This window comes from Aminobacter ciceronei, from assembly GCF_014138625.1.
GTDB lineage: Bacteria > Pseudomonadota > Alphaproteobacteria > Rhizobiales > Rhizobiaceae > Aminobacter > Aminobacter ciceronei.
In genome coordinates, this window is sequence record NZ_JACJHY010000026.1 from 57,672 (window position 1) to 108,088 (window position 50,417).

General features: G+C 63.7%; 49 protein-coding genes (1 of these 49 only partly in view). 16 read left to right on the forward strand and 33 right to left on the reverse strand.

Annotated features, from left to right (window positions below):
* The 3 genes in view from HNQ95_RS23680 to HNQ95_RS23690 are tightly spaced (at most 1 nt apart) and all read right to left on the reverse strand, a layout consistent with a single transcriptional unit that may run on beyond the window.
* Positions 1-246 carry the 5' portion of an acyl CoA:acetate/3-ketoacid CoA transferase gene (locus tag HNQ95_RS23680; RefSeq protein ID WP_067958265.1) on the reverse strand. 1,365 nt of this gene lie to the left of the window's left edge, so the window shows 246 of its 1,611 coding nt (coding positions 1-246); the start codon lies at positions 244-246; the stop codon falls past the left edge of the window.
* A gap of 1 nt (position 247) precedes the next feature.
* Positions 248-1,249 carry a Gfo/Idh/MocA family protein gene (locus HNQ95_RS23685; protein WP_067958262.1) on the reverse strand — a complete coding sequence of 334 codons (1,002 nt, stop codon included), beginning with the start codon at positions 1,247-1,249 and terminating at the stop codon, positions 248-250.
* A complete protein-coding gene (locus tag HNQ95_RS23690; RefSeq protein ID WP_182575400.1) occupies positions 1,246-2,289 on the reverse strand; it encodes a LacI family DNA-binding transcriptional regulator in 1,044 nt (347 codons plus the stop codon). Before HNQ95_RS23690 ends, HNQ95_RS23685 begins: the two co-directional genes overlap by 4 nt.
* Positions 2,290-2,605: 316 nt before the next feature.
* Between HNQ95_RS23690 and HNQ95_RS23695 the strand changes: the two genes are divergently transcribed.
* Positions 2,606-3,772: a dihydrodipicolinate synthase family protein gene (locus HNQ95_RS23695; RefSeq protein WP_182575399.1), complete on the forward strand. Its 1,167-nt coding sequence runs from the start codon at positions 2,606-2,608 to the stop codon at positions 3,770-3,772.
* A gap of 4 nt (positions 3,773-3,776) precedes the next feature.
* Here the strand turns inward: HNQ95_RS23695 and HNQ95_RS23700 are convergent, their stop codons facing one another.
* The 19 genes from HNQ95_RS23700 to HNQ95_RS23790 all read right to left on the reverse strand — a co-directional run bounded on the left by HNQ95_RS23700 (position 3,777) and on the right by HNQ95_RS23790 (position 24,268).
* Positions 3,777-4,271, reverse strand: a complete 495-nt coding sequence (locus HNQ95_RS23700) for an ester cyclase (RefSeq protein ID WP_154386957.1) — start codon at positions 4,269-4,271, stop codon at positions 3,777-3,779.
* A gap of 207 nt (positions 4,272-4,478) precedes the next feature.
* Positions 4,479-5,906 (reverse strand): gamma-aminobutyraldehyde dehydrogenase, encoded by a 1,428-nt coding sequence (locus tag HNQ95_RS23705; protein WP_067958254.1) that lies wholly within the window; start codon positions 5,904-5,906, stop codon positions 4,479-4,481.
* Between the two features lie 19 nt (positions 5,907-5,925).
* Complete coding sequence (locus tag HNQ95_RS23710) at positions 5,926-6,741, reverse strand: ABC transporter permease (protein ID WP_182575398.1); 816 nt, start codon at positions 6,739-6,741, stop codon at positions 5,926-5,928.
* Entirely contained in the window at positions 6,731-7,702 is a 972-nt protein-coding gene (locus HNQ95_RS23715) for an ABC transporter permease (protein WP_182575397.1), read from the reverse strand. The genes HNQ95_RS23710 and HNQ95_RS23715 overlap by 11 nt, the downstream gene beginning before the upstream one ends.
* Positions 7,699-8,697: an ABC transporter ATP-binding protein gene (locus tag HNQ95_RS23720; protein WP_154386953.1), complete on the reverse strand. Its 999-nt coding sequence runs from the start codon at positions 8,695-8,697 to the stop codon at positions 7,699-7,701. Before HNQ95_RS23720 ends, HNQ95_RS23715 begins: the two co-directional genes overlap by 4 nt.
* Positions 8,698-8,903: 206 nt before the next feature.
* Positions 8,904-10,058, reverse strand: a complete 1,155-nt coding sequence (locus HNQ95_RS23725; RefSeq protein ID WP_067958243.1) for an ABC transporter substrate-binding protein — start codon at positions 10,056-10,058, stop codon at positions 8,904-8,906.
* A 137-nt stretch (positions 10,059-10,195) separates the two neighbouring features.
* Positions 10,196-11,107 carry a LysR family transcriptional regulator gene (locus tag HNQ95_RS23730; protein WP_067958240.1) on the reverse strand — a complete coding sequence of 304 codons (912 nt, stop codon included), beginning with the start codon at positions 11,105-11,107 and terminating at the stop codon, positions 10,196-10,198.
* Positions 11,108-11,652: 545 nt separating this feature from the next.
* The gene (locus HNQ95_RS23735) at positions 11,653-12,717 is read right to left on the reverse strand and encodes an ABC transporter ATP-binding protein (protein WP_182575396.1); all 1,065 of its coding nucleotides are present in this window, start codon (positions 12,715-12,717) and stop codon (positions 11,653-11,655) included.
* 19 nt (positions 12,718-12,736) lie between these two features.
* Complete coding sequence (locus tag HNQ95_RS23740; RefSeq protein ID WP_067958235.1) at positions 12,737-13,528, reverse strand: ABC transporter permease; 792 nt, start codon at positions 13,526-13,528, stop codon at positions 12,737-12,739.
* On the reverse strand, positions 13,525-14,439 hold the full coding sequence (locus HNQ95_RS23745) for an ABC transporter permease (RefSeq protein ID WP_371746476.1): 915 nt from the start codon (positions 14,437-14,439) through the stop codon (positions 13,525-13,527). The genes HNQ95_RS23740 and HNQ95_RS23745 overlap by 4 nt, the downstream gene beginning before the upstream one ends.
* Before the next feature lie 63 nt (positions 14,440-14,502).
* Positions 14,503-15,609, reverse strand: coding sequence for an ABC transporter substrate-binding protein (locus HNQ95_RS23750; RefSeq protein WP_067958226.1), 1,107 nt, complete (start codon positions 15,607-15,609; stop codon positions 14,503-14,505).
* A gap of 238 nt (positions 15,610-15,847) precedes the next feature.
* The gene (locus HNQ95_RS23755) at positions 15,848-17,020 is read right to left on the reverse strand and encodes an iron-containing alcohol dehydrogenase (protein ID WP_182575395.1); all 1,173 of its coding nucleotides are present in this window, start codon (positions 17,018-17,020) and stop codon (positions 15,848-15,850) included.
* Positions 17,021-17,055: 35 nt separating this feature from the next.
* Positions 17,056-17,535 (reverse strand): DUF2569 domain-containing protein, encoded by a 480-nt coding sequence (locus HNQ95_RS23760; protein WP_182575394.1) that lies wholly within the window; start codon positions 17,533-17,535, stop codon positions 17,056-17,058.
* Between the two features lie 9 nt (positions 17,536-17,544).
* On the reverse strand, positions 17,545-18,933 hold the full coding sequence (locus HNQ95_RS23765) for an aldehyde dehydrogenase family protein (RefSeq protein ID WP_182575393.1): 1,389 nt from the start codon (positions 18,931-18,933) through the stop codon (positions 17,545-17,547).
* Positions 18,934-19,007: 74 nt separating this feature from the next.
* Positions 19,008-20,378, reverse strand: coding sequence for a glutamine synthetase family protein (locus HNQ95_RS23770; protein ID WP_182575392.1), 1,371 nt, complete (start codon positions 20,376-20,378; stop codon positions 19,008-19,010).
* 81 nt (positions 20,379-20,459) lie between these two features.
* Positions 20,460-21,524, reverse strand: coding sequence for a TRAP transporter substrate-binding protein (locus HNQ95_RS23775; protein ID WP_067958211.1), 1,065 nt, complete (start codon positions 21,522-21,524; stop codon positions 20,460-20,462).
* 85 nt (positions 21,525-21,609) lie between these two features.
* Positions 21,610-22,935 (reverse strand): TRAP transporter large permease, encoded by a 1,326-nt coding sequence (locus HNQ95_RS23780; RefSeq protein WP_182575391.1) that lies wholly within the window; start codon positions 22,933-22,935, stop codon positions 21,610-21,612.
* A complete protein-coding gene (locus HNQ95_RS23785; protein ID WP_067958204.1) occupies positions 22,932-23,402 on the reverse strand; it encodes a TRAP transporter small permease subunit in 471 nt (156 codons plus the stop codon). Before HNQ95_RS23785 ends, HNQ95_RS23780 begins: the two co-directional genes overlap by 4 nt.
* Before the next feature lie 68 nt (positions 23,403-23,470).
* Complete coding sequence (locus HNQ95_RS23790) at positions 23,471-24,268, reverse strand: N-formylglutamate amidohydrolase (protein WP_182575390.1); 798 nt, start codon at positions 24,266-24,268, stop codon at positions 23,471-23,473.
* A 142-nt stretch (positions 24,269-24,410) separates the two neighbouring features.
* Here HNQ95_RS23790 and HNQ95_RS23795 point away from each other — a divergent pair, with 142 nt between their 5' ends.
* From HNQ95_RS23795 to HNQ95_RS23820, 6 genes are all read left to right on the forward strand, one after another.
* Positions 24,411-25,256, forward strand: a complete 846-nt coding sequence (locus HNQ95_RS23795) for a MurR/RpiR family transcriptional regulator (RefSeq protein WP_376769271.1) — start codon at positions 24,411-24,413, stop codon at positions 25,254-25,256.
* A gap of 228 nt (positions 25,257-25,484) precedes the next feature.
* Positions 25,485-26,639 carry an efflux RND transporter periplasmic adaptor subunit gene (locus tag HNQ95_RS23800; protein ID WP_182575388.1) on the forward strand — a complete coding sequence of 385 codons (1,155 nt, stop codon included), beginning with the start codon at positions 25,485-25,487 and terminating at the stop codon, positions 26,637-26,639.
* 14 nt (positions 26,640-26,653) lie between these two features.
* On the forward strand, positions 26,654-29,782 hold the full coding sequence (locus tag HNQ95_RS23805) for an efflux RND transporter permease subunit (RefSeq protein ID WP_376769272.1): 3,129 nt from the start codon (positions 26,654-26,656) through the stop codon (positions 29,780-29,782).
* 133 nt (positions 29,783-29,915) lie between these two features.
* A complete protein-coding gene (locus HNQ95_RS23810) occupies positions 29,916-30,401 on the forward strand; it encodes a MaoC family dehydratase (protein ID WP_281381283.1) in 486 nt (161 codons plus the stop codon).
* Between the two features lie 121 nt (positions 30,402-30,522).
* Complete coding sequence (locus tag HNQ95_RS23815; RefSeq protein ID WP_067958193.1) at positions 30,523-31,173, forward strand: TetR/AcrR family transcriptional regulator; 651 nt, start codon at positions 30,523-30,525, stop codon at positions 31,171-31,173.
* Between the two features lie 122 nt (positions 31,174-31,295).
* Entirely contained in the window at positions 31,296-31,544 is a 249-nt protein-coding gene (locus HNQ95_RS23820) for a DUF680 domain-containing protein (protein WP_182575387.1), read from the forward strand.
* 224 nt (positions 31,545-31,768) lie between these two features.
* Here the strand turns inward: HNQ95_RS23820 and HNQ95_RS23825 are convergent, their stop codons facing one another.
* From HNQ95_RS23825 to HNQ95_RS23855, 7 genes are all read right to left on the reverse strand, one after another.
* Positions 31,769-31,984 carry a hypothetical protein gene (locus HNQ95_RS23825; protein WP_371746473.1) on the reverse strand — a complete coding sequence of 72 codons (216 nt, stop codon included), beginning with the start codon at positions 31,982-31,984 and terminating at the stop codon, positions 31,769-31,771.
* A 92-nt stretch (positions 31,985-32,076) separates the two neighbouring features.
* Positions 32,077-32,625 (reverse strand): sarcosine oxidase subunit gamma, encoded by a 549-nt coding sequence (locus tag HNQ95_RS23830; RefSeq protein ID WP_067958185.1) that lies wholly within the window; start codon positions 32,623-32,625, stop codon positions 32,077-32,079.
* The gene (locus tag HNQ95_RS23835) at positions 32,618-35,611 is read right to left on the reverse strand and encodes a sarcosine oxidase subunit alpha (RefSeq protein ID WP_182575419.1); all 2,994 of its coding nucleotides are present in this window, start codon (positions 35,609-35,611) and stop codon (positions 32,618-32,620) included. Before HNQ95_RS23835 ends, HNQ95_RS23830 begins: the two co-directional genes overlap by 8 nt.
* Positions 35,611-35,991, reverse strand: coding sequence for a sarcosine oxidase subunit delta (locus HNQ95_RS23840; RefSeq protein WP_154386944.1), 381 nt, complete (start codon positions 35,989-35,991; stop codon positions 35,611-35,613). Before HNQ95_RS23840 ends, HNQ95_RS23835 begins: the two co-directional genes overlap by 1 nt.
* An 11-nt stretch (positions 35,992-36,002) precedes the next feature.
* Complete coding sequence (locus HNQ95_RS23845; RefSeq protein ID WP_154386943.1) at positions 36,003-36,437, reverse strand: hypothetical protein; 435 nt, start codon at positions 36,435-36,437, stop codon at positions 36,003-36,005.
* Positions 36,437-37,690, reverse strand: coding sequence for a sarcosine oxidase subunit beta (locus tag HNQ95_RS23850; protein ID WP_067958180.1), 1,254 nt, complete (start codon positions 37,688-37,690; stop codon positions 36,437-36,439). The genes HNQ95_RS23845 and HNQ95_RS23850 overlap by 1 nt, the downstream gene beginning before the upstream one ends.
* Before the next feature lie 72 nt (positions 37,691-37,762).
* Positions 37,763-38,632 carry a HEAT repeat domain-containing protein gene (locus HNQ95_RS23855; RefSeq protein ID WP_182575386.1) on the reverse strand — a complete coding sequence of 290 codons (870 nt, stop codon included), beginning with the start codon at positions 38,630-38,632 and terminating at the stop codon, positions 37,763-37,765.
* Positions 38,633-38,871: 239 nt separating this feature from the next.
* Between HNQ95_RS23855 and HNQ95_RS23860 the strand changes: the two genes are divergently transcribed.
* The 3 genes from HNQ95_RS23860 (at position 38,872) to HNQ95_RS23870 (ending at position 41,282) form a co-directional block, all read left to right on the forward strand.
* Complete coding sequence (locus HNQ95_RS23860; RefSeq protein ID WP_067966181.1) at positions 38,872-39,630, forward strand: SDR family oxidoreductase; 759 nt, start codon at positions 38,872-38,874, stop codon at positions 39,628-39,630.
* Between the two features lie 141 nt (positions 39,631-39,771).
* Positions 39,772-40,398, forward strand: coding sequence for a flavodoxin family protein (locus HNQ95_RS23865; protein WP_182575385.1), 627 nt, complete (start codon positions 39,772-39,774; stop codon positions 40,396-40,398).
* An 11-nt stretch (positions 40,399-40,409) separates the two neighbouring features.
* On the forward strand, positions 40,410-41,282 hold the full coding sequence (locus tag HNQ95_RS23870; RefSeq protein WP_067958172.1) for a sigma-70 family RNA polymerase sigma factor: 873 nt from the start codon (positions 40,410-40,412) through the stop codon (positions 41,280-41,282).
* A gap of 28 nt (positions 41,283-41,310) precedes the next feature.
* Here the strand turns inward: HNQ95_RS23870 and HNQ95_RS23875 are convergent, their stop codons facing one another.
* The gene (locus tag HNQ95_RS23875; RefSeq protein WP_067958170.1) at positions 41,311-42,525 is read right to left on the reverse strand and encodes an MFS transporter; all 1,215 of its coding nucleotides are present in this window, start codon (positions 42,523-42,525) and stop codon (positions 41,311-41,313) included.
* A gap of 96 nt (positions 42,526-42,621) precedes the next feature.
* Positions 42,622-43,434, reverse strand: a complete 813-nt coding sequence (locus tag HNQ95_RS23880) for an AraC family transcriptional regulator (protein ID WP_067958164.1) — start codon at positions 43,432-43,434, stop codon at positions 42,622-42,624.
* Between the two features lie 106 nt (positions 43,435-43,540).
* Here HNQ95_RS23880 and HNQ95_RS23885 point away from each other — a divergent pair, with 106 nt between their 5' ends.
* Positions 43,541-43,951, forward strand: a complete 411-nt coding sequence (locus HNQ95_RS23885; protein WP_246340945.1) for a PTH2-like family protein — start codon at positions 43,541-43,543, stop codon at positions 43,949-43,951.
* Between the two features lie 47 nt (positions 43,952-43,998).
* Here HNQ95_RS23885 and HNQ95_RS23890 read toward each other — a convergent pair whose 3' ends face one another.
* Positions 43,999-45,183, reverse strand: a complete 1,185-nt coding sequence (locus HNQ95_RS23890) for a glycoside hydrolase family 5 protein (RefSeq protein ID WP_067958159.1) — start codon at positions 45,181-45,183, stop codon at positions 43,999-44,001.
* A gap of 239 nt (positions 45,184-45,422) precedes the next feature.
* Between HNQ95_RS23890 and rpsU the strand changes: the two genes are divergently transcribed.
* The 5 genes from rpsU to HNQ95_RS23915 all read left to right on the forward strand — a co-directional run bounded on the left by rpsU (position 45,423) and on the right by HNQ95_RS23915 (position 48,641).
* Positions 45,423-45,689, forward strand: a complete 267-nt coding sequence (gene rpsU / locus HNQ95_RS23895) for a 30S ribosomal protein S21 (protein WP_067958156.1) — start codon at positions 45,423-45,425, stop codon at positions 45,687-45,689.
* A gap of 149 nt (positions 45,690-45,838) precedes the next feature.
* On the forward strand, positions 45,839-46,678 hold the full coding sequence (locus tag HNQ95_RS23900; RefSeq protein WP_371746472.1) for a tetratricopeptide repeat protein: 840 nt from the start codon (positions 45,839-45,841) through the stop codon (positions 46,676-46,678).
* A 22-nt stretch (positions 46,679-46,700) separates the two neighbouring features.
* Positions 46,701-47,294, forward strand: a complete 594-nt coding sequence (locus HNQ95_RS23905; protein WP_067958152.1) for an NAD(P)H-dependent oxidoreductase — start codon at positions 46,701-46,703, stop codon at positions 47,292-47,294.
* A 68-nt stretch (positions 47,295-47,362) separates the two neighbouring features.
* Positions 47,363-47,839, forward strand: a complete 477-nt coding sequence (locus HNQ95_RS23910; protein ID WP_067958149.1) for a DUF992 domain-containing protein — start codon at positions 47,363-47,365, stop codon at positions 47,837-47,839.
* Positions 47,840-48,008: 169 nt separating this feature from the next.
* Positions 48,009-48,641 (forward strand): LysE family translocator, encoded by a 633-nt coding sequence (locus HNQ95_RS23915; protein WP_067966179.1) that lies wholly within the window; start codon positions 48,009-48,011, stop codon positions 48,639-48,641.
* Between the two features lie 75 nt (positions 48,642-48,716).
* Here the strand turns inward: HNQ95_RS23915 and HNQ95_RS23920 are convergent, their stop codons facing one another.
* Positions 48,717-50,213 (reverse strand): hypothetical protein, encoded by a 1,497-nt coding sequence (locus HNQ95_RS23920; RefSeq protein WP_182575384.1) that lies wholly within the window; start codon positions 50,211-50,213, stop codon positions 48,717-48,719.
* Positions 50,214-50,417 lie beyond the last annotated feature (204 nt).

Here is a 50,417-nt window from a genome sequence, read left to right on the forward strand (position 1 = left end):
GCCGATGATCGTCTTCAGCAGGCCCTTTTTGGCGATATGGTCGACACCCTTGATGCCGCTCATGTCGCCGGCGGCGATGGGGTGCAGCGTCGTCAGGTCGCGCGGATGGCCTGTAGCCTCGAAGCGTTCGCCGATCGCCTTCAGCGTCAGGTCGGGACAGCCTAGCCCGCTCGACGACGACACCGAGACCACCGCACCATCGGGTATCAAAGCAGCGGCCTGGGCGGGAGTGATGTGCTTGCTCATGTCAGAGCCCCGCCTCGATCGCCACTGCCTTGCCCGTCGCCGCCGACTTGACCACGGCAAGACCCGTCGCCAGCGACCATACGCCGTCTTCGCCCGTGGCAGACGGTCTGCCCTTGCCGGCGACAGCATCATGGAACGCCTGCAGGCCCGCTTCGTAGAGATTGCGCTGGTCGAGATCGAGCTCGTGTTCGCCCTCGGCATTGCGCAGCACGACCGAGCCGACCGGCTTCTGCGTCATGACATTGCGCGCGATCAGCGAACCCTCGGTGCCGTGCACCTCGAAACCGGTCTCGGCGAACTTGGTGGTGAACGCGTCATGGAACTGCGCGATCACGCCTGACCTGAAGCGCAGCACTCCCATCACTGCGTCTTCGAGGCCCGCCTGCCCCATGCCACCCGCCTGGCTGAAGGCGACGGCCTCGACTGGATCGTCATTGAGCACGAAGCGCAAAGTGTCGGCGTCATGCACCGTGATATCGAGGATCACGCCGCCGCCGGCCTGCGGCTTGTCGAGCCGCCAGCCCTGCAGATGCGGCGGAAGATAGACGGCATGAAACACACGCGCCGCCAGCGGCTTGCCGATACGGCCTACGGCAATTGCGTCGCGCATCGCCCGGTGGCTTCCCGCATTGCGCAGATGGTGGTTCGTCGCCAGGACGACCCCGGCATCCTTCGCCTCATGCACCATTGCCCGGGCGTCAGAAATGGTCAGCGCCAATGGTTTCTCGCACAGCACATGCTTGCCGGCCTTAGCCGCGGCAATCGCCTGTTCCACATGCAATTCGTTGGTGGTCGAGATGTAGACGGCGTCGATACCGGCATCGCCTGTAATGTCCTCAAGCGACGTCACCGACTTCGCGATGCCGTTCGCCTGGGCATAGTCGCGGCCGCGCTCGGCATTGGTGCTCATGACGGACACCACCTCGCCGCCGGTCGCACGGATAGCGCCGATGACCCATTCCCTGGCGATGGTGCTCGCCCCGATCAGACCCCAGCGTGTCATGCGGTCACCGCCTCTCGTTTCATCCGCTGTGCCGCGCCGCAGCTCTCGCGCACCACCAGCCGCACCGAGGCGACCAGCGCCTCAGGCTCGAAATCGCCTGAATTGATCTGCTTGAGCAGGAGTTGCGCCGCCCTCCGGCCCATGCCCTGCGGATCGACCGAAACAGTGGTCAGCGCCGGCACCGCCGTTTTTGCCTCGATCACGTCGTCGAAGCCGATGACGCCGAAATCGACGCCCGGTTCGATGCGGGCGCTGCGCAGCCCGTCGCATGCGCCGAAGGCTACCGCATCATTGAAGCAGAGCGCCGCCGTCGGCCGGTCGGCCATAGACAACAGCCGCTCGACCGCCGCCACTCCGCCTGCACGCGACGGCGCCGAACTGATCACCAGCTCGTCCGAGGCATCGAGCCCCGCCTCCACCAGAGCGTCGCGAAAACCGCGCATGCGTTCGTCGAATACAGCCGTGTCGTTGAAGCCGCCGAGGAAGGCGATGCGCCGATGACCGAGCTCGATCAGGTGGCGCACGGCAGCTGCAGCCCCGGCATGTCCGTCCGACACCACGGAGGAGACCTTGAGCCCCGGCACGTTGCGCGCCACCAGCACGACAGGAATGCCGCTGTCGACCAGCGGCCGGAGATCGGCTGATGTCGTCCCGCGCGCCGGCGACAGGATCAGCCCGGCCATGCCATGCTCGCGCATCGAGGCGATCACCTCGGCCTGGCGGTCGGGATTCTCGGCCGAGTTGGCCATGAACTGGATGTAGCCGGCCGACTGCACCACCATGTCCATGCCCACCGCCAGTTCGGCAAAAAAGCTGTTGGTCAGGTCATTGACGACGATGCCGACGATCTTGGATTTCGACTGGCGCAAATTGGCGGCGCTGCGGTTGTAGACGTAGCCGAGCTCGCGGATGACGGCGCCGACCTTGGCGCGGGTCGTTTCATTGACCAGCGAGCTGCCTTGAAGGACGAGCGACACGGTCGACTTCGACACGCCGGCGGCATGCGCAACATCGACAACTGTCACCTTCGGCTGCTTCAAAACGATCCTCCTGGCGAGCGTCTCTGGCTCCCTTTTCCGAGTCCAATAATTGGAACGTTCCAAACTGTCAAGCAAGGAAGAACGGCGATACCATCCTTTTCACATCGGCAGAACCCAAAGGCCTTGGCCACCAGAATGCCAGAATTGTACACAATTCGCGCTTTCAAACGATTTGTAATGCTATTTTGCCCTGAAACCATCCCAGCATATCGATGCACCGCCCGATCGACCGGCACACCTGCGCCAGGCCTCACAATTCCGGCTTGAAATTTGGAACGATCTAAATTACCAGATGCAACCGATCAGGGAGGAACCCATGGCCAAGGCAGTGAAGCTTCCGCGGACAGACCGCTCGATCGAGACCTACACACTTGTCGGCACACCGATCGAACGACCTGAAGCCGCCCCCGTTTTCAATCGTATCGCCTACGCGGCTGCGCATGTCGTCTCCGACCCGTGGGCCGACACGCTGCCCTGGAACAGCCCTGTAATCGACTGGGATGCGACCATGGCCTTCCGCCATCATCTCTGGTCGCTCGGCTTCAAGATCGCCGAGGCGATGGACACCTCGCAGCGCGGCATGGGGCTGGATTGGACGGGCGCGCAGGAGCTGATCAGCCGCTCACTCGCCGAAGCGCGCACGGTGCCGGGTGCCGACCTCGCTTGCGGCGCGGGCACCGACCAGTTGCCCAAACAGGATGCCAAATCGCTCGACGACGTCATCTCGGCTTACGAGGAACAGCTCGGCTTCATCGAGAAGCATGGCGGCCGCGCGATTCTGATGGCGAGCCGGGCGCTCGCCCATGTCGCGAAATCCCCCGACGACTACCGCAAGGTCTACGGCCGCATCCTTGGCCAGGCCAAGGACAAAGTCGTCCTCCACTGGTTGGGCGACATGTTCGATCCCGAACTCACAGGCTATTGGGGCGGCGACCGTTTCGAGGACACGTTGCTGACCGTGCTGTCCATCATCACCGATCACCAGGACAAGGTCGAAGGCATCAAGATCTCGCTGCTTGACCAGGCCTATGAGGTCGAGCTGCGCCGGCGTCTGCCCCAGGACGTGATCTGCTTCACCGGCGATGACTTCAACTATGCCACCCTGATAGAAGGTGACGGCACGCGCCACAGCCACGCGCTGCTCGGCATCTTCGATGCGGTAGCGCCCCAGGCATCCAAGGCGCTGGCAGCCTTGGCCAACGGCGACCTCGCCACCTTCCGTGGCACCATCGAGCCGACAGTGCCGTTGTCGCGCAAGATTTTCGAGGCGCCGACGCAATATTACAAGGCCGGCGTCGTCTTCCTCGCCTGGCTCAACGGCCACCAGAGCCACTTCACCATGCCCGCCGGCATGCAATCGGCAAGAGGTGCACTGCACTACGCCGACATCTTCCGCCTCGCCGACCAGGCCAATGTGCTCGACAAGCCTGACCTCGCTGCATTGCGCATGACGGCGCTGATGACACAGTACGGCTTCGCCTGACCGGCTACATCAGGCCAAGCTGCTTGTAGAAACCGAGCGCGTCATAATAGTCGCTCTGGCTGGCGATCTTGCCATCCTTGACCGAGAACATCGAGGCGCCGGTGAAGGCAAACTTCTTGCCGGTCGCCTTGGTGCCGTCGGCCCAGTCGCCGGTGTTGGTGCCGGAGAATTCCCATTCGAACGACACGCGGTCGTCCTGCACCACGGGCTTGCCCTTCATCGTCCAGACGGCATCGGGTACAGCCTTCAGGAAATTGTCGATGACGCCGGTCTTGGCAGCTTCCTTGCCCTCGACGGGCTTGCCAACCGAAGCGTCGTAGTAGACGACGTTGTCGGCGAAATGTTCGGCCGCCTTGGCCGAGTCATGGGCATTCCAGGCGGCGAGATAGGCGTCGACGACAGCCTGCGGCGTGTCCTGCGCCAGCGCCGGCCCGATGGCTGGAGCCGTAGCGAGGAATGCAGCAACGGCTGCGGATGCGAGAAACTGACGACGATGCATGTCTTTTCCTCCCTTGTTTCCTTTGCCCCGTTCACGGGGAGAAGGTGGCCCGAAGGGCCGGATGAGGGCGGGTACGACAAGCTGTGCTCCCTCATCTGCCTGCCCGTCCAGCCGGATCCCGCAGCCTGCGGCAGCGTCCCGGCATTCGCTGGCCTGCCATGATGCCACCGGCATCATGGCTTTCGCGCTGCGCGCGAAAACGGCCGCTCACCCATGCGCGATCATGACATGGCGTACGGCGGTGTAGTCCTCCAGCGCGTAGACCGACATGTCCTTGCCGTAGCCGGACTGTTTCAGACCGCCATGCGGCATCTCGTTGGTCAGCATGAAGTGCGTGTTGATCCAGGTGCAGCCATATTGCAGCCGCGCCGCGGTCGCCATGCCGCGCGAGATGTCCTTGGTCCACACCGACGACGCCAGGCCGTAGTCGCTGTCATTGGCCCAGTTGACCGCCTCGTCGACGTCGGAGAAACGCGTTACCGAAACCACCGGGCCGAACACCTCGCGGCGCACGATCTCGTCCTCCTGCAGCGCGCCGGCGACGACCGTCGGCTGGTAGTAGAAGCCGCCGCCCTCGCCCGGCTTGCCGCCTGTGGTGATCTCGATGTGCTTGAGCTCGGAGGCCCGTTCGACGAAGGAGGCAACGCGGTCGCGCTGGCGCCTGGAGATGAGCGGCCCGATCTCGTTTTCGGTGTCGTCGGCCTGGCCGTAGCGGATGGTAGACACTGCTGACGACAGGTCGGCGACGAGCTTGTCGTAGACCTTTTTCCCGGCGTAGATGCGGCAGGCCGCCGTGCAGTCCTGGCCGGCATTGTAGTAGCCGAAAGCGCGCAGGCCGCTGACCACGGCGTCGATGTCGGCATCGTCGAAGACGATGACCGGCGCCTTGCCGCCGAGTTCGAGATGCGTGCGTTTGACCGACTTGGCCGCCGCCTGCAACACCTTCTTGCCGGTGGCGACGTCGCCGGTAATCGAGATCATGCTGACCGCCGCATGGTTGATCAGCGCATTGCCGACACTCTCGCCGCGGCCGAGCACGACATTGACCACGCCTTCCGGCAGGACCTCAGCGAGAATCCTGGCGAGCTTCAGTGCCGTCAGCGGCGTCTGCTCCGAAGGCTTGAAGACGACAGTGTTGCCGCCGGCGATTGCCGGTGCCAGCTTCCAAGCCATCATCATCAGCGGATAGTTCCACGGCGCGATAGAGGCGACGATGCCTACGGGGTCGCGGCGGATCATCGAGGTGTGCCCGGGCAGATACTCGCCCGCCACCAGACCCGGCATCGAGCGCACCGCGCCGGCGAAGAAGCGGTAGCAGTCGACGATAGCCGGAATCTCGTCATTGAGCACGGCGTTGATCGGCTTGCCGCAGTTGAGTGCCTCGAGCCTGGCAAAGGCTTCCGCCTCGGCCTCGATGCGGTCGGCGATCTTGAGCAGGTAGCCCGAGCGCTGCGCCGGCGTGGTCTTCGACCACGTCACGAACGCCGTCTGCGCTGCCGTAACCGCCGCCTCGATCTGCGCCGGCGAGGCCTCCGGCAGGCTGAGAATCGTCTCGCCGGTGCGCGGGTTGAGGATCGCTTCCTCGGTCTCTGTTCCCCGCTCGAATTTCGAGCCGATGAGCATCTGGGTGTCCATGATTTCTCCCTTTCGAGGCTTATTTGCCGGCGCCGGCGATCTGGTCGCCTTCGCGGGTCAGGTAATAGGCGGCAAGGATGGGCAGCAGGGTCGCGAGCACGACGACCATGGCGACGACATTGGTGACCGGGCGCTGGCGTGGCCGGACCAGTTCCTCCAGCATCCAGATCGGCAGCGTCTGCTGCTGTCCGGCGGTGAAGGTGGTGACAATGACTTCGTCGAAGGACAGCGCAAAAGCGAGCATGCCACCGGCCAGAAGTGCCGTGCCTATGTTGGGCAGGATCACATGCCTGAACGTCTGGAAGCCGTCGGCGCCGAGATCCATCGATGCTTCGATGAGCGAGCCCGAGGTCCGGCGGAACCGTGCCACCGCGTTGTTGTAGACGACGACGACGCAGAACGTCGCGTGTCCCAGCACGATCGTCCAGAACGAGAACGGGATCTCCGCCAAGCTGAAGGCCGAGCGCAGTGCGATGCCGGTGATAATGCCGGGTAGCGCGATGGGAAGGATGACCAGCAGCGAGATCGCCTCGCGGCCAAAAAACCTGGTCTGGCTGACGGCAGCGGCACAGAGCGTGCCGAGCACCAGCGCGATACCGGTCGAGATCGCCGCGACCTGCACCGAAAGCCCCAGCGCCTGCCAGACGTCGGCACGTCCCCACGTCACGGCGAACCACTGGGTGGTAAAGCCGGGCGGCGGCCACTGGTAGCTCTTCTCTTCGGTGGTGAAGGCGTAGACGAAGATCAGCAGGATGGGCAGGTGCAGGAAGGCAAGGCCCGCGGCAGCTGCGATCTTGAGGCCGGTCGGGGCAGATTGCGAGCGGTCAGAGCGCATCGAAGGCTCCCATGCGTTTGGCGCCCCAGAGGTAGAAGCCCATAATGACGACGGGCACCACGGTGAAGGCGGCGGCGAGAGGGATGTTGCCGGCGGTTCCCTGCTGGGCATAGACCGCCTGACCGATGAAAAGCCTGGACGTGCCGATGATCTGCGGGATGATGTAGTCGCCCAGCGTCAGCGAGAATGTGAAGATCGAGCCGGCAACGATGCCGGGCAGCGCCAGCGGGAACAGCACGTTGCGGAACGTCTGCCTTGGTGACGCGCCGAGGTCTGACGAGGCCTCGACCAGATTGCCCGGCACACGTTCGAGTGCTGCCTGGATCGGCAGGATCATGAATGGCAGCCAGACATAGACGAAGACGATGAATGTGCCGGTGAACGATACCGACAGCGAGTTTCCGCCAATGACGGGCAGCGACAGCCAGCTGTCGAGCAGCCACGACAGATGCAGTTTGGCAAACAGCCAGGTCAGGATGCCTTCTTTGGCGAGGATCAGCTTCCAGGCATAGATCTTGACCAGGTAGCTCGACCACAAGGGCAGCATGACCCCGAGATAGAACAGCGCTTTCCAGGTGCCGCGGGCATAGCGCGCGGCGTAGTAGGCGATCGGGAACGCGATGATGGCTGAAGCCAGCGTCACCACTGCGGCCATCGTCACCGTCCGGACGATGATGTCGAGATTGACCGCCTGCAACAGGTCGCCATAGGTCTTCAGCGTCAGCTCGCGGCTGATCAGCCCGGAGAACTCGTCGATCGAAAAGAAGCTCTGCGCCAGAAGTGCGATCAGCGAGCCGATATAGACGACGCCGAGCCAGAGCAGCGGCGGCGCCAGCATCAGGAACAGCAGCAAGCCCGGCTTGCGCCACAAGAGGTCCGAAAACGAGCCGGCCAGTCCGCCGCGCCGGGGCAGGATCGCCGCAGCCACGTTGGATGTGCCTGACACAGCCTGGACGCTCATGCCTGCTCCTCCATGAGGTGGAGCTGGTCGCGGTTGAAGGTCAGCATGACATGGGCGCCGTCCTCGGGCACGGCAGTACCTGACGGCAGCGTCGCGTGCAGTCTCAAGCCGTTGGCGTCGAGCGAAAGTTTGGTGGCCGCACCCAGATAGTGACGCGAGACGACGCGCGCCGCGACGCCGTCGCCAGACGTGTCGGAGCGGACACGGATCTGCTCCGGCCTGAGGCTGCCCCAGCGGTGTTGGCCGGCATAACGCTGGACAAAATCGGGCGGTAGCACGTTGGACGAACCGACGAAATCGGCGACGAAGCGCGAGGCCGGGCGCTGGTAGATTTCTTCCGGGGCACCGACCTGCATGATACGGCCGTCATTGAACACGGCGACCCGGTCGGCCATCGACAGCGCTTCGCCCTGGTCGTGGGTGACGAAGACGAAAGTGATGCCCAGCGCCTTCTGCAATTGCTTGAGTTCTTCCTGCATGCTCTCGCGCAGCTTGAGGTCGAGCGCACCGAGCGGCTCGTCGAGCAGCAGCACCTTGGGCTTGTTGACCAGCGCACGCGCCAGCGCCACACGCTGCCTCTGGCCGCCGGACAGCTGGCTCGGCTTGCGGCCGCCGTAACCCGGCAGTTGCACAAGCTTGAGCGCATCTTCGGCGGCGCGATGGCGCTCGTCCTTGCCAACGCCCTTGACCATCAGGCCGTAGGCGACGTTGTCGAGCACGTTGAGATGCGGAAACAGCGCGTAGTCCTGGAACACCGTGTTGACGTTGCGCCGGTAAGGCGGCACGCCTTCGGCACGTTCGCCGAAGATTGAGATGCTGCCCGAGGTCGGCTGCTCGAAGCCGGCGATCAGCCGGAGGCAGGTGGTCTTGCCCGAACCCGAGGGACCCAGCATGGCGAAGAACTCACCAGGCTTGATCTCGAGGTCGACGGCATCGACCGCGCGCACCGCGCCGAAATGGCGCGAGGTTTTCTGAAAGGCGACTGCTGGGGTCATCGTCTTTGGCTTCCGATGTCTGGGCCATGTGCGCCCGGGTGATGGCCTGGCCATGGCAACGCATCCGGCCGACCCACGGCCGCCGATGCTTGTCTGCCGCCGTCAGGCGGTCGTTTAAGCTCGGTTGGTGCCTCCGCCCCCTCTCCCCGTGGGGAGAGGGTCGGCCGCAAGCGGCCTGGCGAGGGGGCATCGTTTCGTTGCCGGCCTCAGCGGCCGCCGATCACGCCGATATAGTCTGACACCCAGCGATAATAGGGCACGCATTGGTCGTTCTGGCTGGCGCATTTCGACACCGGGGTCCGCCAGAACTTGATCTTGGCGAAGTCCTCGAAGCCGTTGGCCTTGCAGCCCGCATCGGTCAGCAGTTCGTTGCCCTTGCAAGCAGCCGGCACGACCGGGTTAGACCCGAACCACGCAGCAAGATCGCCCTGCAGCTTGGGGTTCAGCGAATGCTCGAGCCACATATAGGCGCAGTTCGGATTGGCGGCATCGACATGCATCATCGTCGTGTCGGCCCAGCCGGTGGCGCCTTCCTCCGGGATCGTCGAGCCGACGGGCTGCTTTTCCGAGCCAAGCAGGTTGACCTGGAATGGCCACGATCCCGAAGCCACGACGCCTTCGTTCTTGAAGTCGTCGACCTGGATCATGGCGTCGTGCCAGTAGCGGCCGACAAGCGTACGCTGGACGCGCAGCAGGTCGAGGGCCGCCTTGTACTGGTCCTCGTTGAGCTCGTAGGGATCCTTGATACCGAGGTCGGGCTTGTGGGCCATCAGGTAGTTGGCAGCGTCCGCGATGTGGATCGCGCCGTCATAGGCCTGGACGCGTCCCTTGTTGGGCTTGCCGTCGGGCAGGTCCATCGGCTCGAACACGACGTTCCAGCTCTTCGGCGCTTCCTTGAATACGTTGGTGTTGTACATCAGCACGTTGGGCCCCCACTGATAGGGCACGCCGTAATGCTGGCTGTCGACGGTGAACCACGGCGCATCCTTGAGGCGCTCATCGATGGTTGACCAGCTCTTGACCAAATCGGTATTGATCGGCTGGACGCGCTTGCCGGCGACGAGGCGGAGCGAGGCGTCGCCCGAGGCAGTGACGAGGTCGAAGCCGCCTTCGTTCATCAGCGCGACCATTTCGTCAGACGTGGCTGCAGTCTTGACGTTGACCTTGCAGCCCGACGCCTTTTCGAACTCCGTCACCCAGTCGTAATTCTTGTCGGTCTCGCCACGCTCGATGTAGCCCGGCCAGGCGATGATGTTGACCTGCCCCTCGCCCTTGCCGATTTCCTTGACCTGCGCCACCGCCTGGCCGGAAAAGCTGCAGGCCAAGGCGATTGCCGTGCAGGATTTCAGAAATGTCTTCATCTCGATCCTCCCATGTGCAGGAACCGCTCTCCCATTGGCGGTGTTGCCCTGAGACGAAAGGTGCTGCGAAAGCGCAGGTTTCGCAAATTCATTCGAAAGAAGGGTGATATCGGTTTTTCCGATACCGAGCAGATGCGTCAAAGCTTCTGGCGAACAGTCCGCTGTGCTTGCGCGATGCCGATGAAATCGCGCGCCGCGGCTGGCAACGACGAGCCGCGCCGCCACACCATGCCGACCTGCACCACCGGCAGCGAACCCGAGACGTCGCGGGACTCGATACGATCGCCTTCCAGTGACCACGGCCGGTAGACGAGGTCGGGCAGCAGTGCCACCCCTGCCCCTGTCGCCACCAGCGAACGCACCGCCTCGACCGAACGTGTCCGGAAGGCGACATGCGGTTTGGCACCGATCGCCGAAAGCAGTTTGCCGGTGTTTTCCTCGATCTCGTCGACCGACAGCATGATCAGTGGCTCGGATGCGATGTCGCCCACGCTGATGATTTCTGCCGAGGCGAGCGGATGGCCGAGCGGTAGCCAGAGACGATAGGCGGAGACCTCGAGGATTTCCGATTGCAGAGCCATGCGGTCACGCAGGTTGGATGTGACCATGACGGCGAGATCGAGCTTGCCGCCGACAAGCAGATGCTCGAGGTAGTCGCCATTGTCCTCGATGGCCGAGATCTCGACAGCCGGATGGGCGCGGCGGTAGCGCGCAAGAAGATCGGACAGCACGTAACCCGCAACCAGCGAAGTGACGCCAAGTTTGAGCTGTCCGGTCGCGGTCGCCTGCCCGCCGAAAAAGGTGCGCCGGGCGTCGGAGACGTCGGCCAGGATCTTGGTGGCGTGGCGCAGGAACTGGTGGCCCTTATGGGTGATGTTGAGTCCGCGCGGATGACGCTCGAACAGCTCGACGCCGAGGTCGGCTTCCAGCTCCTTGATCGCCTCGGTCACCGACGACTGCGAGATCGACAGGTTCTGCGCCGCGCGCGAGATCGTGCCCTGCTCGGCGACGGCAACGAAGAACTGAAGCTGGCGAAGCGTGAAGGCCATGGCCGGAGTAGACAGGGCGGTGGGGGATTTGGGAAGGCCCTCGCCAAACCACGCTTGTTGTTACGATGGGAAAAGGCCCGCCACCATCGATCGTATCCCGGGCGAGCGAAGCGAGACCCGGGATGACGTGTCAGAGTCGACAGAGCGCGAAAGGTCCGATGCCAAATTGCGCAGATAGCGATCCTTTGCACCCCCCTCTGGCCTGCCGGCCATCTCCCCCACCAGGAGGGAGATCACCCCTTCATCCCCGTCCCAGCCAAACACCAACGTCGCAAAGCCAATCCTTACGACGCAGCAGGATGGGCGCCGACCGCGACGCGACTAATCTCCCTCCTTGTGGGGGAGATGGCCGGCAGGCCAGAGGGGGGGGGCGAAGGGATTAGGCAGTCGAGATTGGCACCGACACGCTCGGAGCAGCCTGCCAATAGAACTTCACGACCGTAGGAGTTCTCTCCCCGCTCAAATCGGAAAACGTGCCAAAAAATAAGGCGGGAAATCCCCGCCTCTTTGAAATGCCAATGGTCCGCGCGAAGGGCAGCGGCCCCCTAGTGCAGCACCAGCACGTCTCCGGAGGAGAAGCTGATTTCGGTCTTCTGGCCAACGACCGGCGGTGGGCTGCTCGGGCTGTTGAAGGTGTCGAGCGAGACGACGTTCTGGCCGACGCCGACGCGTACGCGGATGACCGAGCCCAGGAAATGCACGTCGGCGATCTGGCCGGTGAGGTTCGAATCGTTGCCGGCCTTGCGGCCGAGCGAGATCGCCTCGGGACGCAGCGCCAGCGACAGCGTATCGCCTGACTTGGAGCCGTTGAGCTTGCCCTTGAGGCCGATCTCCTCGGCGTTGATCTTGACAGTGCCGGAGGCGGCGTCGCTGATCGTGCCTTCGAGCACGTTGAGCGTGCCGACGAAATTGGCGACGAACTTGGTCGACGGGCGGTTGTAGATCTCGAACGGCGTGCCGGTTTGGTCGGCGCGGCCCTCATTCATCACCACGATGCGGTCGGACATCGACAGCGCCTCCTCCTGGTCGTGGGTGACGAAGATGGTGGTGATGCCGAGCTTCTTCTGGATCGAACGGATTTCCTCGCGCAGCGAGATGCGAACCTTGGCGTCGAGCGCCGACAGCGGCTCGTCGAGCAGCAAGAGCTTGGGCTTGGGTGCCAGCGCGCGGGCAAGAGCTATGCGCTGCTGCTGGCCGCCGGAAAGCTGGTAGGGATAGCGGTCGCCGAAGTCGGGCAGCTTGATGATGCCGAGCATCTCGTCGATGCGCGCCTGGGCCTCCGCCTTGGGCACGCCGGCAACCTTGAGGCCAAAGCCGATGTTCTGGGCGACGGTCAGGTTGGGGAACAGCGCATAGGCCTGAAACACCATGCCGATGTTACGCTGGTTGGGCTTGAGGCCGGTGACATCCTTGCCGCCGATCAGCACCTTGCCGGCGCTGGGCTCCTCGAAGCCGGCGACGATGCGCAGCATGGTCGTCTTGCCGCAGCCCGATGGTCCGAGGAACGAGACGAACTCGCCGGCACCGACGTCGAGGTTGAAGTCCTTGACCACGGCGACGTTGCCGAAGGATTTCTTGACGTTCTGGATGGAAAGGAAGGGATCGGCCATTGGCTTGTGCTCTTCTTGTTCAGTTCGGGCGGTTTGCCGACTTCGGCGCGAAACGGGCGAGGATCTGGATCACCGACATGCAGCCCCAGGTGATGGCAAAGGCGATGACCGCAAGTGCCGCCGGCTCATAGGCGCGGTTGGCGCCGATGTTCTGCAGATACGGACCGAAGGCCGGACGGTTGAGCAGGCTGGCCAGCGTGAACTCGCCGATGACGATGGCGAAGGTCAGGAAGGCGCCCGACAGCACGGCGATCAGCACGTTGGGCAGGATGACGCGGGCGATGATCGTGGCCCAGCCGGCACCGAGGATCTGCGCGGCTTCGGTCAGCGTGCGCACATCGATGGTGCGCAGACCGGTGTCGACCGCACGGTACATGTAGGGCAGCGCCAGCGTGGCATAGCCGATGACCAGCAGCGCATCGGTGCCACGCGCCGAGCCGAGGAACGGCAGCGGCGAGTTGGAGCCATACATCCTGATGTAGCCGAAGACGATGACGATGGCCGGGATGACGAGCGGCAGCAGCGTGATGAACTCGACGATCGGCCGGAGATGCGGCATGCGCAGCCTGATCCAGTAGGCCGTCGGCACGACGAGGAAGACGCCGAGCAGGATGGTGAAGACTGCAACCGTTACCGAATAGCCGAAGGTTTCCTGGAAACGGCTGTCGCCGAGCACGACACGATAGGCGTCGAAGGAATATTCGCCGCGGCGCATGCGCAGCGAGAACTCGAAGGTGGCGATCAGCGGGATGAAGAAATAGGCGGCGCCGACGGCAAAGACGAGCCAGGCCCAGAAACGGGAGGTCTTCATTTGAGCCACCTCTCCGAGCGGGTTCGGAACCAGATGTAGAAGATGTTGGCGAGGCCGGTGACGACGATCATGCCGAAGGCCAGCGCATAGCCGAGATGTGGGTTGTGCAGCACGTCACCGCGGATCTGCGCATAGAGCTTGATCGGCACGATGTTGAGCGATGAGCCGGTAAAGGCATAGGCCGTGGCGATGGCGCCGAAGGAATTGGCAAACAGCAGGATGACCGTGCCGAGGAAGCTCGGCCACAGCACCGGGATGACGACCATGCGCCAGTACTGCCAGGTGGTGGCGCCGAGCGTGGCGGCCGCCTCGCCCCATTCACGCTTCAGGCCGTCGATCGCCGGCGTGATGATGACGATCATCAGCGGGATCTGAAAGAACAGGTAAACGATGATCAGGCCCCAGGACGTCAACACGTTGAATCCCAGCGCGTAGATGTCGATGCCGATGCCGCGCAGCAACACCGTGACCAGGCCGAGGCGGCCAAGCGTCGCGAGGAAGGCGAAGGCCAGCGGCACGCCGGCGAAATTGGAGGCGACGCCCGAAAACGTCATCGTCGACGAGCGCACCCAGCTCGGCAGGCCGCCGCGCACGATGGCGATCGCCATTGCAAGACCGATGAAGGCGCCGATAGTGGCCGACCAGAAGCTGATCTTAATCGACACCCAATAGGCGTCGCGGATCGAAGCGTCGAGGAACAGCTGGCGGATATTGTCGAGCGTGTACTCACCCTGGTCGTTTTGGAAGGCGCCGATGACGAGATAGAGCGTCGGCAGGATCAGGAACATCAAGGCGAAGATGAAGAACGGCGCGACGCCGAGCCAATGGGTCGGCAAGCGGAAACCGCGGGTCGCATCCGGCGGAGCGGAGCGTGCGGCGATGGCCGGGTCGGATATGCTGGCTTGGGTCATCGGAGCGCCGTCTCGAGAGAAAATGCGGGCGGCCGCGAAGCCGCCCGCGATGGCAGAGATCAGTTACTGAACGTTGGCGCCGACAACGGCATCCCACTGCTTGGTGATCGCTTCCTTGCCCTTGGCCTGGTCTTCAAGCGTCGGGAACACGGCCTTTTCATAGGCAGCGGCCGGCGGCAGCTTGTCGAGCATTTCCTGCGGGATCTTGCCATTCTTTGCGAGATCGTTGAAGCGGATCGGGTGGCAGTAGCCCTTCAGCCAGCCGAGCTGACCTTCGTCGGAATAGAGATACTCCATCCACAGCTTGGCAGCGTTCGGGTGCGGCGCATAAGCGCTGATCGCCTGGACGTAGACGCCAGCAACGACGCCCGAAGCCGGAACGATGACGTCGACCGGCGGGTTGCCGTTCAGCGTGTCGCGGCCCGCAAGGGCGTTGTAGTCCCAGGTGATCAGGATCGGGGTCTGGCCCTGGGCGAGCGTCGCCGACTTGCCGATGACCGGCACGAAGTTGCCCTTGGCGTTCAGTTCCTTGAAGAAGGCGAGGCCCTTCTCGGCGGCCGAGGCGGCGTCGGTGGCACCCGAGCCGAGACCGGCGGCATAGACGCCCTGGATCGCCTGATTGGACGCGCGCGGATCACCGGCAAGCGCAACCGAGTTCTTATACTCGTCCTTGAGCAGGTCGGCCCAGTCGGCCGGCGGGTTCTTGACGAGGTCCTTGTTCACTTCGAAGGACAGCACGCCGTAATAGTCGCCGTACCAGTAGCCTTCGGCGTCCTTGGCGGTGTCAGGGATCGAATCCCAGGTCGCGACCTTGTAGGGCTGGATCAGGCCGTCGGCCTTGGCCTGCGGACCGTAGGAGAGACCGACGTCGATGACGTCAGGCGCCTGCGGGCCCTTGTTGTCCTTGTTGGCCTTGATCGCCTCGATCTCGTCGCTGGAGCCCGCGTCGGGGTTCAGCTCGTTGACGGTGATCTCCGGGTACTTCTTCTTGAAGCCTTCGATGACGGCGCCATATCCGCACCAGTCATGCGGCAGCGCGATCGTGGTCAGCTGGCCCTCCGCCTTCGCGGCGGCTTCGAGTGCGGCCATATCCTGGGCCGACACAAAAGCCGTCGTCACCATCAGCGACGCCGCGCTTAGGGAAAGCACTTTCCCTGCAAACTTGAACATGTGTTCTCTCCGTTGAACTGACGCCATGAGACGCCTGCGATGCGGTAATAGCTTCATGTGACAGTCGCATGAAAGTTCCATGAAGCCACCGCCCGCAGTGGAAAAAAGTTAACTACTTTTAATCGGTTGTCGCAATCGTCGCCGTTGTTTACCGGCTAATTAAATTCCGAATGTCCCCCAAGCCCTCCCCCTTTGTTTTGCCGACTATACAATTCGGGATCGTGTCCGAGCACTAGTCTCAAACCGTCCCTTCGATGGCGTTTTCAAGCAAGCCGAGCGCGGCCTTCTTGGTGAGCTTGACCGGGTTGCCGCCTGCGGTCGGGTCGACCACCGCCATGTCGGCGATCAGGGTCTTGCGCTTCTTGTCCATGTCGAGACCCTTGATCAGGCCCGGCAACGCATGCGGCACCTTGAGTTCCTTGCGCAGCTTGATCACCGCCTTGGCAAAACCGTCGAAGCCGCCCTTGATTCCGCAATAGGCCGACAGGCGGACGATCTTTTCCTCGATGGCGTCGCGGTTGAAGGCGAGCACATAAGGCATGAAGACGGCGTTGGTCATGCCGTGATGGGTGTCGTAGAGCGCGCCGATTGGATGCGACAGCGAGTGGATCGCGCCGAGGCCCTTCTGGAAGGCAGCGGCCCCCATGGCGGCAGCGCTCATCATGTGGGCGCGGGCGGTGAGGTCCTTGCCGTTGGCGAAGGCCTTGGGCAGGTTCTCGAACACCAGGCGGATGCCCTCGACGGCGATGCCGTCGGCCATCGGATGGTAGCCCGGCGCGCAATAGGCCTCGAGGCAGTGGGCGAAGGCATCCATGCCGGTGCCGGCGGTAATGAAGGAGGGCATGCCGACCGACAGCTCCGGATCGGCAATGACGATTGCCGGCAAGAGCTTGGGGTGGAAAATGACCTTCTTGGTGTGGGTCTCTTCGTTGGTGATGACGCCGGCGCGGCCGACCTCGGAGCCGGTGCCGGCAGTGGTCGGCACGGCGATGATGGGGGCGATGGCGTCGGAGTTGGCGCGGGTCCACCAGTCGCCGACATCCTCGAAATCCCACACTGGCAGCGTCTGGCCGGCCTGGAAGGCGATCAGCTTGCCGAGATCGAGCGCCGAACCGCCGCCGAAGGCAATGACGCCGTCATGCTTGCCCTTCTTGAACACGGCGATGCCGGCGGTGAGGTTCGATTCGACCGGGTTCGGCTTGACGTCGGAGAAGACGCCATAGGGCACCTTGGCGTCTTCGAGGATCTTCAGCGTGGATGCCACGACCGGCAGCTTGGCGAGCCCGGGATCGGTGACGAACAGCGGCTTCTTGATGCCGGTGGCGGCAAGCACGTCGGGCAGTTCGGAGATGCGGCCGGCGCCGAAACGGACGGTGGTCGGGTAGTTCCACTTGGAAACGAGTTTGGACATGTTTTCTTGATCTCTTGAAGGTTGGTTCGAAATCGTCAGTTGACGAAGGTGTTGGCCACGCGCTCGGAACGCATCATGTAAGGAATCCAGATTGCAGCGGATAAGAAGGACCGCGCTATTCCCCGAACGGTCTCCTTGTCGAAGATTTCGCTGCCTGGCTCTGCAAAGAGCGCGTAGGCGACAGACGCATCGGCGAGCAGGAAAACCGGCGCCGCAGTTGCCCAGATCATGTACCAACCTGGGAACATCTCCAGGCGTTTGAACATGAAAAACAACAGAACAACCGGAGCGACAACCGTCAGAACGATATTGCCCGCGGTCTCCGCAACAATGAAAACTGCCAGCCGGGTATCGAGATACTGCCAGCCGCTGAACACTTCGGCATAAGCTGTGAACTGCAGCACACCGACAATCGGAGCGGCAAACAGGCCCAGCATCGGCAGCAACAACCAGCCACCTATGCCGACGGGCCCCGGAGCCGGAGTGCGTTTGTCGTCCAGGGCCGTATCAGCCATCCGGTTCCCCTAGATCTTCTCGCGCAGGTGATAGGACTTCGGCCGGGTCAGGTTGTCGTAGCCGATCTGCGACAGGGCGGCGCCCTTGCCTGTGTCCTTGACACCGGTCCAGACGAGGGCCGGATCGAGATAGTCGCAGCGGTTCATGAACACGGTGCCTGTTTCGACACGATCACCGACCGAAATGGCGTGCTCGGTGTCGGCGGTCCAGATCGAAGCGGTCAGGCCGTAGGGGCTGTCGTTCATCAGCGCGATCGCCTCCTCGTCGTTGCGCACCTTCATGATGCCGACGATCGGGCCGAAGCTTTCCTCGCGCATGACCGACATCTGGTGGTCGACATTGGTCAGCACCTCGGCCGGCAAATAGGGCGAGCCCTCCTTGTCCTGGGCGTCTTTGGTGTTCATGTGCGCGACAGCACCCTTGCGCAGCGCTTCGGCCTTCTGCTCGCGGATGAAGTCGGCGAAGCGCGCCTGCGCCATCGGGCCCATCGTGGTCGCCTGCTCCAGCGGGTTGCCGAGCACGTAGCTCCTGGTCTCGGCGATGAAACCCTCGATGAACTGGTCGTAGATCTTCTCGTGGACGTAGACGCGCTCGATGCCGCAGCAGCACTGGCCCGAATTGAAGAACGCGCCCTCGACGAGGTTGGCGACCGCATGGTCGAGCTTGGCGTCGGGCAGAACGTAGGCCGGATCCTTGCCGCCGAGTTCGAGGCCGAGCGTCATGAAGGTGCCCGCGGCTGCCTTCTCGATGGCGCGGCCGCCGGCGACCGAGCCGGTGAAGTTGACGTGGTCGATCTTGCCCGAGCCGAGCAGCTTCTCGGTCTGCGCGTGGTTGAGGACCAGGTTCTGGAAGACGTATTTCGGCAGGCCGGCGGCTTCAAAGGCACGGGCGAAGCGCTCACCGACGAGCAGCGTCTGAGCGGCATGTTTGAGGATGACGGTCGAACCGGCGATCAGCGCGGGCACGATGGTGTTGACGGCGGTGAGATACGGATAATTCCACGGCGCAATCACCATGACCACGCCCAGCGGGTCCTTCTTCACATAGCGGCGGAAGCCGTCCTTGGGATTGGACGCCGGCACCGGCGCGAGCGCGCGCTCGGCGATCTCGACCATGTACTGGGTGCGTTCCTTGACACCGCCGAACTCACCGCCATAGCGGGTCGGCCGACCCATCTGCCACGCCAGTTCGGGCACGATCTCGTCGCTCATCGCAACCAGCGCCTCGAGCATCTTGAGCATGTAGGCGGCGCGCTCGGCGACCGGCACGCGGGCCCATTCGGCCTGTGCGGAACGCGCGCGTTCGACCGCTGCATTGATCGCCTGGTCGGAAGCGACCGGCCGCTCGACATAGATCGAGCCATCGATGGGGGATTTGAGTTTGACCGTCTCGGTCATGTCTATTGTCCTTCCAAGTTCAACACCCTCCCCTGGCCGGCGGGCCAAAGGAGGGTCACGCAGTGATGGTGACTTTAGTACCGCTCGAAGCCTCTGTGCAGCTCCCAGTCGGTGATGCGGCGGTCATATTCGAACTGTTCCCAGCGCGCGGTGTGGACGTAGTGATCGACGACCTCCTCGCCGAGCGCTTCCCTCAGCATCTTCGACGACGCCAGCGTCTCGGTGGCATCGCGCAGGGTCTTCGGGATTTCGGGCAGGCTGGCGGCCTGGTAGGCATCACCGACGAACGGCTTCTGCAATTCCAGCTTCTCGTCGATGCCGGCGAGGCCGGCGGCGATCAGCACGGCGAAAGCGAGATAGGGATTGAGGTCGGCGCCACCGATGCGGCACTCCATGCGGATGCCCTTGGTGCCCTCGCCGCAGAGGCGGAAGCCGGCGGTGCGGTTGTCCTCGCTCCACATGATCTTGGTCGGCGCGAATGTACCCGACTGGAAGCGCTTGTAGGAGTTGATGTAAGGCGCCAGGAACCAGGTGAACTCCTTGGCATATTTGAGCTGGCCGGCCGACCACTGCTGGCCGAGCTTGGACAGGGTCCACTCAGCACCCTTGTCGTAGAACAGCGGCGTCTTGCCGTCGGCGCTCCACAGCGAATTGTGGATGTGGCTGGAATTGCCGGCGAGGCCGTAATTGTACTTGGACATGAACGAGATCGCCTTGCCCTCGGAGGCTGCGATCTCCTTGGCGCCGTTCTTCAGGATGACATGGCGGTCGGCCATCTCAAGAACTTCGGCGTAACGGACGTTGATCTCTTCCTGGCCAGGGCCCCACTCGCCCTTGGAATTCTCGATCGGGATGCCGGCGGCTTCCATCTCGTTGCGAAGCCGGCGCATGACACCTTCTTCCTTGGTCGTGATGCCGATCAGATAGTCGCCGATATAGGGCGACGCGGTGTCGAGGTTCTGCCAGTGCTTGGCGCGGGCCGAATCGTAGGTTTCGGAAAACAGGTAGAATTCGAGCTCGGAGGCAAAATAGGCGAGATAGCCGCGCTCCTGCAGCCGCCTGACCTGCCTGCGCAGGATGCCGCGCGGCGAGTGCGCCAGATCTTCACGCGTATGGTGATCCTTGAGGTCGCAGAGCAGCAGCGCCGTCTTTTCGAGCCAGGGCACGTTGCGGATGGTGTTGAGGTCGGGCTTCATGACGAAGTCGCCATAGCCTTTCGACCAGCTCGCCGCCTTGTAGCCGGGCACCGGCTCCATATCGATGTCGTTGGCAAGCAGGTAGTTGCAGCCATGCGTCTCGTCATAGGCGGATTCGACGAAATACCTGGCCAAAAACCGCTTGCCAATCAGACGGCCCTGCATGTCGACGGCGCAAGCGAGCACCGTGTCGATCTCGCCGGCGGCGACAGCCTCCTTCAGCTGATCGAATGTAAGATTTCCGGCCATTTACTGCTCCTGGGCGTTTGAAACCTGCGTAGGCACGGTCCGCCCGCACACGCGGACGGACCTGTTTCCAAAGATGGCTGCTCAGCCGTAACGGTAGGGCGGGCCGGCTTTGATCATCGAATCGTTGTACTTCTTGATAATCTCGACGACCTTTGCGCTCCGCGGGCTCTGGCCAGCGACCTCATCCCAGAACTTCGTCGCCTCGTCCTCGACCTGCTTCCATTCGGCGTCCGGGATGGTGGTCAGTTCGAGCTTTCCAGTGTTGCGGTAATTCGCCTCACCGGCCCAGTACCAATGCAGCCGGTAGTAGTGCGAACTGTCGATCGCCATGCGCAGAAGCTGCTGCAGGTGTTCGGGGACGGCCTTCCATTTCTCGGTGTTGACGAAGTACGAGCCGGCCCAGGCGCCTGACAGCGGGTTGGTCAAGAAGTACTTCAAGACGTCGGCCCAGCCCACCGTGTGCATCTCGGTAATGCCGCACCAGCAAACGCCGTCGAGTTCGCCGGTCTGGATCGCCGGCTGAACGTCCTCGTACGGAAGCGACACAGGCACGACGCCGAATTTGGACAGGAACTGGCCGCCGGTCGGGAAGGTGTAGACCCTGAGGCCCTTGAGGTCGGCCAGCGACTTGATCGGCTTGGTGGTGCCGAAGTTGCAGGGGTCCCACGAACCCGTGCTGAGCCAGGTGACATCCGGAATCTCGGCATAAGCCTCCTCCCAGACTTCCTTGAGCCCGTGCCAATGCCAGAGCGCAGGAACGTCGAGCGAGTAGCGCGAGGCGAGCGGGAAGTAGGCGCCGAACACCCTGACGTCGACGGGCGCCGCGGCCGAGTCGTCGTCGCTCTGGGCAAAGTCGATCGTGCCAGACTGGACCGCGCGGAACAGTTCGCCGTGCGGAACAAGCTGGTCAGCCGTGTAGAGCTCGATCTCCATCTCGCCATTGGCAGCCTTGTTGAACCAGTCGATCGAGTTTTTGACCACGTGCTCGGCCAATGCCGGCCCGGCGTAGGTCTGCATACGCCACTTGATCGGGCTCTGCGCCTTCACATAGGGCGTGGCCAGCGCGGTGGCGCCAACAGCGCCCGCACTCGCCAGCACGGATTTCCGAAGAAACTCGCGCTTGTTAAGGGTCTTCCTGTCGTCCATCTCACTTACTCCCATTGCTTGCTTCGTTCACATTCGGGATGCCAGTTCGTTCGGTGCCGCCTCCTCCCTTTCCGTCATGCCAGCCTCATCGGCCCGTGACTTGCGACGGCAGCCAGAGTGCTATCTGCGGAAAGACCATGATGAGTATCAGCGACAATACCATCAGCGCGAAGAAGGGCATGATGGATCGGTAGATGTCGCCCAGCGTGATCTCCGGTGGCGCCATGGCCCGCATCAGGAACAGATTGTAGCCAAACGGCGGGGTGATGTAGGCGATCTGGCAGGTGATCGTGTAAAGGATGCCGAACCAGATCGGATTGAAGCCCAGACTGATGACGAGCGGGATATAGAGCGGAGCGACGATCACCAGCATGGCGGTGTCGTCGAGGAACATGCCCATCACGACAAAGGACAGGAGCATCAGCACCAGAATTGTCCAGGGCTCGAAATCCCAGGTGTCGACCAGCACTGTTTTGACAGCCTTCACTGCGCCAAGCCCGTCATAGACGGAGCTGAAGCAGAGTGCGCCAAGGATGATCCACAGGAACATGCAGCTGATCGACAGTGTGTTGCGCGTCGATTCCTCGAAGACCTTGCGGTCGAGGTTCCCTGACAGCCAAGCTGCCACCATGGCAAGGGCGGCACCAACCGCCGAGCTTTCCACCAAGCTGGTAGTTCCGGTCAGGAACAGCCCCATCATGATGGCGAAGATGGCGATCGGCAGCAGGCCGGCCCGCAGCAGCCCGAACTTTTCCGACCAGGTGATCTCTGCCCGCTCTTCCGCCGGCAGCGCAGGACCAATCTCCGGCTGAAAGTAGCAGCGGATGGCGACATAGCCGGCGAAGATGAAGGCCATCAGCAGGCCGGGGCCGACGCCCGCCAACCAGAGGTCGAGAACCGGCTGGCGCGCGATCATGGCAAACAGCACCAGCACGACGCTGGGCGGTATCAGGATGCCGAGCGAGGAGCCGGCCTGCACGACGCCTGTCACCATGACCTTGTCGTAGCCATGGCGAAGCAATTGCGGCAGCGCGATGGTCGCCCCGATTGCCATGCCGGCGACCGACAGGCCGTTCAGCGCCGCGATCAACACCATGAGTCCTATCGTGCCGAGCGCCAGCCCGCCTCGCACCGGCCCGAACCAGACATGGAAGAGCCGATAAAGATTGCTCGCCATGCCCGATTCCGAGAGCATGTAGCCCATGAAGATGAAGAACGGCACGGTGATCAGGGGATACCAGTTGAGCACCTGAAAGGCGGCATTGAAGGGCATTTCGAACGAGCCCTGGCCCCACAGCCAAAGCGCCGCTGCCGAACCAACAAAGCCAATGACGCCGAACACGCGCTGCCCGGTAAACAGCAGCACCATCATCGTTCCGAACATGAAGAGGGTAATGAATTCCGAACTCATTCAATCGGCCTTCCACGCGCTGCCGCGACGTCCTTGAAAAAGTTGGAGATGCACTGCAGCAGCAGCATGAAGACCCCGAAGGTCATAATCACTTTGATTGGCCACAGCACGGGGGCCCAGGCTGAGTAGTTCTTCTGGCCGTAGACGATGGCGTAGTTCGTACTGGAGACGCCACCGCCGAGGAGCACCGCAAGATAGAATATGACGAAAAGAACGGTGATCGCGTCGGTGACAGCCCGCTTCCGAGCGGCGAGCCTGCTGTAGAACAGGTCCATGCGTACGTGTCCGCCGAGTTGCATCGTATAGGCGCCGCCCAGAAGATAGTAGGCAGAAAGGGCGAACTGCGACATCTCGAGCGCCCAGTTGAAGGGCACACCAAGCAGCAGCCGCGAAATCGTCGAGCCGAGCAGGATCGCACCCATCACGTAGAGCAGATACATGGCGCCACGGCCGATGCGATGGTTCATCGCATCGACGTACCGGACGAATAGAATTGCGGCATTCGGCAATGACTCGTTCTCCGTTCGGCCAGTTGTCAGGCGTTTGCCTGGTGGGGAGCGGCCTCGCCCGCTTCCGGTTCGAGCTCTGCAAAGATGCCCGTGAGCAGATCCGCCCATTTCCGCTGCCCGGCCGGAGCCGAAATTTCGTCGTTGCGGATTTCGATCATCGCGCATGGCAGACCGCGCGACCTGCCGTGGTGTTCCAGGGTGAAGTAGACGCGGTCGGCCGGCGCATAGGGCTCGTTGACGCCGACAGTGATGCCGTCGAGCTTGTCGAGCGCAGCGATCAGCGGCGCGGCGAGCCGAGCGTCCTCGTCATGGATGATGCCGATGTGCCACGGGCGCGAGACGCCCTTGTAAACCGGAGTGAAGGAATGGACAGACACCAGTCTCGTCTCCCGCCCTTCGCGGAGCCGCTCCGAAACGACCTCGTCGATCGCCTCGTGGAACGGGCGCCACGATAGCGCGATTCGCGCCTCGCGCTGCGAGGCGGTGAGAGCGGCGTTGCCGGGAATGGCTGTCGTCTCGCTGATCTCCGGGATCAGGTCATGAGCGGCGAGCGGCCGGTTGCAGTCGATGGCAAGGCGCGACACGCAGGATTCGACAAGCGTCGCATCAAGGCCCTCGGCCATGCGTTGCGACACCGGCAAGGCGCCCGGATCCCAGGCAATGTGGCGCAGCATTTCGGACGCCTCGAGACCAAGCGTGCCGTAGTTTGCGGGCAGATGATTTGAGGCGTGGTCGCACAGGATGACAAAAGGACTGCGCCCGGCCCGGTTCGTCACCCGGACGGCATTCGACATTGCACGCGCAGCGGCCTGGCCCGTTCCCATTCAGTCATCCCCGGGGCCGTATCGTATGTTACGTATTCTTGTTCATTGCGCCCCTGCGGATGATTTCATACACATTGGTTGAGTTTGTCAAATGTCATTTCGGGCCTGAGGCGGACTGTGCGCTGGGCCAGGACGGCAGTGGATGCATCAGGGGATGAGGATGGTTTCGAGCGTTGCCGAACTGATCACCGAAAGGATCGATGCCATGCCGGCGGGTGAGCGCCGGGCAGCCCAGACGCTGATCGCCGCCTATCCGCTGATCGGGTTGAAGACGGTGGCCGAATTCTCGCAGCAGGCCGGTGTGTCCTCGCCCACCATCCTGCGCTTCGTGGCGAGACTCGGTTTCCAGAACTACCCCGAGTTCCAGTCGGCGCTTCAGGACGAGCTGGCAGCCCAATTGCAGTCGCCCGCCTCGCGAACGACAACCACGCCGTCGCTGCTACCCGCCTCGACAGCGCCCATACTCGAAGCGGTGCTCGAAAACATCCGCGAGACCTTCCGGCACATTTCCGACAGGCAGCTCGCCGACATTGTCACCCAGTTGGCTGGCCCGAAAGGGCACGTCTATCTCGTCGGCGGCCGCTTCACCGACCCGCTGGCGCGCTACATGGCGGCCCACCTCAACCTGATTCGGCCTGACGTCACCCATCTCGTCGGACAGGAAAGCCTGTGGCGCGACAAGCTGATCGACATGGGCAAGCGCGACACGCTGCTGATCTTCGATATCAGGCGCTATCAGGACAGCCTGATCCGCTTTGCCGAGAAGGCCCATGCCAGGGGCGCCAACATCATCCTGTTCACCGACCAGTGGCTCTCTCCGATCGCGCGCTTCGCTCGCCACGTGATCGCAGGGCGCACGGCGGTGCCGTCGGCGTGGGATTCGTCATCGGCGCTGTTCGTCGCCGCCGAAACGGTTATCGGCGCGCTGACCAGCAAGCTCGAAACGGAAGCGGCAAGACGCATCCGCGCGATCGAGGACTTGCGCTGAGCGCGCGGTAAATCCTGCAAATATTACGCAGATTTAATGTGCCAGACAGCCAGATTTGCCCTAAGCCTCGGCTGACGAACTAGGCTATACTGGCGCGCCCCGATGGGCTTGCGCCCGGTTGCCGACGAACGATCCCTTGGCAAGGTGCGGCAACAGTGCAGTGCTTTGCCAGCGATGAGACGCCACGTGTTCCCGAGTGGAACGAATACGCAGCAGACCGGAGTACGCATGGCCGCCTGGAAGCAGATTGTCTTGGCACTTGTCATTGTACTTGCGGCAGCCGCCGGATGGGTGCTGCTGGTGCCGAGTTCGCGCACGGTCCTTGCCAGCTGGGGCATCGACTGGGCCCAGGCCAAGACCGAACAGCCACAGGCGGCAGCGCGCAACGGCGGCAACCGCCAGGGCGGCAATCGTGGCGGCCAGCCGCAGACACCTGTCGTGACGCAGACGGTGGCGTCAGGCACGATCAACGACCGCCTGTCGGCGATCGGCACCGGGCGGGCACTCAACTCGGTTGTCATCAACCCTTACGCATCGGGGCGGCTGACTGAAATCTCGGTCGCAGCCGGCGAGAAAGTCACAGCGGGCACGGTGATTGCCCGGCTCGATTCCGATTCGGAAGAGATCGCGCTCGAACGCGCCCGCATCGCCCAGGGCGACGCCGAGGCATCGCTGGAACGTATCAAGGCGCTGCGCGCCACCAACACGGCAACCACCGTGCAGCTCAAGGAAGCCGAACTCGCCGTCGAGAATGCGCGTCTGGCCGTGCGCGACGCAGCGTTGGCGCTCAACCGCCGCACCATCACCGCGCCCATTGCCGGCATCGTCGGCATCCTGCCTGTCGAGGCCGGCAACTACGTCACCAGCCAGACCACCATCGCCACCATCGACGACCGTTCTAGGATCATCGTCGACATCTGGGTGCCGGAGCGCTTCACCGGGCTGATTTCGGTCGGCGCGCCGTTGAGTGCAAGCTCGGTCGCGCGCCCCGGCCGGGTGTTCGAAGGCGAGGTCAGTGCCGTCGACAATCGCCTCGATGAACAGAGCCGCACGCTGCGCATCCAGGCGCGGATCGACAATGACGACGACGCACTGCGCGCTGGCATGTCGTTCCAGGTCGCGATGCAGTTTCCCGGCGACACCTATCCCTCGGTCGACCCATTGGCGATCCAGTGGGGTGGCGACGGCGCCTTCGTCTGGGCGCTCGACAACGGCAAGGCCAAGCGCGTGCCGGTGCGCATCATCCAGCGCAACACCGACAGCGTGCTGGTGCAGGCGGCGCTGACATCAGGCGACAAGGTGGTGACCGAGGGCATCCATACGGTGCGCGAAGGCGCCGAGTTGCTGATTGCCGGCCGCGAGGCCGGCGGCAGCGGCTCCTGAGCGGGAGCGCCGGCATGAGCACAATGCAGAACGAGAACGCCGAAAAAGGCATCACCGCACTGTTCGTGCGTCGACCGGTGCTGGCCTTCGTCATCAACACGCTGATCGTGGTCGCCGGCCTCGCCGCCTTCTACGGCGTCGAGGTGCGTGAGCTGCCCGACGTCGACCGGCCGGTCATCACGGTATCGACCGGCTACTCCGACGCCGCGGCCGAGATCGTCGACCGTGAGGTGACGGCAGTTGTCGAAGGGGCTGTGGCGCGCGTCACCGGCGTCAAATCGATCTCGTCGAGCTCGTCCTACGGCAACAGCCGGGTAACAGTCGAATTCAATGACGGCGTCGACCTCAACGTTGCCGCCTCCGACATGCGCGACGCTGTCGGCCGGGTGACCAACTCGCTGCCCGACGACGCCGATGCGCCGCGCATCGTCAAGGCCGACGCCAATGCCGACGCTGTGATGCGGCTGGCGGTGACCTCCGACACCATGCCGGTCGAGGACATGACGATCCTTGTCGAGGACCAGATCGTCGACACGCTGGCCGCCGTCGACGGCGTCGCCGACGTGCAGACCTATGGCGACCGCGCCAAGATCTTCCGCGTCGACATCGACCAGGCCAAGGTGGCGAGCCTCGGCCTGACGCTGGCCGACATCTCGAACGCGCTGGCGAGCGTGTCATTCGACGCACCCGCTGGGTCGCTGACCGTCGGCAATCAGGACCTGATCGTCCGCGCAAGTGCGGCTGTGACGACGCCCGAGGCCTTCGAGAGCATCATCATCAACGGCAAGACCAAGCTCGGCGACGTCGCCACCGTCACGCTCGGCGGCGACCCGGGCTCGACCTCCTTGCGCTCCGACGGCAAGACCGGCATCGGCATCGGCATCGTGCGCCAGGCTCAATCGAGCACGCTCGACATCTCCAAGGGCGTGCGCGCGGCAGCAGAGAGGATCCAGACCACGCTGCCCCCCGGCATGACCATCCGAGTGACGTCGGATGACGCAACATTTGTCCAGGGCGCCATCCACGAGGTCGAGATCGCGCTGATCTTGTCGGTAACGATCGTTCTGATCGTCATCTATGCCTTTCTGCAGGACTGGCGCGCGACGCTGATCCCGGGCTTTGCCATGCCGGTGGCAATGATCGGCACGATCGCCGGCATCTATCTTGCAGGCTTCTCGGTCAATATCCTGACGCTGCTGGCGCTGGTGCTGGCGACAGGCCTCGTCGTCGACGACGCCATCGTCGTGCTCGAAAACATCGTCCGCCGCCGCAATGAGGGCATGGGCCCGCGGGCGGCTGCAGTGCTTGGCACGCAGGAGGTGTTTTTCGCGGTGGTGGCAACGACGGCGACACTTGCCGCAGTGTTCATCCCGATCTCGTTCCTGCCCGGCCAGACCGGCGGCCTGTTTCGCGAGTTCGGCTTCGTGCTGGCGATCTCGGTGCTTCTGTCGTCGATCGTGGCTCTGTCGCTGTGTCCGATGCTGGCCTCGCGCATGCTGACCGAAAAGAGCATCGAGCACAGCCATGGCGGCGTGCTCGGCAAGATCGGCACGAAGCTCGCCGCGCTCTACAAACTCTGCTTGCATGCCTGCCTCAATGCGCCCGCTATCGTCATCCTCGTGTCGCTTCTGTTCGCGGGCGCGGCATATGTCGCCTTCGGAAGCGTGCGCCAGGAGCTGACGCCGACCGAGGACCGCTCGCTGGTGATGCTGCGCGTCTCGGCCCCGCAAGGCGTCAGCCTCGACTACACCGCCTCGCAATTGCGCCGCATCGAGGGGCTGATCGAGCCGCTGCGCAAGTCGGGCGAGATCGAGAGCACCTTCGTCAGCGCCGGCATGGGCAACAACAACAATAGCGGTTTCATGGTGCTGTCGCTGGCGCCGTGGAGCGAGCGCAGCCGCACCCAGCAAGAGATCGCCGCCGACATCCTGGCCCGCACCAGCCAGGTGCCCGGCGTGCGCACCACGGTCGGACAGCCCAACAGCCTGGGCATTCGCGGCGCCGGCAACGGCCTGCAATTCGCGCTGATCGGCAACAGCTATGCCGATCTCGGCACCGCCGCCGCCAAGGTGCTGGCCGAGATGGAGAAGGATCCGCGCTTCCGCCAGCCGCGGCTTTCGACCGACGCCAACCAGCCGCAGTTGTTCGTCACCGTCGACCGCGAGCGCGCCTCCGACCTCGGCATCGACATCAAGGGCCTGTCCCCTGCCCTGCAGGCGATGCTCGACGGCCGCAAGATCACCAGCGTCTTCATCGAGGACCGCAGCTACGACGTGAAGCTGGTCTCGACCACCAATCCGATCAACGATTCGACCGACCTCGAGAACATCTTCATCAGGACGACCGACGGCCGCTTCGTGCCGGTGTCGACGATCGCCACGCTCAGCGAACGCGCCGTGCCGCCGTCGCTGTCACGCGAACAGCAGCAGCGCTCCGTCGCCATCACCGCTGGCCTGGCCGACGATTTTGCGCTCGGCGATGCACTGAAGGAAGTCGAGCAGATCGCGGCACCGGTCCTGCCGGCGGGCAGCCGCCTGCTGCCGCTCGCCGAGGCGGCGACGCTGAACGAGACCAGCGGCAGCATGCTGACGATCTTCGGCTTTGCCATCGTCATCATCCTCTTGGTGCTGGCGGCCCAGTTCGAGAGCTTCGTTTCGGCTGTCATCATCATGGCGACGGTGCCCTTGGGCCTCGCCTGCGCCGTTTTCGCGCTGATCCTGACCGGCACGTCGCTCAACGCCTACAGCCAGATCGGGCTCGTGCTGCTTGTCGGCGTGATGGCCAAGAACGGCATTCTGGTGGTCGAGTTTGCCAACCAGTTGCGCGACCGCGGCATGGGCGTGCGCCAGGCGATCGAGGAAGCGGCAACGATCCGGTTGCGGCCTGTCATGATGACGATGATCTGCACCGTGCTCGGCGGCCTGCCGCTTGTGCTGGCCCAGGGCGCCGGCGCCGAGGCGCGCATCGCGCTCGGCTGGGTGATCGTCGGTGGCCTCGGACTCGCCACGATCTCCACACTGTTCCTTACGCCGGTGGCCTATCTGCTGCTCGGACGCTTCATCACGCCCAAAGTCGCCGAGGAGAGCCGCCTCAAGCGCGAGCTCGAGGAAGCCGCCTACACCGGCGTCGAGCCGGCCGAATAGCAAAATCATCTGCTGATACTGGCCAATCTGCGACTGTTTTGGCGCCGCAAGCGATGACATGGCGTGTCTGATTCTGTATCAGTCCTCGCAGTTACAGCGCCGCATGACTTTTTCTTATGCAGGACAGGATGCAATGAGCCTGAAATCGATCACCCTCGACGAACTTCAGGCCAATCTCGGCAAGGAGGTTGGCGTCTCGCCATGGCGTACCGTCACCCAGCGCATGATCGACCAATTCGCAGACGCGACCGACGACCATCAGTTCATCCATTGCGACCCCGACCGTGCTGCGGCCGAAACGCCTTTCGGCGGCACCATCGCGCATGGCTTCCTGACCTTGTCCCTGCTTTCGGCGATGACCTTCGACACGCTGCCTTCGCTCGAAGGCGGCAGCATGGGCATCAACCAGGGTTTCGAGGAGCTGAAATTCGTCGCCCCTGTGAAAACCGGCTCGCGCATCCGCACCCGCTTCGTCCTTTCTGGCCTGAAGATCCGCCCGTCCGGCTGGATCCAGGCGACGCATGATGTGACGATCGAGATCGAGGACCAGAAGAAGCCGGCATTGACGGCGCGCTGGCTGACCATGACGTTCGTCGAGCCCAAGCGCGAAACCGCCTGACCCCTGGCCGCCCCTCAGCCGGCCTTAGTCCCGATGAGCTACGTCGTTGATCGCCTTGCCGCATCATTGGCCGGCGTATAGACTCGGCCAATCTGATCAAGGGAAGTAGTAGGGCGGGTTCTTGTCCAGCAGTGCAGCACAGCGACGCGAACTCCAGAAGGCCGAACTCAGGGCCGAACTGGTGGCGGCGGCCCACGCGCTCGTACGGGAAGAAGGCTACGAAGGCCTGACGATCCGCAAGCTCGCCACGCGGGTCGGCTATGCGCCGATGTCGGTCTATTCCTATTTCGCCGACAAACAGGAAATTCTGATGGCGCTGGCCGAGGATGCCTTCGCCGACTTGGCGCGGCGGATGCGGCAGAACCAGCCCGAGGATCCCGTCGAGGCAATGCGGGCGGCGCTGAGCGAATATGCGGAATTCGGCCTCGGCAATCCCAACGAATACCGCACCGTGTTCATGACCGAGAAGCTGAAGCATCCGCCCGAAGAGACGTTCGACGAGATGGAGCGAGAGAACCCGGCTTTCCAGATCATCATCGAACGGGTGCATGCCTGCCTTGCCGCCGGCGTGCTGAAAGGCGATGCACGCGCCATCGCCACCGCACTGTGGACCGTTGCACACGGCTCGGTGTCGCTGCTGATCACCTTCCCCTTCTACCCCTTCGGCGATCCGAAGGCCTATGTGATGCGGATGGGCGACCTAGCCATGGCAGGCCTTGCCGCCAGCGAGACGCCGCCGCTCACCGACGAACCCGGCAAGTGCCCTGGGTAGCAGTGCAGTCAGTGCATCCATAATAATTTCGTACGCGTACGGTTTATCCCTTGCAAAACGCAGGGTGCGGCCGTATCTGTAAGTCACACCGTACACGTACGGTAAAATTTACGGAGATGACAATGCGACGGACTATTCTGGCGCTCGCGGCTCTCGCCGCGACGAGCGGCTTTGCAATGGCAAACGACACCCACAAGACGACGCACCAGCCCACTGTGTGCACCCAAACCATCTCGGGCCAGAAGCTCGACTGTGGTTTGACCGGCTCGATCAGGGAGGACAAGGGCCCGCAGACCACCAACGCAATCGGCGCGGAGAAGCCGCGCATCGGCATCGACGTCAATCCCTGGATCGTACCGAGCTTCAACTGAGCGGTTTCTCAGTCCCTCCAGAAAAGCCGCCCGTCCCAGGGCGGCTTTTTCGTTTCTGGGGGCTTGCTCGTCCGGTCCGTAGCAGGTGAGGTCGTCGCTGAGGGTTGCGCGCTTTGCCCGGCGTCACGTTTCGTAGGTCACGGCCTGAATCCTAGGATCCAGGCCGTGACCTCGCCACCACCCGGGCGGCCCCGGTAGCGCGCCGCATGTCACGGCGCGAGAGCCTAGTGCTTCCCGCCCTTGGCGTCGCCTGTCGGCGAACCGGAAATCGTCGTCGAGGTGACCGACACCGGGTCGCTGGCAGGAAAGCTGTCTTCCAGGGCTTCGTCGAGTTCCTGCTGCAGGACGTGCTGATCCTTCGGCCGTTCGTCGTTGCGGCGGGCGCGCCTTTCGCGCTTCGGCCGCATCCGGCCGGTGGTTTGCACGGGCATGGATGGCATGGATTTGTCCTCTCTACAGCGTCGAGAACAAACGCCTGCCCTGCCCCGAGGTTCCGGGGCGAGGCAGCTCTTCTGAAGAAAGCTCGCGCGAACTAGCCGTCGCGGGCCGCCTCTGACAGGAAGCCCCAGACATAGTCGGAGAACGAGCGCCAGCATTCCAGACGGAAGGCATCCTCGCCGGTGCGCAGAAGCACCATCTCGACCTTGCCGAGCACGGTGCGCGAGGCAGCACCCACCGGGAAGGCTGCAAGCGACAGGTCCTGCGGGCAGCCGGCATTGATGGTATCAGCCGCATTGGGGCCAATGACGGCGATGCCGACATTGCGATGCGAGACATCGACCGCCGAGTGCAGGCCCTTGACCGAAGCGCAGTCGCCGATGGGATCGCCGCCGGCCTCGTCGATAACAAGCCATTCGTCAGGGCCGAGCCAGAGCACGGTGCGGCCAGCCTTGACGGCCGAGCTCTTGGGTTTCTCCGGAAGGGTCACGCCGATCGCCTTGGACAGCGCGGCGACGGCGGCTGGGCGGGCACGCAGCGACATGCGGCTGGCCGGTTCCAGAACCTTGAGCGAAACGCCATGCCCGCCGAGGCTTTTGCCGGCATGCGCCGGCTGACGGGTTGCGATTGCGACCTTAGCCATTGAGGCGGTCTCCCTTCTCGTCGAAGAATACGGTTCCGGTGACTTCCACCTCGATGACGCCATCGGGCATCGGCACGTAGAGCGTCTCGCCAATCCGGTCGCGACCGCCGAGCACGAGGCCCATGGCGATCGAGCGGTCGCAATTGGCCGACCAGTAGCTCGAGGTGACGTGGCCGATCATCTTCATCGGGATCGCCTGCTTGGGGTTCTCGACGATCTGGGCACCCTCTTCGAGCACAGTGCGCGGATCCTTGGTCTTGAGGCCAACGAGTTGCTTGCGGCCCTTGGCGACAAGGTCGGGGCGCGTCATGCCGCGAATGCCGACGAAGTCGGTCTTCTTCTTGCCGACAGCCCAGTCGAGGCCGGCGTCATTGGGCGTGACGGTGCCGTCAGTGTCCTGGCCGACGATGATGTAGCCCTTCTCGGCGCGCAGCACGTGCATCGCCTCTGTGCCATAGGCGCAGGCGCCGTGCTTCTGGCCCTCGGCCCACAAAGCTTCCCACACCGCGCGGCCATAATCGGCAGGCACGTTGACCTCGAAGCCGCGGTCGCCGGTGAAGGACATGCGGAACAGGCGGGTCGGCACACCACAAATCATGCCCTCGCGCACCGACATGTGCGGCATGGCCTCGTCGGACATGTCGATGCCCTCGACCAGCGGCTCGATGATGTCACGCGAGTTGGGGCCTTGGACCGCAATCACGGCCCACTGCTCGGAGACCGAGGTCAACCAGACGTCGAGATCGGGGAACTCGGTCTGGAGATAGTCTTCCATGTGGTTCATGACGCGGGCAGCACCGCCTGTCGTCGTAGTGACGTGGAAGCGGTCCTGCGCCAGGCGGCCGACGACGCCGTCGTCATAGATGAATCCGTCCTCGCGCAGCATGATGCCATAACGGCAGCGGCCCACTTCGAGCTTTTCCCACGGGTTGGTGTAGAGCAGCTCCATGAACCTGGCGGCGTCAGGACCGACCACCTCGATCTTGCCGAGGGTGGAGGCGTCGAACAGGCCGGCAGACTTGCGGACGGTGACGCATTCGCGGTCGACGGCTTGATGCATGTCTTCGCCGGCGCGTGGAAAATACCAGGCGCGCTTCCACTGGCCGACATCCTCGAACACCGCGCCATGGCTCTCGGCCCAGCTATGGGTCGGGGTCTTGCGCGTCGGGTCGAACAGCCCGTGGCGGGCGTGGTTGACGATGGCGCCGAAGGTCACCGGTGTGTAGGGCGCGCGGAAGGTGGTGAGTCCGACGGCCGGGATGTCCTTGTTTAGCGCCTCAGCCGCGATGGCAAGGCCGTGCATGTTGGACGTCTTGCCCTGGTCGGTGGCCATGCCGTTGGTGGTGAAGCGCTTGACGTGCTCGATCGAGCGCATGCCTTCATGCACTGCCTGGCGGATGTCCTTGGCGGTGACGTCGTTCTGGAAGTCGACGAAGGCCTTGACCGTGGTACCGGCACCGGCACCCGGGCCGGAACCGAGCATACCGCCGGTCCAGCCTTCGGAAGCCTCGACCTTGAGCGTGACACCCTTGCTTGACTTGGCCCCAGCATCGCGGGCGGCATTGGCGCCGGCCTCAAGCGCCTGCGCGACGGTGTCTTCGAGCGAGTCGAAGCCGTTGCAGGCGCCGACCGAGACGCAATCCTGAGCATAGGTACCGGGCAGGAAGCGCTTGGTGGCGTCGTCGAAAGCAACCTTGCCGCGCGACTGCGAGAACATGTGCACCGATGGCGTCCAGCCGGCTGACATCAGCAGCGCGTCGACGGCGATGGTGCGCTCGGCGCCGCCGCCCTTGGCCTGCACGGTCATCGACTTGATCCGCTGGCTGCCATTGACGCTGGTGACGGCGCGGCCATGGTTGACCTCGATGCCGAGCGCGCGTGCTTCATCGACAAGCGGGCCAGACGGGTTGTCGCGCAGGTCGACGACGGCGGCGACGCCGACGCCGGCCTTCTTGAGGTCGATGGCCGCGGCATAGGCGCTGTCATTGGCGGTATAGACGCCAATCTGTCTGCCGACGACGACGCCGTAATGGTTGAGGAAGGTGCGCGCCGCGGATGCCAGCATGACACCCGGGCGGTCATTGTTGGCAAACACCATGTGACGCTCGATGGCGCCGGTGGCGATGACAACGCGCTTGGCGCGAACCTGCCACAACCGCTCGCGCGGCTCGTCGCGGCCGGGGCGCGCAAGATGGTCGGTGACACGCTCGACGAGGCCGACGAAATTCTGGGCGTAGTATCCGAAGGCCGTGGTGCGCGACAGAACGGTGACGTTGTCCATTGCGGCGAGTTTCGCCACCACATCTTGCGCCCAGCTCCAGCCGTCCTGGCCGTCGATGACTGCACCCTTCTCATAACGCAGCGCGCCGCCGAACTCGGCCTGCTCGTCGCAAATGATGACGCGGACGCCGGTTTCGGCCGCAGCAAGTGCCGCAGCCAGGCCGGCAGCGCCGCCGCCGAGCACCAGCACCTCGCAATGGGCGTAGAGCGCCGAATAATGGTCGGGATCGGGTTGGTCCGGTGCTACACCAAGACCGGCCGCGGCGCGGATATTGGGCTCGTAGAACTTGTGCCAGGCAGCCTTCGGCCACATGAAGGTCTTGTAGTAGAAGCCGGCCGAGAACATCGGCGACGCGATATCGTTGACGGCACCGACGTCAAAGGACAGCGACGGCCAGCGGTTCTGCGAGGCGACGGTCAGGCCGTCATAGAGCTCCTGCACGGTGGCCCGCACATTGGGCGTCTTGCGCGCAGCGTCGCGGCTGACGGTGACCAGCGCGTTCGGCTCCTCGGCGCCAGCGGAGAGGATGCCGCGCGGACGGTGATACTTGAACGAGCGGCCGACGAGATGCACGCCATTGGCGAGCAGCGCCGACGCGACGGTGTCACCGGCAAGGCCGGTCATCGACTTGCCGTCGAAGGTAAAGCGCGCGGTCTTGGCCGGCGTCAGGCGCCCCTGGCCGGAAATGCGGTAGGATCCAGCCATCATGCCTCTCCCTTGGTCGAGCGTTTTGCCTTGGGCTTTTCGTTGAGCTGGTCAGGCGGGCGGTTGGCCCAGGCGGCCGGGCCACCGTCTGCCTTGAGCTTCTCGAGGTCCGGCTTGGGCTCGCCGGCCTTGTAGGTCAGAAGGAAGCGGTCGGTGATGGTGTCGCGGGCGGCGTTGAAGAAGCGCGCGCAGCCATGGATGTGGCGCCAGCGTTCGAAGATTACACCCTTCGGGTTGGAGCGGATGAAGAAGAACTTTTCGAAGTCCTCGTCGCTCTCGGCGGCGATGTTGGTCGAGCGCGCGATATGCGCTTCGCCGGCATTGCGGAACTCGAGCTCGGGACGCTCTTCCTCGCAATAGGGGCAGTGAATGAGAAGCATCTTGATGATCCCTAGAGTTCGCCGGGGCCGACAATGGTGCCTTGCGGCTGGTCGCAGAGCCGCCGCCCCAAGGCCTCGAACGGAGCGACGCGCTTGATCAGCGTCTCGACGTTGTCGGCCGGCAGGAACAGGTCGCGGCTTGAGATGTTGAGGAAGGTAAGCTCGAACGGGTTGGCCGAGACGATGACGTGGCGCCCAGGCGGCGCATCGTGCTCATCATCGGGATCGTCAGGCGTGTCGATGAAAGAAACGACCCGGCGCCCGCCACTCCACACACACGCAAGCAGGCCCGAGGCGACCGAGAACGGCCACTCCGCCTCGTTGTCGCTGCGGCTGATCGTCTGCAGCCGGACCTCGCTGGCGTCAGGTACGTGCAGCATGCCCTTTTCGTCGGCAAGGACGAAGGGCGCGGCCACGGCCGCTATGGTGGCGGCGAGCGTTGTCATCAGTGCGCGACGGCCGCGGCTGCCGCCTCGTCGATGAGACGGCCGGTGCGGAAGCGCTCGATGGTGAAGGGCGCGTTGATCGGGTGCGGCTCGTCGCGGGCAATGGTGTGGGCAAAGACGTTGCCCGAACCGGGCGTCGCCTTGAAGCCGCCCGTGCCCCAGCCGCAATTGACGTAAAGACCCGGCACCGGCGTCTTGGCCAGGATCGGCGAACGATCCGGCGTGACGTCGACGATGCCGCCCCACGAACGCAGCATCTTCATGCGCGTGAACATCGGGAACATCTCGCAGATCGCATCGAGCGTGTGGTTGATGATGTGCAGGCCGCCGGTCTGCGAATAAGAGATGTACTGGTCGGTGCCGGCGCCGATGACCAGCTCGCCCTTGTCGGACTGCGAGATATAGGCATGTACCGTGTTGGACATGACAACGCACGGGAATACCGGCTTGACCGGCTCCGATACCAGCGCCTGCAGCGGGTAGCTTTCGAGCGGCATGCGCACGCCGGCCATGTTCATGATGACCGAGGTGTGCCCTGCGGCAACGACGCCGACCTTCTTGGCGCCGATGAAGCCCTTCGAGGTCTCGACGCCCGAGACGCGACCGTCGGGCGTACGGCGCACGCCCGTCACTTCGCAATTCTGGATGATGTGGACGCCGCGATCGGAGGCGCCGCGGGCATAACCCCAGGCAACCGCGTCGTGGCGAGCGGTGCCGCCGCGGCGCTGCAAGGCGGCGCCAACGACAGGATAACGCGCCGAGGCCGAGATGTTGAGCGGCGGGCAGAACTCCCGCGCCTGCTCGGGCGTCAGCCATTCATTGTCGATGCCGTTGAGACGATTGGCATGGACATGGCGCTTCAGCACCTGCACGTCGTGAACGTTGTGTGCCAGCATCATCACGCCGCGCGCTGAATACATGACGTTGTAATTGAGGTCCTGGCTGAGACCGTCCCACAGCTTCAGGGCGTGGTCGTAGATGCCGGCCGATTCGTCGTAAAGATAGTTGGAGCGGATGATGGTGGTGTTGCGGCCGGTGTTGCCACCACCGAGCCAGCCCTTTTCCAGCACCGCCACATTGGTGATGCCGTGCTCCTTGGCGAGATAATAGGCGGTTGCCAGGCCATGGCCACCGGCACCGACGATGATGACGTCGTATTCGCTTTTCGGCTCAGGCGAGGACCACTGTTCCTCCCAGCCCTTGTGTCCCCGCATCGCCTCACGGGCTATGGCAAAAACCGAATATTTCCGCATTTTTCAGGGCCTCGCTGATGCCGGAAGCTTGGGAGCGCGAGGTGTAGCACTAGCGAAATCCGACGACCAGCCTTAGACTGTTTGCGACGGGGCCTGCCGTTTTGCGCCACGCTTCTTCAAATGCCCATCACCCCGAAAAACTCCGGAGGTGCTGGAGTCTTTCATTTGCGAATTCTCCACTCGCCCGAACTCGGCACTGGTGGGCACAGCGTGCAATTGAAAAGCTCGGGAGATCAGACCGCATGGCTCCGGCTCGCCGGCTTCCAGGACGATCTTGGCAAAATTCTCATCTATGATCTTGCGCGGCCTCAAGGCCAGCCCCGCCGCGAACAGACGTAACCCAGGATGGGAATGGCTCGCCAGTTGCCGCACCATTGTTTCGGTCACCGTCCTCGAATAGCGGAACGACAGATCGAGCTCGGTGTAGATCGAGTTTGGCCGCTGCGATGCAGCGTTTCTGATTGCCATGGCAAATTGCCCTGAACCAGACAGACGAATGAATTCAATCACACGCCAGCGCACACCGCTGTCAGGATCCTCCAAGCACTGAAGAAGTTTGCCCAAAATCTCGCCGTGCTCTTGCGTCGTACAGTCAGTCAATGCGCCAATCGCATTGAAGCGGATACCCGCGTTCGAAGAACCCATGAGTTCCGCAAGCTCCGGTATCATCGCCCTCGCGCGCCATCCAAGCTCGTTCGCCAGAAATGCGCCGAGGCCAAGCACCTTCTCGGACGGTGAGCTCAGCAGTGGGCGCAGATTATCGATCGGGAAGCCTTTGTCGAACTGGCCGTAGGCGTCCCAGAGCAACTCGCCCAATGTGTTCGGGTCCCGCGACTCGGCGTCGAGCAAAATCTCAATCATTTCTTGGGGGGTCATATTTGAATGGGGTGGCGCGTCCACCCGCAAAGTCTTGACGATCGGAACGTAGAGACCGCCCTTCATCAGGTCAAGCGTTGGAGAAACAGTGCCGAAGTCGTGTCGGCCAAGCTTCCGTCAGAGTGTTCAACGCCATCACCAGGCCGACAGCCGCGTGCGACGGCGCCTACCGTTCGCGCCTCTGTTGGCGACAGCGGTTTCACCGCCGCTTCACGCCGCACGTATCGGGTGGCCCGTCGAGCACCGAATTGCGACCTGTGGGTCAGAGCCGGATGCCTCCGGCCGAAACGCCCACAGGAGCAGACATGTTCGATCTGAATGGAAAAACCGCAATCGTCACCGGAGCAAGCTCGGGCATCGGCCGCGCGACGGCGACGCTGTTTGCGCGGCAAGGCGCGCGTGTTGTGCTTGCAGCGCGTGGCGCCGCCGCATTGGAAGCGCTCGCCAGGGAAATCTGCGCCGACGGCGGCCAGGCGGTAGCACTTGCCGGCGACGTCAGGGACGAGGCCTTTGCCCGCGCCCTGGTCGAGAAGGCAGAGGCGCAGTTCGGCGGCCTCGACATCGCCTTCAACAATGTCGGCCTCGTCGGCGAGATGGGTCCGATCACCGGGCTGGAACTGGCAAGCTGGACAGAGGTGATGGAGACCAACCTGACCAGTGCCTATCTCGGCGCCAAGTACCAGATCCCGGCGATGCTGGAGCGCGGTGGCGGCTCGTTGATCTTCACCTCGACCTTCGTCGGCTACACCACCGGCATGCCGGGCATGGCGGCCTATGCCGCGAGCAAGGCAGGGCTTATCGGCCTGACGCAGGTGCTGGCGGCGGAATACGGCTCGCAGGGCATCCGAGTCAACGCACTTTTGCCGGGCGGCACTGACACGCCCATGGCGACGTTCAAGACCGCCGACGAGCGCGCCTTCGTCGAGGGCCTACACGCACTGAAGCGCATCGCACAGCCCGAAGAGATCGCCCGCTCAGCGCTCTATCTCGCTTCGGAAGCCTCGAGCTTCACCACGGGCGCAGCCCTGCTCGCCGACGGCGGGGTGTCGATCAACCGGCTCTGATCAGGCCCGCCCGGGCCGTGCCCAGGCGAGGCCTGGGCACTCACAGCGATGACGCCGGGAGCGCAAGATCTCCCGGCATGTCACGTTCTGCGACCTTGCCTTGTCATGTCTTCAGTAACAGCACCGGCAGAGGATATGACCATGGACAATGTGACCACCACCCGAACCTCGACTCGCATCGCGATCGTCTTTCACAGCGGCTTCGGCCACACGCGGCGTCAGGCAGAAGCAATTGAGGCCGGCGTGCGTAAAGTCGAGGGCGCGGAGGCGCTGCTGCTGCCGGTTGAAGACGTCGATCGGCACTGGGACGACCTTGAGGCGGCGCAAGCGATCATCTTCGGCACGCCGACCTACATGGGTGCTGCCTCGGCGGCGTTCAAAAGCTTTGCCGAGGCAAGCTCACGGTCGGTGATGGCAAGGGGCTATCTGTGGAAGGACAAGCTTGCGGCCGGCTTTACAAACTCGGGCGCCCGGTCCGGCGACAAGCTCGCCACGCTGATCCAACTCACGCTGTTTGCGGCACAGCACGGCATGCACTGGATCAATCTCGACCTGCCACCGGCCAACAGCTCTGCTCAGGGCTCGGAAGCCGACCTCAATCGGCTCGGGTTCTGGCTTGGAGCCGCAGCCCAGTCGAACACCGACGAGGGTCCCGACACGGCGCCGCCCGAATCCGATCTCGCCACTGCCCGTCACCTCGGCAAGCGCGTCGCCGAGGCAGCACTTCAGTTTGCGCGCGGGCGTGACGCCGCCTTGCTGCCGGCCTAGTCTGGCGTGCGATGAACGAGATTTCGTTGACCTCGACCTTCACCGAGCAGCGGCCGGGCCTAGTCCGGCTTGCCTATCGCATGCTGGGATCGACAGCCGATGCGGAGGACGTCGTCCACGACGCCTGGCTGCGTTGGCTCGCCGCCGACCGCAGCATGGTGGAGGCGCCGGCTGCCTATCTGCGCACCATCGTTACGCGCCTGTGCCTCAACGAACTCAAATCGAGCCGAAGGCTGCGTGAGACCTATGTCGGCCCCTGGTTGCCGGACCCGATCTTCGACCCCGAGGACGGCGAGGCTGCCGACGACATAACGCTGCCCCTGATGATCGCGCTGGAGCGCCTGTCGCCTTTGGAGCGGGCGGCGTTTCTGCTGCACGACGTGTTCGGGCTGAAATTCGAGGCGGTAGCGGAAGCCATCGGCCGCGAAGCCACGACATGCCGCAAGCTCGCCAGTCGGGCGCGGGCGCATATCCATGACGCCAGGCCGCGTTTTGCCGTTCCGAAAGAGGAAGGCCTGCGCTTTGCCGCAGCCTTTTTCGATGCATCGAGGACGGGCGATCTCGCAGCCTTGCGTTCGATGCTCGCCGAGGATGTCGTTACCTATGCCGATGGTGGTGGCCGGGTTGCGGCCCCGTCCCAGCCGTTGGTCGGGATCGCTGCCGTCATGGCACGCCACGCCAGCCTTGCACGCCTGTTTGCCCTGCGTCCGTCACGGCTGATCCGTTATGCGATCATCGATGGTTTGCCGGGGTTCGTCACCCTGGAAGAGGAAACGACGGTCCAGACGACGGCGCTCAACATCGAGGACGGAAAGGTGATTGCGATCTACGTGACGCGCAATCCCGACAAGCTGCGCAACGTTCCGGCGATCGGCGGAGCGTGACCTGATATCACGCTCCTGGCGACGAGGCTCAGGCCGCGCCGAGACGCGCCGCCTTCATGTTGGGCAGGAACACGGTCAGCAGGCCCAGCATCGGCAGGAACGAGCAGAGCTTGAAGACATACTCGATGCCGTGTGAATCGGCGATCACACCCAGCACCGCGGCGGCGATGCCGCCGATGCCGAAGGCGAAGCCGAAGAAGATGCCGGCGATGAGACCGACGCGGCCGGGCACCAGTTCCTGGGCGAAGACGACGATGGCGGAGAAGGCCGAGGCCAGGATCAGGCCGATCAGCACGGTCAGCACCTTGGTCCAGAACAGGTCGGCATAAGGCAGCATCAGCGTGAACGGCAAAACGCCGAGGATCGAGAACCAGATCACCGTCTTGGCGCCGAAACGGTCGCCGATCGGGCCGCCGAGGAAGGTGCCGAGTGCCGCCGCGCCGAGGAACAGGAACAGCAGATACTGCGATTCCTGCACCGACACGCCGAAGCGCTCGATGACATAGAAGGTGTAGTAGCTCGACAGGCTGGCCGTGTAGGCCTGCTTGGAGCAGACCAGAATGGCGAGCACGACCAGCGCCGAAATGACCTTGTTGCGCGGCAGCGGATTGAACAAGGTCGGTGCCGCGCGTTTGGCGGCGCTGACGATGTGGCGGCTGTACCAGACGCTGACGCGGATCAGCACGACGATGCCGACCATCGCCGCGATCGAGAACCAGGCGATACCACCCTGCCCCAGAGGCACGACGATGAGGGCGGCGAGCAGCGGCCCGAGCGCCGAACCGAAATTGCCGCCGACCTGGAACAGCGACTGGGCGAGGCCGAAGCGGCCGCCGGAGGCGAGACGCGCGACGCGTGACGATTCGGGATGGAAGATCGCCGAGCCCAGTCCGACGAAGGCCGAGCCGACGAGCAGCATCGAATAGCTGTGCGCGAAAGCCAGCGTCAGCAGGCCGATCAGCGTCAGGCACATGCCAATGGGCAGCGAGAATGGCAGCGGCTTCTTGTCGGTGTACATGCCGATGACCGGCTGCAACAGCGACGCGGTGACCTGGAAGGTCGTGGTCAGAAGGCCGATCTGCCAGAAGTCGAGATGATAGTCGTCCTTCAGCATCGGATAGAGCGACGAGATCAGCGACTGCATGACGTCGTTGAGGAAATGGCTGAAGCTGACCGCGAGAAGAATTGCCATCACCGTACCATCGGCGGACGACGAGCGGGCGGATATGGCGGTGTCGGTCACGGCATTAACTCCGGGCGCATTTCAAGGGACAGGTTGCAATAGACCTGCCCGGCCGAGCTTTCATGGTGCACGATGCGGTACTGTGGGGGCCAGTTGTCACGCTTGGGATGCACTGGCCAGCGTAGCAAAACGCCCCGGCGTGATGCCGAAACGGGCGCGGAAATGACGCGTCATGTGGCTCTGGTCGGCAAAACCCGAGGCCGCCGCAGCCTCGGCCAACCCCTCGCCCGCGGCCATGCGGGAGCGGGCGTGCGCCAGCCTGCGCCCGACGAGATAGCGGTGCGGCGAGGTGCCGATCAAGCGGCGGAAGGCGCGGGAAAGTTCGAAACGGTCGAGGCCGGTGATGCGTTCGAGATCGCCTGACGTCACCTGCCGGTCGAACTCTTCGGTCAGGAACGAGCGTGCTACGGCGACCTCGTCGACGGGCAGTGCCGCCACGCGCTGCAGCCCTGCGTCATCGCTGCGCCGGGCGAGGTGTGCTGCGACATCGGATATGAAGGCATCAGCCTGCAGCAGCTCCATCGGATAGGGGAAATCGGCGAAGGCATCATCGATCAGAGCGGCAAGTGCGGCATCGCGCTCGACCACTTCGGGCACGAAGGGCAACAGGCGGTCGCGGCCCAGCGCCCGACAGACGAGCCACGGCTCGATGTAGAGCATGCGGTAGGAAAAGCCCTCGGGCACACCGGCATGGCCGTCATGCACCTCATCGGGATGGATGACCATGCATTCGTCCCGGACGCTGATCCGGTCGCTGCCACGATAACGGAAGGCCTGCGCGCCCCAAAGCGTGTGGCCGACGGCATAGGTTTCGTGGCGATGCGGATCGTAGGCGTGGCCACCGAAGCGCGCGACCAGACGCTGCAGCCCGTGGACCGGCTCGTCGGTGGCGATGAAGTCTTCGGTCATTGATGCGGGAGACATCATGCGGGGTCCGCGCTGGCTGAAACCGCAATGTCGTGGCGCTCGCACAAACGTTCAAGACCCTTGCGCCGGACGCGGCTAGCCTTGGGTCATGATGTACCCGACCAAGACCGCTCTCATCCTCCTCGACAAACTCGCGCCCTGGCAGAAGGTGAATGTCTCGGCATTCCTGACCGGCGGGCTGATGCACGGTTATCCCGAAATGGCAGGCGAGCCCTATAAGGACAATGACGACAATTTTTATCTCGCGATGATCCGCGAACCGGTCTTCGTCTATGGCGCGGACAGCCAGACGATACGGCGAACCTTCGAGCGGGCCCGTTCGCGCGGCATGGCGTTTTCGATCTACACGCGGCCGCTGTTCGTAACGAACAACGACGCCGACAACCGCGCCTCGGTGGCGGCAACGCCTGCCGCCGGGCTCGACATCGTCGGGCTCGGCCTGCATGGCGACCGCAAGCGCATCGACAAGATCGTCAACGGACTGAAGTTTTTAGCGTAGCGCAGTTCCGGGAAAGCGTGGTCCGTCCGGAATTGCGCCAATAACGATTACTTGCCCGCCGCCAAGCGCTTGGAGATCGGTTCGAACTCGGACGTCGACTTGCGCTTGACCGGATCGGGCTCGTTATTCTCCTGCGCTTCCCAATATTTCCAGTTCACCTTGTCCGAGCCAAGCTCGTAGTCCATGCCGTCCCAGGCGTCTTCGCGGAAGCTGTAGAAGGCCCAGTGCAGCTTGTCCTCGTCGAGGTTGGTCAGCACGTCCTCGAGATACTGCTTGCAGAACGGCAGGCGGCGCATGCAGCCGAACTCGCCGGCGACGACGCGGTTGCGCGCGATGCCGCGGCTGTCCGCCCACTCGACCGGCTGGTCGAGATAGGCGCGGACGCGCTCGGCATCCCATCTCTCCTCGCCGTTGCCGTACGGCACCTTGCCCGGATAGGCGTAGGGCTTGTCGCGCTTCATGTTGGGCGCGCTGGTCGCGGCATAAGGCTCGTACATGTGGAAAGAGTAAAGGACGCGCTGATCGGCGAGGCCCGCCGGCCAATAAGAGAAGGCGTCGGCCGCGGCATACCAGCCGGCGTCGACCATGATGGGGGTCGCAGGATCGACTTCGCGGATCGCCGCGATGACCGTGTCGTAGAAGGCCCTGAGATCACGCGAGCTGCCGGCATTCTTGGTGTACCAGGCGCGCATCTCGGCGATGTTGGCGTGCTCGGCGAGCCCCCCTTCCTTTTCCGGCGTCGGCTCGTTGACGATGTTGTAGGCAGCGACGGCCGGATGGTCCTTGAGTTCGCGCGCCAGGTCGCGCCAGAAGGCGGCGGCCTGGGTCCAGTAATCCTTGTCGGCCCACAGGCGGCCGTCGAACTTCCTGTCGTTGTTCTGGGCCCAGCGCATGCCGGGAAGCGATAGCGGTGCGATGACAACCTTGAGGCCGGCCTTGTCGGCGCGGTCGAGCACTTGTTTCAGCGTCTTCACGTCGGAGGCGACAAGGCCGTCATACTTGTCGGCGGTGCCGATCAGGAAGTCGCGCTTCTCCGCCTTCCACTTGTCATAGGACAGGCGCACCCAGGTGGCGCCGTAGCCGCGCAGCGCATCGAAATAGGCCTGATCCGGCGGCAGGCGGTTGAAGCTGTTGCCGCCATGCTGCGGCTTGTCCCAGAAGCCGATGAGATCGGCCGCGTGCGCCTCCGGAATGGCGGCAGTGAGCGCCAGGGCGAAAATCAGTGAACGCATGGAGGGGCTTGCCTATCGGAACTGGAAATGAGAGTGGCTTCCTTGACAAGGAATGCGGCGGAAGTGGGCACGGCGCGGCGCCACTTTTCGCACAGACCGCAGGAAGTGCGGCCTTTGCAGTGGACAAGCAGGGCTGATTCTGCTATCTGCCGCCAACAATTCCCGGTGGAACCCATCGTGGAGGCGTTGTGGCTATTGCCGTAGCCTCCAGATTACGAACCCGAAAGACAGGATCACACGTGCAGGTACTCGTCCGCGATAACAATGTTGACCAGGCGCTTCGCGCGCTGAAGAAGAAAATGCAGCGCGAAGGCATCTTCCGTGAAATGAAGATGCGCGGTCACTACGAGAAGCCTTCGGAAAAGCGCGCTCGCGAAAAGGCCGAAGCCGTTCGCCGCGCCCGCAAGCTGGCCCGCAAGCGCGCCCAGCGCGAAGGCCTGCTGCCCAGCACGCCGCGCCCGGCTGCTGCCGCTGGTGCAGGCGCTGGCGCACGTCCGGCACGTTGATCTGCCAATCTTTGGTCCTTTTCGAAGGATAACGACAAGGTGGGGCGACCAAAAATCGCCGCCACCTTTTTGTTTTGTCCGGACGTCACCGGACGCGGCGCTCAAGCCGTAGAGGCGCAAGCGAGGGACACGCAGCGATGAATGCAGTCATGAGCAACCGCAACTCCCTGCTGCGCGGCGGCGCCATGACAGCTTTGGTGCTGGTATCCATGGCCGTTGCCGGCTGCCAGTCGTCCGGCCCGGCCGGCGAGCTGACCCGCATCGACACGATGCAGGGTTCGAGCGAGAACATCTCGTCGCTGAGTGCCGTCATCTCAAGCAATCCCAACGACCCCGAAGCCTACAATGTGCGCGGCTCGGCTTATGGCCGCGGCGGCAAATACCGCGAGGCACTGCAGGACTTCGACCGGGCGCTGCAGCTCAACCCGAACTTCTACCAGGCCTACTCGAACCGGGCGCTGATCTACCGCTTCATGGGCAACCAGGCCTCGGCGCTGGCCGACTACAACAAGGCGATCCAGCTCAACGCCTCCTATGACGCTGCCTATATCGGCCGCGGCAATCTCTACCGCAAGGCGGGCCGCACCCAGGACGCCTTCAACGATTTCCAGAAGGCGATCGAGCTCGACACCACCGACCCGCGCGCCTACCACAATCGCGGCCTGATCTATCAGCAGCAGGGCCAGCACGCCTTTGCGCTCGAGGATTTCTCCAAGGCGATCTCACTGTCGCCTGACGCAGCCGAGCCGTATAACGGCCGCGGCCTGTCCTATCTCGCCACCGGCGACGACGACAACGCCTTCGCCGACTTCAATATGGCAATCAAGCTCGACGGCAAGATCGCTGAAAGCTGGGCCAACCAGGCGCTGATCTACGAGCGTCGTGGCGACAAGGCCAAGGCCGCCAAGGCTTATGCCGAGGCAGTGCGGCTCGACCCCAACTACAAGCCTGCTGTCGACGGCCTCGCCCGCACGCGCGGCGGCGCCTGACCTTTCGCGACGAGGCATTGCCGTGAACTGCCTCGTCGTGCTGTCGCATCCGCTGCCCGACAGCCTGAACCGACATTTCGCAGAGACGGCAATCGCCGAGCTCACCGGCGCCGGCCATCAGGTCGAGCTGCTCGACCTCTACCGCACAGCCTACGATCCGCGCCTGACACCCGCCGAGCGTAGCTCCTATTATGGCGAGCGCTTCGACGCATCGGCACTCGACGCCCACCCAAAAACCTTGCGCGAGGCCGAGGTGCTGGTGCTGGTGTTCCCGACCTGGTGGTTCGGCCTGCCGGCGATGCTGAAGGGCTGGGTCGACCGGGTGTTCGCCCCTGGCATCGCCTTTGATCACGGCAGCAATTTCGGCCCGATCAAGCCGCTGCTCGGCAAGCTCCGCCATGTCGTTGTCATCACCACACTCGGCAGCCCGTGGTGGATTGACCGGCTGCTCATGCGCCGTCCGGTGCGCCGCATCCTGAAATGGGGTGTGTTCAAGGCTTGTGCGCCGAAGGCCCGCTTCGCCATGCTGTCGTTTTATGCCGCAGAAAAGCCGCAGCCGGAGCGCGTGATGCGTTTCGCTGGCGAGATTCGCCGGCGATTGCGTGAGATCGGCTAGCCGCGCCTGAAGGAACCTTTCGGCGGCTATGCGGTTGATATCGCTTCATGCCTGAAAGGATTCCCCCAATGAAAAAGCTCGCCATCCTTGCCCTTGCCCTGGTGCCCTTTGCGGCACCAGCACACGCGCAGTTCGGCGCCAAGCTCGGCATGCTCAGCTGCACCGTCAACGGCGGCACCGGCTTTGTCATCGGCTCGAGCAAGGACATGCAGTGCACGTTTACGCCAGCCTTCGGCAACCGCGCCCAGGAGATCTATTCCGGCCGCATCAACAAATACGGCGTCGACATCGGCACCACGACCGGCGGCGCGCTGGAATGGCTGGTACTGGCGCCGAGTCGCGACGTCTATGACCCGGGCGGCCTCGCCGGCAACTATCTCGGCGCGACAGCCGAAGCGACGGTCGCCGTCGGCCTCGGCGCCAACGTGCTCGTCGGCGGCTCCGGCCGCTCGATCGCGCTGCAGCCGGTCAGCCTGACCAACCAGACCGGCCTCAACGCCGCCGTGGCGATCGGCGCGCTGCAGCTGACCGCACCTCTCAAGTAAGCTGCAGTCACCGTTTCAAAGTGCCGGGGTGCAAACAGCGCTCCGGCATTTTTTGTGCCGATGACGCGGCATCTGCCGCAATCGTTCGGTCGCACCTGCCCTCTTTCCCGGTTCGAGATTTCCGGGCATTTCTGCGCCCAGCTGGAGATCCAGCGCGGAGGGAATGTGCATGCCCGAGACCGCCAGCCTGATCGCATTTGCTGCCATTGCCCTTGGCATGGTGCTGACACCGGGCCCCAACATGATCTACCTGGTGTCGCGTTCGCTGAGCCAGGGCCCCAGGGCCGGCCTGATCTCGCTCGGCGGGGTGGCGCTCGGTTTCATCGTCTACATGCTGTGCGCGGCCTTCGGCATCACGGCGCTGATATTCGCCGTTCCTTACGCCTATGACGCCATCCGCTTCGCCGGCGCCGCCTACCTGCTCTGGCTCGCCTGGCAGGCCCTTCGCCCGGGTGGACGTTCGCCCTTCCAGGTGCGGCAGCTGCCCAAGGACACGCCGCGCAAGCTGTTCGCCATGGGCTTTCTCACCAATCTGCTGAACCCCAAGGTCGCCGTGCTCTATCTGTCGCTGCTGCCACAGTTCATCGATCCGGCCGACGGCAGCGTGCTGAGCCAGCTTCTGGTGCTCGGCACGATCCAGATCTCGATCAGCATTACGGTCAACGCACTCATCGCCATCTCCGCCGGCTCGATCTCCACCTTCCTCGCCAGCAACCCCGGCTGGGTCGCGGTGCAACGCTGGCTGATGGGCACGGTGCTGGCCGGTATGGCCGTGAAGATGGCAACCGAAGCCCAGCGCTAAAGTGTGTGGCGGTTCTCCGTCCGGAATTGCGCCAAAAAAAAAGAGATCCGCGATTCGAAGAATAGCGGAAACGCTCTAGACGGCCGGATCAGCCGGCTTGATGCGCCGGCGCGCGGCGGGCCGCGGCTTAGACGGATCGGGGTCCGCCTTACGGCCGAGATCGACAGCGTCGCGCAGCACGTCGAGATGGCTACGCGGGCCGCGCTCACCAGAAGGCAGCACCTCCCAGCCCTCGGCCGCCGTCGACCAGTAATTGGTGTGGGTGAAGATACGGCCGAGCGCCCAGGTCAGGCTGACCTGGATGTTGAGGATGCCGGGGCCGAAATTTTCGACCAGCGGTCCGGAGATCGGATCGCCGGTCAGCCAGCCATTGCCCTTGTCGTGGATGTTGGTCCAGCGCGTCGCGGAAAAGACCGCAGCGTGGTGTGGGTATCTAGGCGACCGCGAGGGGTAGAGGATGTTGGGGTTCTTGCCCTCAGACACCGGCGGGCATGTCGACAGCAGCCGCTCGTCGACCGCCTTGGCGAAGTCGGCCGCATTGTGCGTAACGAGGAACTCGGCATGGGTGAGCGGGCTGCCGAAGGTGACGAAATCGCTGACCTTCCAGCTGTCGAGCTTGTCGGACGGTGCGGTGCTCAGCTGCCGATAGAGCTGCCATTGCAGGCCGCGAAACTCAGCCAGCTCTGCGGCATCCATCGTGACCTTGGCGCGCCCGGCGCTGTCGATGGGCAGCGCCTTCTTGCCGACAGCGCGGAACGCCTTGAGCAGCTCCGGCTCGCTGCGCCTGTTGCGGCCGCTCGGCGCGCGTTCGGCCCACAACAGCTGCAATATGTCGTAGGCGACGATGGTGCCTAGGCTGTGGGCGACAACGACGATGCGGTCATAGGCCGGGTCGTCGTTCAGCCCGCGCAGCAGCGCCAGCCCCCTCTCCCGCACCTCTGTTCGCTTGACGATGGTGTCGGGCTCGGCCCGGACATAGATGGCGACGTCGCCGAAATAGGGCACCAGGAACTGGCTGACCAGCCAGCCGACGGCCACGGCAGCGATGCTCCAGACCCAGCCGGGGAAGAGCACCTTACCCAGCCCGAACCACTCGATCAGGTTGGGAACGATGAGCAGCGTAGCGATCAGCGCAGTGACCGCCCAGGCGGCGATGTAGAGCCGCCGTGCATCGACGGGCACATCCGACCACTTGCGCAGCAAAAGGCCCCTCACCCAGGCTACAAGGCGCTGGACGGTGGTGCCCTGAGTAATGTCGGACCAGTAGAGCTCGTAGAACTCGGTCCGCCGTCCGTCGACGTCATCGGGCGTGGTGATGCGGCGCAGCTCGTAGGACCGCGCGCGCCGGTCAGGGTGGACCCAGCTCTTGTTGATCAGGCCATCACCGTCGGGATCCGGCTTGCGCGCACCGAACTTGCCTTCCGTCCGACTGAGATCGGAACTCCAGACAGCACTGACGAAGCTGCGGATGGTATCCATCGGCCGCTGCTCGCCCATGCCGTGGACGATGACCACGGCCTGGCGCGCATTGTCCTTGGCCGTAGGCCGTATTGGTGCGGGGCTGACATTCATCGCAAATCCCCCCTGACAAGAGCGAAGACTATTCAGCAAGCAGACTGTTCAGAAACAGGGGCAGCCTATGCCAGTTCAAGGCAACAAAAAAGCCCGGGCGTTGCCGGGCTTTTGTTTGTCGGGGGGTGGATGGGCTGATGTGTTGTCTCAGTGATCCATGGCCTTGACGATTTCTTCGGTCATCTTCTTGGCGTCGCCGAGCAG

Coding starts and splice junctions, on each gene's coding strand:
- HNQ95_RS23685 (WP_067958262.1), bottom strand. CDS start 1,249: ATGACACGCTGGGGTCTGATCGGGGCGAGCACCATCGCCAGGGAATGG.
- HNQ95_RS23695 (WP_182575399.1), top strand. CDS start 2,606: ATGGCCAAGGCAGTGAAGCTTCCGCGGACAGACCGCTCGATCGAGACC.
- HNQ95_RS23700 (WP_154386957.1), bottom strand. CDS start 4,271: ATGCATCGTCGTCAGTTTCTCGCATCCGCAGCCGTTGCTGCATTCCTC.
- HNQ95_RS23705 (WP_067958254.1), bottom strand. CDS start 5,906: ATGGACACCCAGATGCTCATCGGCTCGAAATTCGAGCGGGGAACAGAG.
- HNQ95_RS23710 (WP_182575398.1), bottom strand. CDS start 6,741: ATGCGCTCTGACCGCTCGCAATCTGCCCCGACCGGCCTCAAGATCGCA.
- HNQ95_RS23715 (WP_182575397.1), bottom strand. CDS start 7,702: ATGAGCGTCCAGGCTGTGTCAGGCACATCCAACGTGGCTGCGGCGATC.
- HNQ95_RS23720 (WP_154386953.1), bottom strand. CDS start 8,697: ATGACCCCAGCAGTCGCCTTTCAGAAAACCTCGCGCCATTTCGGCGCG.
- HNQ95_RS23725 (WP_067958243.1), bottom strand. CDS start 10,058: ATGAAGACATTTCTGAAATCCTGCACGGCAATCGCCTTGGCCTGCAGC.
- HNQ95_RS23730 (WP_067958240.1), bottom strand. CDS start 11,107: ATGGCCTTCACGCTTCGCCAGCTTCAGTTCTTCGTTGCCGTCGCCGAG.
- HNQ95_RS23735 (WP_182575396.1), bottom strand. CDS start 12,717: ATGGCCGATCCCTTCCTTTCCATCCAGAACGTCAAGAAATCCTTCGGC.
- HNQ95_RS23740 (WP_067958235.1), bottom strand. CDS start 13,528: ATGAAGACCTCCCGTTTCTGGGCCTGGCTCGTCTTTGCCGTCGGCGCC.
- HNQ95_RS23745 (WP_371746476.1), bottom strand. CDS start 14,439: ATGACCCAAGCCAGCATATCCGACCCGGCCATCGCCGCACGCTCCGCT.
- HNQ95_RS23750 (WP_067958226.1), bottom strand. CDS start 15,609: ATGTTCAAGTTTGCAGGGAAAGTGCTTTCCCTAAGCGCGGCGTCGCTG.
- HNQ95_RS23755 (WP_182575395.1), bottom strand. CDS start 17,020: ATGTCCAAACTCGTTTCCAAGTGGAACTACCCGACCACCGTCCGTTTC.
- HNQ95_RS23760 (WP_182575394.1), bottom strand. CDS start 17,535: ATGGCTGATACGGCCCTGGACGACAAACGCACTCCGGCTCCGGGGCCC.
- HNQ95_RS23765 (WP_182575393.1), bottom strand. CDS start 18,933: ATGACCGAGACGGTCAAACTCAAATCCCCCATCGATGGCTCGATCTAT.
- HNQ95_RS23770 (WP_182575392.1), bottom strand. CDS start 20,378: ATGGCCGGAAATCTTACATTCGATCAGCTGAAGGAGGCTGTCGCCGCC.
- HNQ95_RS23775 (WP_067958211.1), bottom strand. CDS start 21,524: ATGGACGACAGGAAGACCCTTAACAAGCGCGAGTTTCTTCGGAAATCC.
- HNQ95_RS23780 (WP_182575391.1), bottom strand. CDS start 22,935: ATGAGTTCGGAATTCATTACCCTCTTCATGTTCGGAACGATGATGGTG.
- HNQ95_RS23785 (WP_067958204.1), bottom strand. CDS start 23,402: ATGAACCATCGCATCGGCCGTGGCGCCATGTATCTGCTCTACGTGATG.
- HNQ95_RS23790 (WP_182575390.1), bottom strand. CDS start 24,268: ATGGGAACGGGCCAGGCCGCTGCGCGTGCAATGTCGAATGCCGTCCGG.
- HNQ95_RS23795 (WP_376769271.1), top strand. CDS start 24,411: ATGCATCAGGGGATGAGGATGGTTTCGAGCGTTGCCGAACTGATCACC.
- HNQ95_RS23800 (WP_182575388.1), top strand. CDS start 25,485: ATGGCCGCCTGGAAGCAGATTGTCTTGGCACTTGTCATTGTACTTGCG.
- HNQ95_RS23805 (WP_376769272.1), top strand. CDS start 26,654: ATGAGCACAATGCAGAACGAGAACGCCGAAAAAGGCATCACCGCACTG.
- HNQ95_RS23810 (WP_281381283.1), top strand. CDS start 29,916: ATGAGCCTGAAATCGATCACCCTCGACGAACTTCAGGCCAATCTCGGC.
- HNQ95_RS23820 (WP_182575387.1), top strand. CDS start 31,296: ATGCGACGGACTATTCTGGCGCTCGCGGCTCTCGCCGCGACGAGCGGC.
- HNQ95_RS23825 (WP_371746473.1), bottom strand. CDS start 31,984: ATGCCATCCATGCCCGTGCAAACCACCGGCCGGATGCGGCCGAAGCGC.
- HNQ95_RS23830 (WP_067958185.1), bottom strand. CDS start 32,625: ATGGCTAAGGTCGCAATCGCAACCCGTCAGCCGGCGCATGCCGGCAAA.
- HNQ95_RS23835 (WP_182575419.1), bottom strand. CDS start 35,611: ATGGCTGGATCCTACCGCATTTCCGGCCAGGGGCGCCTGACGCCGGCC.
- HNQ95_RS23840 (WP_154386944.1), bottom strand. CDS start 35,991: ATGCTTCTCATTCACTGCCCCTATTGCGAGGAAGAGCGTCCCGAGCTC.
- HNQ95_RS23845 (WP_154386943.1), bottom strand. CDS start 36,437: ATGACAACGCTCGCCGCCACCATAGCGGCCGTGGCCGCGCCCTTCGTC.
- HNQ95_RS23850 (WP_067958180.1), bottom strand. CDS start 37,690: ATGCGGAAATATTCGGTTTTTGCCATAGCCCGTGAGGCGATGCGGGGA.
- HNQ95_RS23855 (WP_182575386.1), bottom strand. CDS start 38,632: ATGAAGGGCGGTCTCTACGTTCCGATCGTCAAGACTTTGCGGGTGGAC.
- HNQ95_RS23860 (WP_067966181.1), top strand. CDS start 38,872: ATGTTCGATCTGAATGGAAAAACCGCAATCGTCACCGGAGCAAGCTCG.
- HNQ95_RS23865 (WP_182575385.1), top strand. CDS start 39,772: ATGGACAATGTGACCACCACCCGAACCTCGACTCGCATCGCGATCGTC.
- HNQ95_RS23870 (WP_067958172.1), top strand. CDS start 40,410: ATGAACGAGATTTCGTTGACCTCGACCTTCACCGAGCAGCGGCCGGGC.
- HNQ95_RS23880 (WP_067958164.1), bottom strand. CDS start 43,434: ATGACCGAAGACTTCATCGCCACCGACGAGCCGGTCCACGGGCTGCAG.
- HNQ95_RS23885 (WP_246340945.1), top strand. CDS start 43,541: ATGATGTACCCGACCAAGACCGCTCTCATCCTCCTCGACAAACTCGCG.
- HNQ95_RS23890 (WP_067958159.1), bottom strand. CDS start 45,183: ATGCGTTCACTGATTTTCGCCCTGGCGCTCACTGCCGCCATTCCGGAG.
- HNQ95_RS23900 (WP_371746472.1), top strand. CDS start 45,839: ATGAGCAACCGCAACTCCCTGCTGCGCGGCGGCGCCATGACAGCTTTG.
- HNQ95_RS23910 (WP_067958149.1), top strand. CDS start 47,363: ATGAAAAAGCTCGCCATCCTTGCCCTTGCCCTGGTGCCCTTTGCGGCA.
- HNQ95_RS23915 (WP_067966179.1), top strand. CDS start 48,009: ATGCCCGAGACCGCCAGCCTGATCGCATTTGCTGCCATTGCCCTTGGC.
- HNQ95_RS23920 (WP_182575384.1), bottom strand. CDS start 50,213: ATGAATGTCAGCCCCGCACCAATACGGCCTACGGCCAAGGACAATGCG.